This is a genomic window from Paraburkholderia sp. Tr-20389, assembly GCF_017104565.1.
GTDB lineage: Bacteria > Pseudomonadota > Gammaproteobacteria > Burkholderiales > Burkholderiaceae > Paraburkholderia.
Genome location: NZ_JAAGPD010000073.1, coordinates 1 through 45,361, shown reverse-complemented (window position 1 = coordinate 45,361; position 45,361 = coordinate 1). Strand labels below are relative to the sequence as shown.

The 45,361-nt window shown below is 64.0% G+C and carries 43 protein-coding genes; 26 read left to right on the top strand and 17 right to left on the bottom strand.

The window, feature by feature from the left end; all coding sequences use genetic code 11:
• Positions 1-176: 176 nt before the first annotated feature.
• Positions 177-728, bottom strand: coding sequence for a hypoxanthine-guanine phosphoribosyltransferase (locus tag G3N95_RS38355; RefSeq protein ID WP_205975285.1), 552 nt, complete (start codon positions 726-728; stop codon positions 177-179).
• Positions 729-883: 155 nt separating this feature from the next.
• Positions 884-2,251, bottom strand: a complete 1,368-nt coding sequence (ffh, locus tag G3N95_RS38350) for a signal recognition particle protein (protein WP_205975289.1) — start codon at positions 2,249-2,251, stop codon at positions 884-886.
• Between the two features lie 79 nt (positions 2,252-2,330).
• On the opposite strand from ffh, the gene ccsA reads away from it, so the two are divergent.
• From ccsA to G3N95_RS38315, 7 genes are all read left to right on the top strand, one after another.
• Positions 2,331-3,272 (top strand): cytochrome c biogenesis protein CcsA, encoded by a 942-nt coding sequence (gene ccsA, locus G3N95_RS38345; protein ID WP_205975284.1) that lies wholly within the window; start codon positions 2,331-2,333, stop codon positions 3,270-3,272.
• A 5-nt stretch (positions 3,273-3,277) separates the two neighbouring features.
• Entirely contained in the window at positions 3,278-3,619 is a 342-nt protein-coding gene (locus G3N95_RS38340) for a PP0621 family protein (protein WP_205975283.1), read from the top strand.
• Positions 3,616-4,248, top strand: a complete 633-nt coding sequence (gene ampD, locus G3N95_RS38335; protein WP_205975282.1) for a 1,6-anhydro-N-acetylmuramyl-L-alanine amidase AmpD — start codon at positions 3,616-3,618, stop codon at positions 4,246-4,248. Before G3N95_RS38340 ends, ampD begins: the two co-directional genes overlap by 4 nt.
• Positions 4,249-4,739: 491 nt before the next feature.
• The gene (locus G3N95_RS38330) at positions 4,740-7,745 is read left to right on the top strand and encodes a ribonucleoside-diphosphate reductase subunit alpha (protein ID WP_205975281.1); all 3,006 of its coding nucleotides are present in this window, start codon (positions 4,740-4,742) and stop codon (positions 7,743-7,745) included.
• A gap of 604 nt (positions 7,746-8,349) precedes the next feature.
• The gene (locus G3N95_RS38325; RefSeq protein ID WP_205975280.1) at positions 8,350-9,573 is read left to right on the top strand and encodes a ribonucleotide-diphosphate reductase subunit beta; all 1,224 of its coding nucleotides are present in this window, start codon (positions 8,350-8,352) and stop codon (positions 9,571-9,573) included.
• A gap of 79 nt (positions 9,574-9,652) precedes the next feature.
• Complete coding sequence (locus G3N95_RS38320; RefSeq protein WP_205975279.1) at positions 9,653-9,979, top strand: hypothetical protein; 327 nt, start codon at positions 9,653-9,655, stop codon at positions 9,977-9,979.
• A 30-nt stretch (positions 9,980-10,009) separates the two neighbouring features.
• Positions 10,010-10,624: a histone H1-like DNA-binding protein gene (locus G3N95_RS38315; protein ID WP_205975288.1), complete on the top strand. Its 615-nt coding sequence runs from the start codon at positions 10,010-10,012 to the stop codon at positions 10,622-10,624.
• Between the two features lie 249 nt (positions 10,625-10,873).
• Here G3N95_RS38315 and G3N95_RS38310 read toward each other — a convergent pair whose 3' ends face one another.
• From G3N95_RS38310 to G3N95_RS38265, 10 genes are all read right to left on the bottom strand, one after another.
• Positions 10,874-11,362, bottom strand: coding sequence for a glycine zipper 2TM domain-containing protein (locus G3N95_RS38310; protein WP_205975278.1), 489 nt, complete (start codon positions 11,360-11,362; stop codon positions 10,874-10,876).
• Between the two features lie 87 nt (positions 11,363-11,449).
• Entirely contained in the window at positions 11,450-12,394 is a 945-nt protein-coding gene (locus G3N95_RS38305; protein WP_205975277.1) for a carbohydrate kinase family protein, read from the bottom strand.
• A 109-nt stretch (positions 12,395-12,503) separates the two neighbouring features.
• Complete coding sequence (gene tpx / locus G3N95_RS38300; protein ID WP_012402007.1) at positions 12,504-13,004, bottom strand: thiol peroxidase; 501 nt, start codon at positions 13,002-13,004, stop codon at positions 12,504-12,506.
• A 93-nt stretch (positions 13,005-13,097) separates the two neighbouring features.
• A complete protein-coding gene (locus G3N95_RS38295; protein WP_205975276.1) occupies positions 13,098-14,861 on the bottom strand; it encodes a zinc-ribbon and DUF3426 domain-containing protein in 1,764 nt (587 codons plus the stop codon).
• Between the two features lie 69 nt (positions 14,862-14,930).
• Positions 14,931-15,833 (bottom strand): 50S ribosomal protein L11 methyltransferase, encoded by a 903-nt coding sequence (gene prmA, locus G3N95_RS38290; RefSeq protein ID WP_205975275.1) that lies wholly within the window; start codon positions 15,831-15,833, stop codon positions 14,931-14,933.
• A gap of 3 nt (positions 15,834-15,836) precedes the next feature.
• On the bottom strand, positions 15,837-17,204 hold the full coding sequence (gene accC / locus G3N95_RS38285; RefSeq protein ID WP_205975274.1) for an acetyl-CoA carboxylase biotin carboxylase subunit: 1,368 nt from the start codon (positions 17,202-17,204) through the stop codon (positions 15,837-15,839).
• Between the two features lie 130 nt (positions 17,205-17,334).
• The gene (accB, locus tag G3N95_RS38280; protein WP_205975273.1) at positions 17,335-17,805 is read right to left on the bottom strand and encodes an acetyl-CoA carboxylase biotin carboxyl carrier protein; all 471 of its coding nucleotides are present in this window, start codon (positions 17,803-17,805) and stop codon (positions 17,335-17,337) included.
• 68 nt (positions 17,806-17,873) lie between these two features.
• Positions 17,874-18,338, bottom strand: coding sequence for a type II 3-dehydroquinate dehydratase (gene aroQ / locus G3N95_RS38275; protein ID WP_205975272.1), 465 nt, complete (start codon positions 18,336-18,338; stop codon positions 17,874-17,876).
• Positions 18,339-18,532: 194 nt separating this feature from the next.
• Positions 18,533-19,081: a TlpA disulfide reductase family protein gene (locus G3N95_RS38270; RefSeq protein ID WP_205975271.1), complete on the bottom strand. Its 549-nt coding sequence runs from the start codon at positions 19,079-19,081 to the stop codon at positions 18,533-18,535.
• Between the two features lie 26 nt (positions 19,082-19,107).
• Positions 19,108-19,761, bottom strand: coding sequence for a UDP-N-acetylmuramate--alanine ligase (locus G3N95_RS38265; RefSeq protein WP_205975270.1), 654 nt, complete (start codon positions 19,759-19,761; stop codon positions 19,108-19,110).
• Between the two features lie 216 nt (positions 19,762-19,977).
• Here G3N95_RS38265 and mpl point away from each other — a divergent pair, with 216 nt between their 5' ends.
• From mpl to mtgA, 5 genes are all read left to right on the top strand, one after another.
• Positions 19,978-21,387, top strand: a complete 1,410-nt coding sequence (gene mpl / locus G3N95_RS38260; RefSeq protein WP_205975269.1) for a UDP-N-acetylmuramate:L-alanyl-gamma-D-glutamyl-meso-diaminopimelate ligase — start codon at positions 19,978-19,980, stop codon at positions 21,385-21,387.
• The gene (locus tag G3N95_RS38255) at positions 21,384-21,986 is read left to right on the top strand and encodes a YqiA/YcfP family alpha/beta fold hydrolase (protein ID WP_205975268.1); all 603 of its coding nucleotides are present in this window, start codon (positions 21,384-21,386) and stop codon (positions 21,984-21,986) included. The genes mpl and G3N95_RS38255 overlap by 4 nt, the downstream gene beginning before the upstream one ends.
• 129 nt (positions 21,987-22,115) lie before the next feature.
• A complete protein-coding gene (locus G3N95_RS38250) occupies positions 22,116-24,221 on the top strand; it encodes an RNB domain-containing ribonuclease (RefSeq protein ID WP_205975267.1) in 2,106 nt (701 codons plus the stop codon).
• Positions 24,218-25,090, top strand: a complete 873-nt coding sequence (gene aroE, locus G3N95_RS38245; protein ID WP_205975266.1) for a shikimate dehydrogenase — start codon at positions 24,218-24,220, stop codon at positions 25,088-25,090. The genes G3N95_RS38250 and aroE overlap by 4 nt, the downstream gene beginning before the upstream one ends.
• Positions 25,091-25,159: 69 nt before the next feature.
• Complete coding sequence (gene mtgA / locus G3N95_RS38240; protein ID WP_205975265.1) at positions 25,160-25,888, top strand: monofunctional biosynthetic peptidoglycan transglycosylase; 729 nt, start codon at positions 25,160-25,162, stop codon at positions 25,886-25,888.
• 84 nt (positions 25,889-25,972) lie between these two features.
• Here the strand turns inward: mtgA and G3N95_RS38235 are convergent, their stop codons facing one another.
• Positions 25,973-26,485 (bottom strand): outer membrane beta-barrel protein, encoded by a 513-nt coding sequence (locus tag G3N95_RS38235; RefSeq protein ID WP_205975264.1) that lies wholly within the window; start codon positions 26,483-26,485, stop codon positions 25,973-25,975.
• Positions 26,486-27,018: 533 nt separating this feature from the next.
• On the opposite strand from G3N95_RS38235, the gene G3N95_RS38230 reads away from it, so the two are divergent.
• The 11 genes from G3N95_RS38230 (at position 27,019) to pyrF (ending at position 38,502) form a co-directional block, all read left to right on the top strand.
• On the top strand, positions 27,019-27,972 hold the full coding sequence (locus G3N95_RS38230) for an IclR family transcriptional regulator (RefSeq protein ID WP_205975263.1): 954 nt from the start codon (positions 27,019-27,021) through the stop codon (positions 27,970-27,972).
• On the top strand, positions 27,969-29,009 hold the full coding sequence (locus G3N95_RS38225; protein ID WP_205975262.1) for a 2-dehydro-3-deoxygalactonokinase: 1,041 nt from the start codon (positions 27,969-27,971) through the stop codon (positions 29,007-29,009). Before G3N95_RS38230 ends, G3N95_RS38225 begins: the two co-directional genes overlap by 4 nt.
• Positions 29,010-29,071: 62 nt before the next feature.
• Positions 29,072-29,752, top strand: a complete 681-nt coding sequence (locus G3N95_RS38220; protein WP_205975261.1) for a 2-dehydro-3-deoxy-6-phosphogalactonate aldolase — start codon at positions 29,072-29,074, stop codon at positions 29,750-29,752.
• Entirely contained in the window at positions 29,749-30,525 is a 777-nt protein-coding gene (locus G3N95_RS38215; protein WP_205975260.1) for an SDR family oxidoreductase, read from the top strand. The genes G3N95_RS38220 and G3N95_RS38215 overlap by 4 nt, the downstream gene beginning before the upstream one ends.
• A gap of 185 nt (positions 30,526-30,710) precedes the next feature.
• The gene (locus tag G3N95_RS38210; protein WP_205975259.1) at positions 30,711-31,709 is read left to right on the top strand and encodes an arabinose ABC transporter substrate-binding protein; all 999 of its coding nucleotides are present in this window, start codon (positions 30,711-30,713) and stop codon (positions 31,707-31,709) included.
• A gap of 199 nt (positions 31,710-31,908) precedes the next feature.
• Positions 31,909-33,423: an L-arabinose ABC transporter ATP-binding protein AraG gene (gene araG, locus G3N95_RS38205; RefSeq protein ID WP_205975258.1), complete on the top strand. Its 1,515-nt coding sequence runs from the start codon at positions 31,909-31,911 to the stop codon at positions 33,421-33,423.
• Positions 33,424-33,520: 97 nt separating this feature from the next.
• Positions 33,521-34,537, top strand: a complete 1,017-nt coding sequence (gene araH / locus G3N95_RS38200) for an L-arabinose ABC transporter permease AraH (RefSeq protein ID WP_205975257.1) — start codon at positions 33,521-33,523, stop codon at positions 34,535-34,537.
• Between the two features lie 40 nt (positions 34,538-34,577).
• Complete coding sequence (locus tag G3N95_RS38195) at positions 34,578-35,378, top strand: SDR family oxidoreductase (RefSeq protein WP_205975256.1); 801 nt, start codon at positions 34,578-34,580, stop codon at positions 35,376-35,378.
• Complete coding sequence (locus G3N95_RS38190) at positions 35,375-36,316, top strand: SMP-30/gluconolactonase/LRE family protein (RefSeq protein ID WP_205975255.1); 942 nt, start codon at positions 35,375-35,377, stop codon at positions 36,314-36,316. Before G3N95_RS38195 ends, G3N95_RS38190 begins: the two co-directional genes overlap by 4 nt.
• 187 nt (positions 36,317-36,503) lie before the next feature.
• Positions 36,504-37,562, top strand: coding sequence for an aldose 1-epimerase (locus G3N95_RS38185; protein WP_205975254.1), 1,059 nt, complete (start codon positions 36,504-36,506; stop codon positions 37,560-37,562).
• 124 nt (positions 37,563-37,686) lie between these two features.
• The gene (gene pyrF / locus G3N95_RS38180; protein WP_205975253.1) at positions 37,687-38,502 is read left to right on the top strand and encodes an orotidine-5'-phosphate decarboxylase; all 816 of its coding nucleotides are present in this window, start codon (positions 37,687-37,689) and stop codon (positions 38,500-38,502) included.
• Positions 38,503-38,535: 33 nt separating this feature from the next.
• Here the strand turns inward: pyrF and G3N95_RS38175 are convergent, their stop codons facing one another.
• From G3N95_RS38175 to thiL, 4 genes are all read right to left on the bottom strand, one after another.
• Positions 38,536-39,048: a cupin domain-containing protein gene (locus tag G3N95_RS38175; protein ID WP_205975252.1), complete on the bottom strand. Its 513-nt coding sequence runs from the start codon at positions 39,046-39,048 to the stop codon at positions 38,536-38,538.
• Between the two features lie 50 nt (positions 39,049-39,098).
• Positions 39,099-39,599, bottom strand: coding sequence for a CinA family protein (locus tag G3N95_RS38170; RefSeq protein WP_205975251.1), 501 nt, complete (start codon positions 39,597-39,599; stop codon positions 39,099-39,101).
• A 34-nt stretch (positions 39,600-39,633) separates the two neighbouring features.
• On the bottom strand, positions 39,634-40,182 hold the full coding sequence (locus G3N95_RS38165) for a phosphatidylglycerophosphatase A (protein WP_241019178.1): 549 nt from the start codon (positions 40,180-40,182) through the stop codon (positions 39,634-39,636).
• An 82-nt stretch (positions 40,183-40,264) separates the two neighbouring features.
• On the bottom strand, positions 40,265-41,260 hold the full coding sequence (thiL, locus tag G3N95_RS38160; RefSeq protein ID WP_205975286.1) for a thiamine-phosphate kinase: 996 nt from the start codon (positions 41,258-41,260) through the stop codon (positions 40,265-40,267).
• Between the two features lie 250 nt (positions 41,261-41,510).
• Here thiL and G3N95_RS38155 point away from each other — a divergent pair, with 250 nt between their 5' ends.
• The 3 genes from G3N95_RS38155 (at position 41,511) to G3N95_RS38145 (ending at position 45,166) form a co-directional block, all read left to right on the top strand.
• Positions 41,511-43,805 (top strand): NADP-dependent malic enzyme, encoded by a 2,295-nt coding sequence (locus G3N95_RS38155; RefSeq protein ID WP_205975250.1) that lies wholly within the window; start codon positions 41,511-41,513, stop codon positions 43,803-43,805.
• Positions 43,806-44,187: 382 nt separating this feature from the next.
• Positions 44,188-44,589: a ribonuclease gene (locus G3N95_RS38150; RefSeq protein WP_205975249.1), complete on the top strand. Its 402-nt coding sequence runs from the start codon at positions 44,188-44,190 to the stop codon at positions 44,587-44,589.
• A 16-nt stretch (positions 44,590-44,605) separates the two neighbouring features.
• Entirely contained in the window at positions 44,606-45,166 is a 561-nt protein-coding gene (locus G3N95_RS38145) for a barstar family protein (RefSeq protein ID WP_205975248.1), read from the top strand.
• The last annotated feature ends 195 nt before the right edge of the window (positions 45,167-45,361 follow it).

The window sequence follows — 45,361 nt, the reverse complement described above, 5'->3', positions numbered from 1 at the left end:
CGTGAGCGGCTCAAGCAACTTATCAACGAAAAACGGCCCGGGCGCTCTTGCGCTCGGGCCGTCAAGTCCAGACCGTTTCGTTATACCGTTCGAGTCCTCAAAAGAGACCTTAACTGAACGGCATTAGACCCGCAGGTCGCTTTTTTATTTTGCAGCGGTGCAGCGCTGCGGGAGCATCACGCGTCTTCCGTCAGCGCGCGGATAGTCGGCAGATTGCGCCAGTAGCCCTTCGCGTCCATCCCGCAGCCGAACACGTAGCGGTCCGGCACTTCGAACCCGCAGAAGTCCGGATGCAGCGGCTTCGCCTTCGGAATGATCTTCTCGCACAGCACCGCGCTCATGAAACGCTTCGCGCCCATCGCCATGATGCGGTCGCGGATCGCGGCCATCGTCTCGCCTTCGTCGAGGATATCGTCAAGCACGAGCACCACGCGGTCCTTCACCGAACCCGACGGCGCGACGCGCCACTGCATCTCGGCGCTGCCCTTGATCGCGTTGCGATAGCGGGTGAGGTGGATGTAGTCGAACTCGAGCGGGAAATCGAGGTGCGGCAGCAGCATGCCCGTGAACACCGCCGCGCCGCCCATCACCGACAACACGAGCGGAAAGTCTTCGGCCATTTCGGCGCGGATAGCATCCGCCATGCTGCCGATGGAGGCGTTGACGTCGCTGGCCGAAACGATTTCTTCGGAGTGACTGAAAATGTGGAGAGCTTCTTCGCGATTCATGACGTCTGGCGGGCGATAACTGTATACATAGTGTGAGAGACAACGACCCGGCGCGCTACAGCATATACCCGCGCCTTGATTCGGCATACGCGCCGGGCCGTGTTGGCACGCCGCGCGCTCACTTGCGTGATGCTGCTCGACGGCCGCGAAGCGCATCAGCGCATGCCCGGCATCATGCCCTTCATGCCGCGCATCATCTTTTGCAGATTGCCGCCCTTGAGCTTCTTCATCATGGTGCGCATCTGCTCGTACTGGTTCAGCAGGCGGTTGACTTCCTGCACCTGCACGCCCGCGCCCGCCGCGATACGGCGCTTGCGCGTCGCCTTGATCAGTTCGGGTTTGGCGCGTTCGGCGGCCGTCATCGAATTGATGATGCCTTCCATGCGGCGCATCTGCTTTTCGGCCTGGCCCATGTCGGCGTTCGACGCGGCCTGCTGGAACTGCGCGGGCAGCTTGTCCATCAGCGACGACAGGCCGCCCATCTTCTTCATCTGTGAGAGCTGCGCGCGGAAATCGTTCAGATCGAAGTCGCCGCCTTTCTTCACCTTGTCGGCGAGCTTCTGCGCGGCCTGAACGTCGACGCCGCGCTGTGCTTCCTCGACGAGCGCGAGAATGTCGCCCATGCCGAGAATCCGGTTCGCCATGCGGTCCGGATAGAAGATTTCGAGGCCGTCGAGTTTTTCAGCGACACCGACGAACTTGATCGGCTTGCCCGTCACGTGACGCACGGAGAGCGCCGCACCGCCGCGCGAGTCGCCGTCGAGCTTGGTCAGCACGACGCCCGTGAGCGGCAGTGTGTCGTTGAACGCTTTCGCGGTGTTCACGGCGTCCTGGCCGAGCATCGCGTCGACGACGAACAGCGTTTCCGAGGGGTTCAGTTCCTTATGCAGCGCGGCGATCTCGTTCATCATCGCCTCGTCGATGCCGAGACGGCCGGCCGTGTCGACGAGCAGCACATCGTGATAGTGACGCTTGGCCCAGTCGACGGCGGCGCGCGCGATATCGACGGGCTTCTGGTCCGGTTGCGACGGGAAGAAGTCGGCGCCGACCTGTTCGGTCACCGTCTTCAACTGTGCGATAGCGGCGGGGCGATACACGTCGCACGACACCGTCAGCACTTTCTTCTTGTACTTCTCGCGCAGCAGCTTGGCGAGCTTGCCGACCGTGGTCGTCTTACCGGCGCCCTGCAGACCCGCCATCAGGATGACGGCCGGCGGCGTGACGCTGAGATTCAGTTCGACGGCCTTGCCTTCGTAATCGCCGCCGATCACGGCCGTCAGCTCGCGCTGCACGACGCCGACGAGCGCCTGGCCCGGCGACAGGCTGGCGATCACTTCCTCGCCGAGCGCCTTTTCCTTCACCTTCGCGATGAAGTCGCGCACGACGGGCAGCGCCACGTCGGCTTCGAGGAGCGCGAGGCGCACTTCGCGCAGCATCTCCTGGGTGTTCGCCTCGGTGAGCCGGGCTTCGCCGCGCAGCGTCTTGACGACGCGCGCCATCCGTTGAGTGAGGTTGTCGAGCATGGGGGCGATGAGCAGTGCGGCCATTCCCGTCACAGCGCGAGAGCGGCGGACTTTGGAGGGCCTGGTGTAAACTTCCAATATGGATATTGTACTGTATGCCCTCACTGCGCTCCTGTACGGCGGACTGGCCGTCGCGGGCTGGCGCGCGCACCGGCAGGCGACCGCCGCGCCGGTGCTCGAAAGCGTGCCGCCGCTTTCCGCCGCCGCGCCGTTGCCTGTGGGCGGGCGAGGGCTGGCAGGCGCGTCCGCCAGCATGTCGATGACAACGCGCATCGTGCTGCTCGCCGCGCTGCTCGCGCATGGTGTGCTGCTGCACACCACGATCTTTCCGCACGACGCGATGGTGTTCGGTTTCGCGTTCGCGCTGTCCGCGATGTTCTGGCTGGGCGCGGGCATCTACTGGATCGAGAGCTTCTTTTTTCCGCTCGACGGCCTGCGTCTGCTCGTGCTGCCGCTCGCGTGCATCGCGTCGCTGCTGCCGCTCGTGTTCAACGGGGTGCACGTGCTGTCGTATGCCGCCGACCCGCTGTTCAAGCTGCACTTCCTGATCGCGAACGTTGCGTATGGCCTGTTCGTGATCGCCGCGCTGCATGCCGTGCTGATGCTGCTCGTCGAGCGGCGCCTGCACGCGATGCGCGGCGGCGCGCTCGCGCGTCAAAGCGCCGCGGCGGGCAACGGCTGGCTGTCGAGCTGGCTCGACACGCTGCCGCCGCTGCTCACGCTGGAGACGCTGCTGTTCCGCCTGATCGGCGCGGGCTTCGTGCTGCTCACGCTCACGCTCGTGTCGGGCATCCTGTTCAACGAACAGCTTCTCGACCGCGCACTGCAGCTCGATCACAAGACTGTGTTCGCGCTGCTGTCGTGGGTCATGTTCGGTGCGCTGCTGACGGCGCGCAAGGTGTCGGGCTGGCGTGGGCGCGCGGCATTGCGCTGGGTGCTCGCGTCGTTCGTCGCGCTGCTGCTCGCCTATGTCGGCAGCCGCTTTGTTTTCGAGGTGCTGTTGCACCGTCCTGTGGTCTGAGTGTCATGCGACAAATTTTTCTGCTGATCCTGTTGTTCATCGTCGGCCAATGGCTGGTGAAGGCGCTGCGCCGCGCCGAAGCATCGCGTACCGCGCGCACGGGGGCGGGCGACGACGCCGGCGCCAACGCGCGCACGGGGACACGCACCAGCGGTCAGGCAAATGGTACGAACGGCGGCGCAAGCGGCAAGAGCCCGGCTCAACTCGCCGAGCCGATGATCCGCTGCGTCGAATGCGGCGTGCATGCGCCGAAAAGCGAATCCGTGCTCGTCGCGGGGCAGACGTTCTGTTCGCACGATCACGCAAAGCGTTACGCCGCCCGCCCGACGGGCCGCGACGCGCGATGACGGCTGCGGTTCACTCGCCCGCGGCGGCGCGCTTCACCGTCGATACAAACGGCTGGGTCAACGAGGCGCGCAAACTGCCGTCACCGAATGTCGAGGTGCGTCCGAACGGCGCGCGTCCCACGCTGATCGTCGTCCACAACATCAGTCTGCCGCCGAACGAATTCGGCGGCCCGGGCATCACCGATCTCTTCCTCAACCGTCTCGACTGCGACGCGCATCCGTACTACGACGCGAACCTGCGCGACGTGCGGGTGTCCGCGCATTTCGTAATCCGCCGCGACGGCGCGCTCGAACAGTACGTGTCCTGCGACGAACGCGCGTGGCATGCAGGCGCGTCGAATTTCTTCGGCCGTGAGCGCTGCAACGATTTCTCGATCGGCATCGAACTCGAAGGCAGCGACGTGTCGCCGTTCGAAGGCGCGCAATACGAGACGCTCGCTCCGCTCGTGCAGTCGCTCGCCGCGCACTACGCGATCGATGCGCTCGCCGGTCACTCGGACATCGCGCCCGGCCGCAAGACCGACCCCGGTCCGCACTTCGAATGGCCGCGCCTTCAGCGCGACACGGCGCTCTCCGATCAGTACTTCCCCTATCTGCATCCGTCTTCGCGCGCGCCGATAACGTCGTAAGCGCGTCACTCCTGCTCTGTACGATGCCGCACCGACAACGCAAAAGCGTTGTGTACGCCCGTCGGCGTTTTCTGACGCGGGCTATCCAAAAGTCAAGATGATCAGACCAAATAAAAGAATTTGCGATGACGGTTCAGTACACTATACTTCGTGCCGTTAATCAGTTTTTGCACAAGATGTAGTGTTTGTCAGGCGGCGCCCCGCTCCATGAGCATGGCGCCGTCAGCATTACCGGCACTGAAAAAACCTGATGCGGCGCAACCGGTTAGAGCAAACCGGCGCGCCGGCGAATTCGAAGAAAAGGCACAGCCAAGTGATCGCGACACGCACAACGTTGACGTACTCCAATACGGATCTGTCGCATCCGGCCCGGCTGTCTCACGGTTCCCGCTGTCCCTCTTCTTCTTCCTCATCGCATGCGTCCGGGGTGGCGCAGCGGTTGTACTAATCCGCGGTAACTCCGCACTATTCCAAGACCAGGAGCTTTGCACATGCAAACGACCGACAACGTGACGACCCGGTTCGAGGGCGCACCCACTGGCCGCCCAGTCGAAGGGCTCGCACAGGGCGCCGACGCGCTCGCGCCGCAGACGGGCTACGCCGACTACAAGGTGATCCGTCGCAACGGCAGCGTGGTGTCGTTCGAGCCGTCGAAAATCGCCATCGCGGTGACGAAGGCGTTTCTGGCCGTCAACGGTGGTCAGGGTGCAGCGTCGGCGCGCGTTCGCGAACTGGTCGAGCAGCTCACGCAGAACGTCGTGCGCGCGCTGGTGCGCAGCCGTCCGAACGGCGGCACGTTCCATATCGAAGACATTCAGGATCAGGTCGAACTCGCGCTGATGCGCACGGGCGAGCACAACGTCGCGCGCGCTTACGTGCTGTACCGCGAGAAGCGCACGCAGGAGCGCGGTCATGAGGCCGACGTACCGGCAGCGTCGGGCCTGAACGTGACCGACAACGGCGTCACGCGTCCGCTCGACATGGCAGCGCTGCGCGGCATCATCGAATCGGCATGTGCAAACCTGGGCGATGCCGTCAACGCAGAGCCGATCGTCGCGGAGACGGTGAAGAACCTGTACGACGGCGTGCCGATGAGCCAGGTCTACGACTCGGCTATCCTCGCTGCGCGCACGATGATCGAGAAAGACCCGGCATACAGCCAGGTCACGTCGCGCATCCTGCTGCACACGATCCGCCGCGAGATCCTCGAAGAAGAAGTCACGCAAGCCGAAATGGCCGGCCGCTATGCCGAGTACTTCCCGCTCTTCATCAAGCGCGGCGTGAACGCCGAGCTGCTCGACGACAAGCTGCTGCAGTTCGACCTGAAGCGTCTCGGCGCCGCGCTCGACGCGAACCGCGACCTGCAGTTCGGCTACCTCGGTCTGCAGACGCTGTATGACCGCTACTTCCTGCACGTCGACGGCACGCGCATCGAAATGCCCCAGGCATTCTTTATGCGTGTCGCGATGGGTCTGTCGTTGAACGAGATCGACCGCGAAGCGCGCGCGATCGAGTTCTACAACGTGCTGTCGAGCTTCGACTTCATGTCGTCGACGCCGACGCTGTTCAACTCGGGCACGCGCCGCTCGCAACTGTCGTCGTGCTATCTGACGACGGTCGACGACGACCTCGACGGCATCTACGAAGCGCTGAAGGAAAACGCGCTGCTGTCGAAGTTCGCCGGCGGTCTGGGCAACGACTGGACGCGTGTGCGTGCACTCGGTTCGCACATCAAGGGCACCAACGGCAAGTCGCAAGGCGTCGTGCCGTTCCTGAAGGTGGTCAACGACACGGCTGTCGCCGTGAACCAGGGCGGCAAGCGCAAGGGCGCGGTGTGCGCGTACCTGGAATCGTGGCACCTCGACATCGAAGAATTCCTCGAGCTGCGTAAGAACACGGGTGACGACCGTCGCCGCACGCACGACATGAACACGGCGAACTGGATTCCCGACCTGTTCATGAAGCGCGTGCTCGAAGGCGGCGACTGGACGCTGTTCTCGCCATCGACCTGCCCGGACCTGCACGACAAGTTCGGCGCCGAGTTCGAAACGGCTTACACCGCTTACGAAGACAAGGTCGCGCGCGGCGAGATCAAGCTGTTCAAGAAGATTCCGGCGGCGCAGCTGTGGCGCAAGATGCTGGGCATGCTGTTCGAAACGGGCCATCCGTGGATCACGTTCAAGGATCCGTGCAATGTGCGCTCGCCGCAACAGCACGTCGGCGTCGTCCACTCGTCGAACCTGTGCACGGAAATCACGCTGAACACGAGCGACGCCGAAATCGCCGTCTGCAACCTCGGCTCGGTGAACCTCGTCGCGCACCTGAAGGAACAGGCCGACGGCACGGTCGCGCTCGACCACGACAAGCTCAAGCGCACGATCAGCGTCGCGATGCGCATGCTCGACAACGTGATCGACATCAACTACTACGCGGTCGCGAAGGCGCGTAACTCGAACCTGAAGCACCGCCCGGTGGGTATGGGCATCATGGGCTTCCAGGACTGCCTGCACGTGCTGCGCACGCCGTACGCATCGCAGGAAGCCGTCGAGTTCGCCGACCGTTCGATGGAAGCCGTCTGCTACTACGCCTACTGGGCGTCGACGGAACTGGCGGAAGAGCGCGGCCGTTACTCGACCTACCGCGGCTCGCTGTGGGATCGCGGCATCCTCCCGCAAGACACGCTGAAGCTGCTCGCCGACGCACGCGGCGGCTACGTCGAAGTGGATTCGAGCGAGTCGATGGACTGGGCATCGCTGCGCTCGCGCATCGCGACGCACGGCATGCGCAACTCGAACTGCGTCGCGATCGCGCCGACGGCGACGATCTCGAACATCATCGGCGTGTCTGCATGTATCGAGCCGACGTTCCAGAACCTGTACGTGAAGTCGAACCTGTCGGGCGAATTCACGGTGGTGAACGACTACCTCGTGCGTGATCTGAAGGCGCGCGGCCTGTGGGACGAAGTGATGGTCGCCGACCTGAAGTACTTCGACGGCTCGCTGTCGCGCATCGACCGCGTGCCGGCCGACCTGCGCGCGATCTACGCTACCGCGTTCGAAGTCGATGCAACGTGGCTGGTCGAAGCAGCGTCGCGTCGTCAGAAGTGGATCGACCAGGCGCAGTCGCTCAACATCTATATGGCGGGCGCATCGGGCAAGAAGCTCGACGAGGTCTACAAGCTCGCATGGCTCCGCGGTCTGAAGACGACGTACTACCTCCGCACGATGGCTGCGACGCACGTCGAGAAGTCGACGGTCGCACACGGCGCGCTCAACGCAGTGCCGTCGGGTGACGGCGGTGCGGGTGGTGCAGCAGGTGGCTTCGGTGTCGGTGGCGGTGCGACGTCGTCGGGTGTGACGGGCGGCTTCCAGGCTTCCGCTGCATCGGCGGCAGCAACTTCGGTTCCCGCTGTCGAAGCAGCGCCCGAAGCAGAAGGTCCCGTGTGCATGATGCGTCCGGGCGATCCTGGCTTCGAAGAGTGCGAAGCCTGCCAGTGACGTTCAGCCGACGAGGCAACGCTTCACTATAAGTAGTAGCAGTCAGCCGCCGGCGCTCGCCGGCGGCCAGCAGCAAGAAACAGCAAGCAGCAGGTGGCAGGCGATGAGCGGTGTCAGCAGGAACGCGCCGTTCATCGCACGACGAAGTCGGCGCGTCTCTCTTCGATGTTGGAAATCGAAGTCGCAAGAGCAGCACACGACGCGACGAGGAACATCACGTGCTACCCATCTCGTCGACGAGTGCGCGAAAACCCTGAACGCGCGCACACGATGAAGTCGGCGAGACAGCACGAAGTGACGATGCATCGCACGTCCCGTTCGCTTCGCAAGGCACGCGCAACGCACAGCGAAGCAGCAACGTTTCGAGTTCGGAACAACGCAGAAGCAACGCATACGCATCACTGAAGCAACGCGCTTTCGATCGTGCATCGCGCTTCAACGACACACGTTTCGATCGACTCGCAACGAGCGACCTTCACACACTGATGAACAAAGTGTTGTATGTAGGTCGCAACGCGATTCGAAAACAGGATTTTTCATGAGCGGACCCTTTTAACGCTCGTGAAAAGATGGTACAAACCGATCTAAATTGATGGTGACATTTATGCTCAACTGGGATGACGAGACTACTGCCGTAACTCCCTCGAGTGCTTCGCAACAAAACGTGTTGCGCAACGCTGCGGGAACGGCTGTCGGTTCGCAAGTCGAAACGCGTTCCGCTCATCAAGCTCCCTCGGCTCATCAGGTCTTCGCGAACGACATCGCAATCGCTCCGCCGGCGCAAGCAGGTGCATCGGCTGCCGCTTCCGAAGCTCGCGTGAATGTCGCCGACAAGCGCATCATCAACGGCCAGACTGACGTCAACCAGCTGGTGCCGTTCAAGTACAAGTGGGCGTGGGAAAAGTATCTGTCCGGTTGCGCGAACCACTGGATGCCGCAGGAAATCAACATGTCCCGCGACATCGCGCTCTGGAAAGACCCGAACGGGCTGACGGAAGACGAGCGCCGTATCGTCAAGCGCAACCTCGGCTTCTTCGTGACGGCCGACTCGCTCGCGGCGAACAACATCGTCCTCGGCACGTACCGCCACATCACGGCGCCCGAATGCCGCCAGTTCCTGCTGCGCCAGGCGTTCGAAGAGGCGATCCACACGCACGCCTATCAGTACATCGTGGAGTCGCTCGGTCTCGACGAGGGCGAGATCTTCAACGCGTACCACGAAGTCCAGTCCATTCGTGACAAGGACGAATTCCTGATTCCGTTCATCCACACGCTGACCGACCCGGCCTTCAAGACGGGTACGCTCGAAGCAGACCAGAAGCTGCTCAAGTCGCTGATCGTGTTCGCGTGCGTGATGGAAGGCCTGTTCTTCTACGTCGGCTTCACCCAGATCCTGGCGCTCGGCCGCCAGAACAAGATGACGGGCGCCGCGGAACAGTACCAGTACATCCTGCGCGACGAGTCGATGCACTGCAATTTCGGCATCGACCTGATCAACCAGATCAAACTCGAAAACCCGCATCTCTGGACGCCGGAATTCCGCGCTGAGATCCGCGAGATCTTCAAGCACGCGGTCGACCTCGAATATCGCTACGCAGAAGACACGATGCCGCGCGGGGTGCTCGGCCTCAATGCGTCGATGTTCAAGAGCTATCTGCGCTTCATCTGCAACCGCCGTTGCCAGCAGATCGGTATCGATCCGCTGTACCCGAACGAGGAAAACCCGTTCCCGTGGATGAGCGAGATGATCGACCTGAAGAAGGAACGCAACTTCTTCGAGACTCGGGTTATCGAATATCAGACCGGCGGCGCGCTGTCCTGGGAATAACCCAACGCGTCGTGTATGTATTTGATGGGGCTGCCGCTGGCCGTGCCGCGGCAAGTTTGGTGAGGAGCATGATCGCCTGATGCAGAGCGTGCCCGGTGCGCCGTGGACTACCACGGCCTATAAAGATCACAGGCACTTTGCGAACCCTTCAGTGGGATGGGCAAACTTCCCCCCGGAAAAAGCCGTTCGCTATGAAGCGAGCGGCTCGATCAAACGATTGACGGCGTCGAGATCCGACGCCGACAGGACTTGGCGCGCTGTGCCCGATGGCACGGCGCGCCTTACCGTATTCATTAGCGTAAGCGCGCTGGAGCTGCGTACGCCGATGAATAGCCCGCTTCGCAGTGGCCGCCGTGAGAAGCGTCCGCGGGAAGCGGGTTTTGACGAAGGGTGTAGTTTGAACTGACTCTCATCTGAAAACCTGAAGGAGAAAATGATGGCACTCGCCAAGAAGAAGCCGGCAGCCAAGAAGGCTGCAGCAAAGAAGGTCGTCGCTAAGAAGGCTGCTCCCGCCAAGAAGGCAGCACCGGCGAAGAAGGCAGTTGTGAAGAAGGTCGCAGCGAAGAAGGTCGCAGTGAAGAAGGTTGCTGCGAAGAAGGCAGCTCCGGCCAAGAAGGCAGCTGCGAAGAAGGTTGCAGTGAAGAAAGTCGCAGCGAAGAAAGTCGCCGTGAAGAAGGTTGCTGCGAAGAAGGCAGCACCGGCGAAGAAGGCCGCTGCGAAGAAGGTTGCAGCGAAGAAAGTCGCCGTGAAGAAGGTTGCTGCGAAGAAGGCAGCACCGGCGAAGAAGGCTGCAGCGAAGAAGGCCGCTGCCAAGAAGGCGCCTGCTAAAAAGGCTGCCGCCAAAAAGGCTGCGCCTGCGAAAAAGGCTGCCGCGAAGAAGGCCGCTGCTGCGCCTGCGAAGAAGGCTGCCCCTGCGAAGAAGGCTGTTTCGAAGAAGGCTGCACCTGCTCCGGCTGCGCCCGCTGCTGCATCGACGGCGCCGGCTGCTACGGTGAAGACGGCTCTGAACCCGGCTGCAGCATGGCCGTTCCCGACGGGCAGCCGTCCGTAAGAGCTGAAGTCGTAACGGACGCGTCGCGTGTGCGTCCGTCGATTGAGCGACGTTGCTCGATCACATCTGATCCCGTCGCCGGGTCACTGGCGGCGGGATTTTTTTCGTCGTGCGCGAAGCAGCGCCGCATCGCGGCCGCAGCGACAGACCGCAAACGCCGGACGAAAAAAAACGCATGCACAGGGGAGCGCATGCGTGTGAGGTTGCCGATACGGCGCGTGCGCGCCGCCGGCAGGGAAACAGTATGCGTCAGTGCGTGACGCGGGTTACGCCGCCGCTCGACAGCAGACGCACGCGCTCGCCGGCGCGGAAGATTTCACCCGTTGCGGTTTGTGTGATCGCGCGCATGTCGCCGTTGTCGAGGCGCACCGTGATTTCGACGCCGTCGCGCATTGCCGTGCTGTTTTCGATCGTGTTGCCTGCGACGGCGCCCGCGAGGCCGCCGACGATACCCGTCAGAATGGAACCCCGCCCGCCGCCGATCGCGCTGCCCGCAACGGCACCAAGCGCGCCGCCGCCGATTGCGCCGATGCCGCTCGGCTGGCCGTTGTTCGAGCTGATCTTCACGGCGCGCACGCTATCGACGATGCCCATGCGGACCGTCTCTTCGCGTTGCGCCTGCGACGCCGTGTACACGTCAGCGGAACTGCTGTTGTACGCACAGCCCGTCACCGCGAGCGAACTGACAATCACTGCGCCCAGTACCAGGCGACCCACCGTACGACTCGTTGTTTTCATTCCCTTGACTCCAAACGGGCTCGTATCGAGCCCTCCAAACCCGAACGGTCAGGCGCGGCGTATGCGCGGCGAGCGCCGTTCGCTACATCATGCGCCTTGCGGCAGTTCGTAGCCGAACGCCTGCTTGAACCGTTCGTTGATCTCCGCGCGCGTCGGCGCATAGTTCTGCGGCCCTTGATGTTCGATCTTGAGCGCGCCCATCAGACTGGCGAGGCGGCCGGTGGTTGCCCAGCCGAGGCCCTTCTCGATGCCGTACAGCAGGCCGCCCCGGAACGCATCGCCGCAACCCGTGGGGTCCAGCACCTGCTTCGCCTTGACGGCCGGAATTTCTTCGATGCCGCCGGCATGGTGAATCTGTGCCCCGTGCTCGCCGCGCGTCACGATCAGCGCATCGACACGGCTCGTGATCTCTTCGATCGACCAGCCCGTCTTGTTGCTCACCAGCGCAGCTTCGTAGTCATTGACTGCGACGTAGGTGGCAAGTTCAATCATGCGTCGCAGCGACTCACCGTCGAAGAGGGGCAGCCCCTGGCCCGGATCGAAGATGAACGGAACACCCGCCGCCGCGAACTGTTCGGAGTGCTGGATCATCCCGTCGAAGCCGTCCGGCGCGACGATGCCGAGCTTCACGCCGGGCTGGTCCGCGCGGTTCAGATGCGACTGCATCATCGCGCCCGGGTGGAACGCCGTGATCTGATTGTTTTCCAGATCGGTCGTGATCATCGCCTGCGCCGAGTACATGTCGGGCAGCACGCGCACGTGCTCTTTCGAGAGCCCGAGCGAGTCGAGACGGTCGATGTAGAGCTGCGAGTCGACCGCGCCGAGCGTCGCCATGATGCGTGCGTCGCCGCCGAGCAGATGCAGCGAGTAGGCGATATTGCCCGCGCAGCCGCCGAATTCGCGGCGCATCGTCGGCACGAGGAAGCTGACGTTCAGGATGTGAACCTGTTCCGGCAGGATGTGCTCCCGAAAGCGCCCTTCGAAAGTCATGATGTTGTCGTAGGCGAGCGAGCCGCAAATCAGCGTAGCCAAGGCGAGCGTTCCTATAAGTGTCGGTCGGAGAGAAAAAGGGTGCGACGATGTGACAGCGCCGCGCCCGATGCGATACGGGCGCGGCGCTGTATCGACGCAAAGATGAAGCTTACTTCAGCGCGGCGAGCGCTGCGTCGTAGTTCGGTTCGTTCTTGATTTCACCGACGAGTTCGGCGTGCACGACCTTGTCGTTTTCGTCGATGACGACGACGGCGCGCGCCGTCAGGCCCGTCAGCGGGCCGCTCGTCACGTCGACGCCGTACGCCTGCGCGAACTCATGGCCGCGGAAGGTCGAGCCCGTGACGACGTTCTCGATGCCTTCCGTCGTGCAGAAGCGCGTCGCGGCGAAGGGCAGGTCGCCCGACACGACGATCACAGCCGTGTTGTTGAGCTTCGCTGCGGCTTCGTTGAACTTGCGCGTGGAGGTTGCGCAGGTCGGCGTGTCGAGGCTCGGAACGATGTTCAGCACCTTGCGCTTGCCTGCGAAGTCGCCGAGCGTAAGCGGCTTCAGATCCTTGCCGACGAGCGAGAAGGCGGGCGCCGCCTGGCCCACGGACGGGAACGTACCAGCGACTTCGATCGGGTTGCCACCCAGCGTGACTTGACTCATGTTGTGCTCCGAAGATTCGTCAGGGATTGACGGGATGCGCGCCCGGTTCGTGCCGGACGCGCGGACAAGCTACACGCGCAGCAGATCGACGGATTACGGATAGAAGATCTGCACGCGGAAGTTCGAGGCGACCGTGTCGCCGGTATCGAGGCGCACGATCATCGTCTGCGTCGTGCGTGCGGGCAGGCCCGCCGCGATCGGCGTGCCGGGTTTCACATAGTCTTGCGGCCACAGCACGCGCCGCACGGCGATGTTGTTGTTCTCGTCGAGCAAGGTCAGTTCGACGGCCGGGTACGCGAGCGCGAGATCGAAGCGGTTGCGCAGCGGCATCTTCAACTCGAGCTTGTGCGGTCCGTCCACTTGCCGCAGATCCGACGGCTCGACCAGCAGTCCGTCGATATCGCGCGGCGGTTCGATCTTGCAGCCCAGATTCGCGCAGGCCTTCACGAACAGCGACTGCGAGTCGGGCCACGCGACCATCACCGTTTCGCGCTGCCACCAGGCAACCTGCACGAGCAGCAGACAGCCGAGCAGGCCAGCCGCGACACCGCCCCCGACCTGCCACATGAGACGCTTCGCTTCGGGCTCGCGCGGTTCGCGCGTGACAGCGAATGCATCGTCGTCGCCGCCGTGCGTTGCCGCGAACGGGCCATCGTAGGGTTCGCCATATTGATCGCGTGCGCCCGCGCCCGCACCGACTCCCGCGCCTGCTCCAGCGCCGAAGCGCGGTTCGAGGTCGGGCTCGTCCGACGGTGCGCCGAAGTACGGTTCGCGCTCGCGCTGCTGTCCGGCGTGATCGGCTGACGGCGAGACCGTGCGGTCGTCGGATTCGAACGCGGGCCGGTTGGTTTTTTCGCGCGGCGGCTCATGCCACTCGTCGTCGAAGGCGGGATGCGGCGGCGCTCCGCGCTTCGGCTCCGCCTCGCCCTGGTGTGTCTCGACGGACTCGCGCAGCGACTCGGGTACGCGCCACGTGTGGGTCGACGGTTCGTGCATGTCCGGCGCAAAATCGCGCGCAGGTGTCGCGTCGAAGGCCGGCTCGGCTTTCGACTGTGCGGGCGACACGGCGGGTTCTTCGATCCTGGGCTCAGCGAGCGTTTCGACCGTCGGTTCTGCTCGCTGATCGACGCTCGTCTCGACGTGTGGCTCGACCGGTTTGCGCGCGATCGCCTTCTCGAGGTTCATCGGCTCGGAATCGGTGAGTTCGAGCTTGAGCGGCGGTTGGGCGGAACGCGGAATCGTGACGGGGTTGATCGGGATCGTCGCCGCGTTGTGGCGGATGCGCCGGTCGATCGACGCGTCGGGCGCGGGCGCCCACGGATTCCACGCTTCCGCGCGGAAGTCGGGCTCATTCGCCGATGACGCGTGTTCGGTGTCGGTAGCAAGAGACGCCGCTTCCTCTTCGGATTGCGCGGAAGGCTCTGCGACGTGAGACGTCGGTGCTTCGGCGGCAGGCGAGGGTTGTGCAGCCGCCTCGCTCGAAGTTGCCGTTTCGATGCGCGGCTGCGCAGCTTCGGCCGCGGCGTGGTTGATCGCGGGCGCATCTTCTGCGCGCGTCATTTCGCCGTCGGTTTTCGGCTCGACGGCGACCTGCTCGCCAACCGCAGGCTGCGCGCCCAGCGTCGCCGCTTGACCGCCATTCGCGAGCGTTTCGAGCGTGTGGGCCGTCACGTCGTCGATCGTCACGGGCCTCGCCTTGTCGATGCTGACGCCGTCGCTCACGTCGAACAGGCTGCTCGATGCGTCGAACACCTGTTTGCAGTGGCCACAACGCACGAGCCCGCGGCGCAGCGTGAGCTGCTCCGGTTGGAGCCTGAAGACGGTTTCGCAGAAGGGACAGCGTGTCGCTAGAAGCATATCGAGCCGAGAGACCGGTTAGCGGCCAAGGTGCCGAATGGGGCCGGAAGCAAACAAATATGCCTTATTCTAATTGCTTTCGCGGCGCGTACCCGCAAGGCACACCCAGCCTTCGTGTTCGCGCCACACGGCGATGTCGATCCACTGCCGGTAGACGCTCGCCACTTCTTCCGCCTGTCGCGCGAGTATGCCCGACAGCGCAATGCGTCCGCCCGGCTTCACCTTCGACGACAACATCGACGCCATCAGCTTCAGCGGGTTCGACAGGATGTTCGCGACGACGATGTCGAACTCGCCGGCAGGGCAGTCGTCGGGCAAACCGTAGGCGACCTCGGCGCGATTACGCTCGCTGTTGTGGCGGGCGGATTCGACGGCTTGCGGATCGATGTCGATGCCGACGACGGGATTCGCGCCGCACTTTTTCGCGAGAATCGCGAGGATGCCCGAGCCGCAACCGTAGTCCAGCACCGATTGATCGTTCTGCACGGACCGTTCGAGCCATTCCATACACAGACGTGTCGTGGGATGGCTGCCCGTGCCGAACGCGAGACCCGGATCGAGTTCGAGCACGAGTGCGTCCGGATCGGGCGCATCGTGCCACGACGGCACGACCCAGATGCGCTCGCCGATCGGAATCGGATCGAACTGGGATTGCGTGAGGCGCACCCAGTCCTGTTCTTCGACTTCGCGCACGCTGAACGACGGCGTGCCGGCGAGCCCGAGTTCATTCGCGGCCGCCGCGAGCAGCACGGCCGGCTCGTGTTCCGGCGCCAGCAGCGCGATCACGCGCGAGTGCGTCCACGCAGTGCGATCCGGCGTGAGACCGGGTTCGCCGAACAGCGGCTGCTCGTCGGGCGTGTCGGCGTCCGCGTCTTCGACGGATACCGACAGCGCGCCCAGTTCGAGCAGCGCATCCGACAGCGCTTCCGCGTGCTCGCGCGCGAGTTCGACGACCAGTTCCCGGTAGCTCATTGCTTACGCTTCTTCCGGTGCGGCTTGCAGCTTCGCCGCCAGCCGGTTTTCGAGGTAATGGATGCTCGTGCCGCCCTCGACGAACTTCGCGTCGAGCATCAACTCGCGATGCAGCGGGATGTTGGTCAGAATGCCTTCGACCACCATTTCCGACAGCGCGATGCGCATCCGCTTGATCGCCTGTTCACGCGTCGCGCCGTAGGCGATCAGCTTGCCGATCATCGAATCATAGTTCGGCGGAACGAAATAGCCGTTGTATGCATGCGAATCGACGCGAATACCGGGGCCGCCCGGCATGTGCCACGACGTAAGACGTCCCGGCGACGGCGTGAACTTGAACGGATCTTCGGCGTTGATACGGCATTCGATCGCATGTCCGCGGAACTGGATGTCGCGCTGACGGATAGCGAGCTTTTCGCCTGCCGCGATGCGGATCTGCTCCTGCACGATGTCGATGCCCGTGATTAGTTCCGTGACGGGGTGCTCGACCTGCACGCGCGTGTTCATTTCGATGAAGTAGAACTCGCCGTTTTCGTACAGGAACTCGAACGTGCCTGCGCCGAGATAGCCCATCTTCTTGCACGCGTCCGCGCAACGATCGCCGATGCGCTCGATCAGACGGCGCGCGATGCCGGGCGCCGGCGCCTCTTCGATCACCTTCTGGTGACGGCGCTGCATCGAGCAGTCGCGCTCGCCGAGCCACAGTGCGTTCTTGAACGAGTCGGCCAGCACCTGGATTTCGATGTGCCGCGGGTTCTCCAGGTATTTCTCCATGTAGACCTGCGGATTGCCGAACGCACGGCCCGCTTCTTCACGCGTCATGTTGACGGCGTTCACGAGCGCGGCTTCCGTGTGCACGACGCGCATGCCGCGGCCACCGCCGCCGCCTGCCGCCTTGATGATCACCGGATAGCCGATCGAGCGCGCAATCTTCACGATCTCTTTCGGATCTTCCGGCAACGCGCCTTCCGAACCGGGCACGCAGGGCACGCCCGTCTTGATCATCGTCTGCTTCGCGGTGACCTTGTCGCCCATCATGCGGATGGTGTCGGGGCGCGGGCCGATGAACACGAAGCCCGATTGCTCGACGCGCTCGGCGAAGTCCGCGTTCTCGGACAGAAAGCCGTAGCCGGGGTGAATCGCTTCGGCGTCCGTGACTTCCGCCGCGCTGATCAGCGCGGGCATGTTCAGGTAGCTCAGGTTCGACGGTGCCGGTCCGATACAGACCGCCTCGTCGGCGAGCTTCACGTATTTGGCTTCCTTGTCGGCTTCGGAATAAACGACGACCGTCTTGACGCCGAGTTCGCGGCACGCGCGCTGAATGCGGAGCGCGATTTCGCCACGATTGGCAATGAGGATTTTTTCAAACATAGCGGATATTCGACTCATCAATGGGCGCCGCGGGCCCGGTTGGTTCGAAGGGGCGGGCGGCTGCCTCAGAGGATCGGTGGCGCGCCCGAAGAAGTAGGGCGCGCGGATGGCGAACGGCTAAGGCGCCGCGTCAGCCGATCACGAACAGCGGCTGGCCGTATTCGACCGCCTGACCGTTCTCGACGAGGATTTCCTTGATGACGCCGGCCTGGTCCGATTCGATCTCATTCAACAGTTTCATCGCTTCGATGATGCAGATCGTCTGGCCTTCCTTGACCGTGTCGCCCACCTGCACGAACGGATCTGCGCCCGGCGACGGTGCGCGGTAGAACGTGCCGACCATCGGCGACGTCACGACGTGGCCTTGCGGCGCGGCGGCTGCCGGCGTGGCGGGCGCGCCTGCGGGCAGTTCCGCTGCGTGGCCGACGGCAGCCGGTGCCGAAGGCGCGAATTGCGGCGCAAAGTTGCCGGGTTGCTGGACGTAAACCGGCGGCGCGTTCTTGACGATGCGCACCTTGCCTTCGCCCTCGGTCACTTCGAGTTCGGAGATGCCGGACTCGGAGACGAGGTCGATCAGAGTCTTCAGTTTACGTAGATCCATGGGCTTTCCCCTTCAATGCGTGAAGCGCCGGCGGGTTGCCGCCAGCGCCGAATTCGTGTTTTGGGTTGTCAGTTGCGCGCCGATCCGGCCGTTCCAATGGCCAGCCGGTCGAGCGCATATTCGAGTGCGTACAGATAGCCCTTCCAGCCGAGGCCGCAAATGACGCCCTCTGCCTGGTCGGAGAAATACGAGTGATGCCTAAACGGTTCTCGACGATGCACGTTCGACAGATGAATCTCGACGAACGGGATGCCGACGCCCGCCAGTGCGTCCCGGATCGCCACGCTGGTATGCGTGTACGCTGCGGGATTGATCAGGATGAAATCGGTCTTCTCGGTTCGCGCGGCCTGGATGCGGTCGACGAGCGCGCCTTCGTGATTGCTCTGGAAGGTGGCCAGTTCGACGCCGGCGTCCGCTGCGCGGTCTGCCAGCGCCTGATCGATCTGCGGGAGCGTGACGCGGCCATACACCTCGGGTTCCCGTGTACCGAGAAGGTTGAGGTTGGGGCCGTGCAGAACCAGCAGTCGCGTCATGGTCGCTTCGTTTTCCGTGGAATTGGGCGCACTTTAGCGCCGATTAGAGAAATTTGTCTAGTTTCTCGAACGCCCATAACGTCTCAGGCCCTTACCAGGATAGCAGCAACTAGCAGAACTTCTGACATTTTATTGCGAATATCGCCCATCCTGAGCGCAAACGTTCTCAACTAAATGTCAAAAAGATGCTGACGTTATAGCGCGTCGAGCGTGCGTTTCAGCTCGTCCGGCTTGATCTGGCCGAGTTTTGTCGACCGTACGACGCCTTTGGCATCAATTACGACCGTGTAAGGCAAGCCACCCGCGTTGTTGCCGAACGCGCGCGCGAGGTCCGCGCCGCCGAAGCCGGCGACGTAGATCGGATAGTTGACGGGCACCTTCTGCAGGAAAGCCTTGATGTTCTTGTCCGAGTCGACGCCCAGGCCAACGAACTCGATGCCCTTCTTCGAGTATTCCTTGTGCAGGGCCGACAGCGACGGCATTTCCTCGACGCACGGTCCGCACCACGACGCCCAGAAATTGACGACGACGGGATGGCCCTTGAAGCCGGCGAGCGACTGCGGTGCGCCGTCGGCGTTAGTCACCTTCGCGGCCCACAACTGATTCACGGCGTTGGCGCTGTCGGCGGAAGCCGCGTTCGCCACGCCCGCGAGATCGTTGTTGCCGAGGAGCCAGTGGCCCGCCACCGCTCCGCCCACGGTCGCGACGACGGCGACGGCCGCGATTGCCAGAATGCGCTTCATATAGTGAATGTGTCTGATCGAAATGTTCAGTTCGTGGAACGCGCGGCGTCGCTTTCGTCGAGCAGCGTCTGGACGGCGCGGATGTCGGCGCGCGCCAGACGGCCGCGTGCGTCGGCACGCACGGCGCCGCGCAGATCGTCAGTGCCGTACAGCGCGACGTGGATGCCTGCCTGTTCGGCGTCCCGGCCTTCGTTCGTCGGACGCCAGAGAAAGCTCAATGTTTCGACGTAGCCGCGACCTGCAAAGTGCCGTGTTTCCGAAACGTCGTATTGGACGTTGGAGTTCAGCAGGTAAATGGCGACTTCCTTGGGGTTGTCGCAAAACGCTTGCAGATGAATATCGGAATGTTCGCCGGCCGTCCCACCCAGTACCGCGCCCGTCAGATAGGCGTTGAACGGCGCGAGGCGCTGCATCCAGTCGAGCGCGATCTCGCGCAGGCGGCGCAGCACGGCCGGCTGGCTGTCGCCCTGGAACAGCGACTGGTATTCGCGGATTTCTTCCTCGATCTGGTCGTTATCCGGCAGCCATTCGCCCGCGACGCGCGTCTCCCCGACAACCTGCCGCGCAGCCTTGCGCTTGGCCGTCGAGTAGTCGAGACCGTCCTCAGCGATCATCCGTGCAGCCGCGATGGCGATTTCCTCGCGCACGCGCTGCGGATCGAAGTGTGATTTGCGAACCATCCGGTCATCATACTAGAGAAAGCCAGACGGCCTTTTGACGCTGCCAGCGCGATCCGCGAGCCCCGAACGGCGCATCGGAGACGCTCTCGAATAGCACGTCCGATCAAGAACGGGCGGGGCTGTCGGTTACAATAGTCGTCCTTTGCACGAGGGCTTTTTCGCCCCGGCGCGCATCTCTTTCCACGCAAAAAACACGCCTTGCGGCGCGACAGCTTTATGCACATTCACATCCTCGGCATCTGCGGCACGTTCATGGGTGGTCTCGCGGTTCTCGCGCGCAATGCCGGTCACACGGTGACGGGCTGCGACGCCGGTGTCTATCCGCCGATGAGCACGCAACTCGAGGCGCAAGGGATCAAGCTGATCGAAGGCTGGGGCGTCGAGCAACTCGACCTGAAGCCCGACCTGTTCGTGGTCGGCAACGTCGTGACGCGCGGCAATCCGCTGATGGAAGAAATTCTCAATCGCGGCTTGCCGTACACGTCCGGCCCGCAGTGGCTCGGCGAGCACGTCCTCAACGGCAAATGGGTGCTGGCCGTAGCCGGCACGCACGGCAAGACCACGACGACGTCGATGCTGACGTGGCTGCTCGAAGACGCGGGCATGAACCCGGGCTTTCTGATTGGCGGCGTGCCGCTGAACTTCGGTGTGTCGGCGCGGTTGACGGATTCGAGCTTCTTCGTGATCGAAGCCGACGAGTACGACACAGCATTCTTCGACAAGCGCTCGAAATTCGTCCACTACCGGCCGCGCACGGCGGTCCTGAACAACCTCGAATTCGATCACGCGGACATCTTCCCCGATCTCGCCGCGATCGAAACGCAATTTCATCATCTCGTGCGCACGGTGCCGGGCATTGGCCGCGTTGTGTCGAACGGTCGCGAAGACGCGCTGGACCGCGTGCTCGCGCGCGGCTGCTGGAGCGAAGTGGAGCGTTTCGGCGTCGAGGGCGGCTGGCAGGCGCTGCCCGCTGAAGACGGCGTCGCCGTCGACGAGCGTTTCGCCGTCTATCACAACGGCGAGCGCGTCGGCGTGGTCGACTGGCAGGTGCAGGGCGAACACAACCGGATGAACGCGATCGCCGCGATCGCCGCCGCGCGCCACATCGGCGTGCCGCCCGCGCAGGCGGCGAAGTCGCTGTCGACGTTCCGCAACGTGAAGCGTCGGATGGAAGTGCGCGGCAGCGTGGACGGCGTGACCGTCTACGACGATTTCGCGCATCATCCGACGGCGATCCAGACGACTGTGGCCGGACTGCGCACGCGTATCGGCCGCACGAATACACGCATTCTCGCTGTACTGGAGCCGCGCTCGAACACGATGAAGCTCGGCGTGATGAAGGCCCAACTGCCCGCAAGCCTCGCGGACGCCGATCTCGTGTTCGGCTACGGCGCGCCTTCGGGCAAGGATGCGCTCGGCTGGAATCTCGCCGAAGCGCTCGCGCCGATGGGCGACAAGGCGCAGGCGTTCAATGAAATCGACTCGCTCATCAAGGCCGTCGTCGCAGCCGCGCAGCCGGGCGATCAGGTGCTGGTGATGAGCAACGGCGGTTTCGGCGGCGTGCACCAGAAGCTACTCGACGCGCTGTCGGCACGACCGACGGAACTGGCGCGGGGCGTCGCGTGATTGTTTATCTGCACGGTTTCCGCTCGTCGCCCGATTCCTTCAAGGCGCGCGTGATGGCCGAGCGCCTCGCGGCGCTGGGCCGCAGCGCGGAATGGTGCTGTCCGATGCTGCCCGTGTCGCCCCTGGAAACGGTGGCGCTCGTAGAAGAAGTGGTTGCAACGGCGAAGCCGGAGCGCGTGACGCTGGTCGGCAGCTCGCTCGGCGGCTACTTCGCGACGCATCTCGCGGAGAAGCACGGCTGGCACGCGGTGCTGCTGAATCCGGCCGTCGTGCCGCAGCGCGACCTGAGCCACTATCTCGGCGAGCAGCCGTTGTGGCATGGCGGCGGCAGCATCGTCGTCGAGCCACATCATCTTGATGAATTACGTGCGCTAGGCGTCGCGCGGATCACGCGTCCCGAACGCTATTATCTGTTTGCCGCCACCGGCGACGAAGTGCTCGATTATCGCGAAATGCTCGCGCACTATCCCGGCGTGCGGACGAAGCTGATCGAAGGCAGCGACCATGCGATCAGCGAGTTTCCCGACTATGTCGACGACGTGCTCGCGTTTTGCGACGCCGCCGACGCCGAGCCGCCCCCGCCACGCGAGGCGGCATGATCCGATGATCCGCAGCCGAAGCTTGCCCGAAAGGCACGCGCGTTGCGGAGCACCACACCGAACACGACGCCGACGCGCACACACGCAGCACTGCGCGCCGGCCGACGCAAGCCAGAACGAGAGTATTGAGTGAACGTTTTCTTCGAGGAATCGGGTAGTTTCAAGGCGGGCAGCGTGCTGTCGCGTCAAGGCGACGCGTTTCAGGTCGAACTGCCGGGCGGCCGCCGCGCGAAGGTCCGCGCGAAAGACGTGCTGATCGAGTTCGACAAGCCGACGGCGGCCGAACTGATGGAGCAGGCCGACGTCGTCGCCCAGGATATCGATCTGGACTTCCTGTGGGAATGCGCGCCCGAAGATGAGTTTCCGTTTGCGACGCTCGGCGCCGAGTATTTCGGCGACACCTTCGGGGCGGTCGAGCGCGCCGCGTTGATCCTGCGCATGCACGGCTCGCCCATCTATTTCCGCCGCAAGGGGCGCGGCCAGTATCAGCGCGCACCGGAAGAGCAACTGAAGATGGCGCTCGCGTCGCTCGAACGCAAGCGCCAGCAGGCGCTCGTGCAGCAGGGCTACGAAGAGGAACTGAAGGCGGGCCGTCTGCCCGACGGGTTCCAGAGCAAGGCGCTCGGTCTGCTGACGAAGCCCGACAAGAATTCGATCGAGTACAAGGCGCTCGAAGCCGCAGCGGCGGCGCGCGGCATCTCGCAGGCGCGTCTGATGCTCGAATGCGGCGGCATTCCGTCCGCCCGCGCGCTGCACGAAGCGCGCTTCCTGTCGGAATTCTTCCCGCACGGCACGGCTTTCCCGCTCGTGACGGTCGGCGAGTTGCCGGAAGATCTGCCGCAGGCCGAAATCGAAGCGTTCTCGATCGACGACGTTACGACCACCGAAATCGACGATGCGTTTTCCGTCGAGCATCTGCCGGATAACCGCGTGCGGATCGGCATTCACATCGCCGCGCCGGCGCTGGGTATCCAGCGCAGCGACGCCGTCGACGCGATTGCGCGCGGCCGTCTGTCGACCGTCTACATGCCGGGCGACAAGATCACGATGCTGCCCGATTCCGTCGTGGACAAATTCACGCTGGCCGAAGGCGGGTTGCGTCCAGCGCTGTCGCTGTACAGCATCGTGAATCGCGAGACGCAGGAGATCGTCGCGAGCGAAACGCGCGCCGAACTCGTCTACGTGAAGAACAATCTGCGTCACAACACGCTCGACGAACTGGTGACGGAAGAGGCGCTTGCCAACGGCACGGGCGACTATCCGCACAAGGAAGACATCGCGGTGTTGTGGCCGTTCGCACAGGCGCTGTTCGAGAAGCGCCAGGTCGCGCGTGCCGGATACGGCCTCAAGCGCGAAGTGCAGCGCAATACGGACTTCAACTTCTACGTCGAAGGCGAGCACATCACGATCACACCGCGCCGCCGCGGCTCGCCGCTCGACACGATCGTCGCCGAACTGGCGATTCTCGCGAACTCGACGTGGGGCGCGTTCCTGCACGACCACGGCGTGCCCGGCATCTATCGTTCGCAACGTGCGTTCGGCGCGCCGACGGGCCCGAAGCGCACCCGTATGCAGACGACGGCTGCACCGCACGAAGGCCTCGGCGTCGCGCAGTACGCGTGGAGCACTTCGCCGCTGCGCCGCTATGTCGACCTCGTCAACCAGTGGCAGCTGATCGCCTGCGTGCAGCACGGCGTGACGGCGAAGCTCGCTGCGCCGTTCAAGCCGAAGGACGCCGATCTGTTCGCAGTCGTGCAAGGTTTCGACGACACCTATACCGCGTACGCCGATCATCAGCGTCGCATGGAGTATTTCTGGTGTCTGCGCTGGCTCACGCAGGAAAACCGCAAGCAGGTGGCCGCGTCCGTCGTGAAGGGCGATCTGGTGCGCCTCGAGGAAGTGCCGCTGCTGCTGCACGTGCCGGGTCTCGGCGTGCACGCGCGCGGCACGCGGCTGATGCTCGAAGTGATGTCGGTCGATGAGCTGACCGTCGAAGCCTCCGTGCGTCTCCTGCATGTGCTCGACGCACCGACCGTGACAAGCGGCGCGGAAGAAGAGGAAGAGGCCGACGACGAAATCGTCGACGCCCCCGACGAATCCGCCGAAAGCGAAGCCGAAGCACAGGCCGAAGCCGACACGAACGCGGCAACGGGCGAGCCGTCCGCCGACGGCGACACGCCGGCTTCCGCCGATGGTAACGACTCGACGCAGCACGCGACGGAGCAAGGGCAATGAGCTCGAATCAAAACACGCCGCGCGACAAATACGCGGTGATCGGCAATCCGATCGCGCACAGCAAGTCGCCGTTGATCCACGCGCAGTTTGCCGAGCAGACGGGTGAACCCGTCGAATATGGCCGGCTGCTGGCGCCCGTCGACCAGTTCGTCGCGTACGTGCGCGCTTTCATCGACGAAGGCGGCCGCGGCATGAACGTGACCGTGCCGTTCAAGCTCGACGCACATGCGTTCGCAACCACGCTGTCGCCGCGCGCGGCGGCGGCGGGCGCCGTCAATACGCTGCGTTTCGAAAAGGACGGCGGCGTGTACGGCGACAACACGGACGGCTTTGGCCTCGTGCGCGATATCGAAGTGAACCTGGGTGTGTCGCTCGCGGGCGCGCGCGTGCTGCTGCTCGGCGCGGGCGGCGCGGCGCGCGGCGTCGTGTTGCCGATGCTCGAACGCAAGCCGCACTCGCTGACTATCGTGAATCGTACGGCGTCGAAAGCGGACGAACTCGTCGCGCAATTCGCGAACGCGGCCAGCGACGCCGCGTGCCGTCTCTCAGGCGGCAGCGCGCAGGCAATCGAAGCGGGCGCCTACGACGTGATCGTCAACGCGACGGCAAGCAGCCTCGACGCGTCGCTGCCCGAATGCGACGACGGCGCGTTCGGCGCGCACACACTCGCGTACGACATGATGTACGGCGCGCAGCCGACCGTTTTCATGCAGCACGCCAGCAAGCTCGGCGCGCGCGCGGCGGATGGTCTCGGCATGCTGGTCGAGCAGGCGGCGGAGTCGTTCTTCGTGTGGCGCGGCGTGCGTCCCGACGGCGCGCCCGTGCTCGCGGCACTGCGCGAGATGCTGCGTGCACCGCAGAGCGCGTGACGGACCGTGCGCCGACCGATAACCGGCTGAGCGACTGGACGACATCACTGCGACGACATGGCGACGACGATGACAAAATCGAGGCGCGCGAAGGGACAGGCGGTGAGTCCAGCACGCTGGGCGATGTATGCCGGCGCGGTCTTCGTCGTCGCGTGGATTGCGACACAGCTGTTCTATTTCGCGCAGATCGCCGTCTGGAACTACGTGAACCCGCAATCGACGGCGTTCATGCGTTCCGACGCCTGGCGTCTTTCGCAAGACCGACCGGACCTGTCGCTTCAGCATGTGTGGGTACCGTACGAGCAGATCTCGCGCAATCTGAAGCGCGCGATCATCGCGTCGGAAGATGCGAATTTCGTCAATAACAACGGCTACGAGACGGACGCGATTCTCCAGGCATGGGAGAGAAACAAGGCGCGCGGCAAGATCGTCGCAGGCGGCTCGACGATCACGCAGCAGCTTGCTCGCAATCTGTTCCTGTCGCGCGAGAAGAGCTACATCCGCAAGGGTCAGGAATTGATCATCACGTGGATGCTCGAGACGCTGATGGACAAAGAGCGAATCTTCGAGATCTATCTGAATTCGGTTGAGTGGGGCAACGGCGTCTATGGCGCGGAAGCGGCCGCGCGCTACTACTTCAGGACGTCGGCGGCGAAGCTGACGGCCGGGCAATCGGCCCGGCTCGCGGTGATGTTGCCGAGGCCGAAATACTTCGACGAGCACCGCGGCTCCGGCTACCTCGCGCAGCGCGCGCGGGTGATTGCACGCAGAATGGGAGCGGCGGAATTGCCGGAGTGACGGCCTCATTTCCGGCGCTTCCGACGCAAATCGAAACGGCGATTATCGTGCAGATGATCGCCGTTTTTCGCTTCTTGAGGCCGCTTACCGGAAGCGGTAATTCGCGCCGATGACGAAGCTGTTATTCGTCCAGTGCGTATTGTCGGCGTTGGTCGAATCGTGTGTCCATTCCGAGAACAGACTCAGGTTCTTCATGAGCATGTATTCGACGCCAAGCCCGTAGTTGAAGCGCGGTGCCGGCCAGTCGGTGGTCACACCAAGCCGCGCGTACGGCATGACGCGGCCAATGGGATAGCCGATCTTTGCGTCGACCCCACCGTCCTTGAAGGTCGCCGAACCGTGATGCAAATCGGCGAACACCTCGGCGCCGAGCACCACGGGGCCTGCGTTGAAGCCATAACCCGCAACGAAGCCGGGGAAGATCGTCGAGTGCGTCGGCTTGTTCGTGGCGCCCGATGCGCTCGACACATTCACGCCCACTTTGGCGCCGACATACGGACCCGAAAAATCGTCGATCAGTTGCTGCTGGGTCGGTTGTGCTTGCGCTGCAGCGCTGAGAGCGATCGCTGCACATGCCAATAGAGTCTTGATTGTCATTTTTCTGGAAACCTAAAAATCGCAAGAGCGCTTGGGAATCGAATAGATCTGGAAACGGTCCGAAACGGCTTTCCCGAAGTCTTTTAAGCGTCGACTTAGAGCGGATCGAGCCTAAATACAGCCTCTTGCGCGCTCAATAGGAGCGCTCTTAAAAGCGCTCCGCGAAAACCGACAGGCCGGTCTGTACTGGCGAACGGGCGCGAGCGGCAAGCGGCAATGCTTGCGAAATGTCTCCGAAAGCTGACGAGTCCCAAACATCTCAGTGTCCCAACATATGGATGCATCGCTCATATGTTGGTGAATCTCAAAAAGGCGTCCTACAATCCGTTTCAACAAGCCGAAACCGGCCAGAAACACCGCTTCGCCGCCGCGCCATGCGCGTCCCAGCAAGCGGGACGAAAATTGGAGACACCACGCCATGCCTTCCAGCACCTTGCTGACCGCCGCGCTCGCGCAGCTTCGAACCGCTCCCGGCGCAGGCCGTCACGCCGGCTTCTCGCGGTAACTCACCTTTTGTCTGTTGCCCAGTCGCCATGAACAAAGCGATGACCTCTCACGTCGAGTCCGAAGCGCCCGAAGCGTCTGAAGCCGAAGTCGTGCGCAAGCCCGCCGCGCGCCCCGCGAACGGCGCGGTCGTACCGCCGCCGCCCGCCGACACGATCGGACTGCCCAGCACGCTGCTCGACATCACGCCGCAGCAAGCCGGCACGCAGACGCTGCTGCGCGGCCTCGCGATTCTCGAAGCCGCCGCCGCCGGCGTGCGCGATCTGCGCACCTTCGGCGCGGCGCTCGGTACGACCCGCAGCACCACGCACCGGCTCGTCAGCAGCCTCGTGCAGGCGCGCTATCTGCGCCAGGTGCAAGGCGGCTATCTGCTCGGTCCTAAGCTGATCGAACTCGGCACGATCGCGCTCGAACAGATGCCGCTCACGCAGGTCGCGCGTCCGCATCTGGAATCGCTCGCCGAACAGACGCACGACACGATCCATCTCGGCGTGCGCGACGGCGACGACGTGCTTTACATCGACAAGATTCCCGGCACGCGCGGCCTCGAAATGCGTTCACGCGTCGGTCACCGGATGCCGCTCGCATCGACGGGCATCGGCAAGGCGATGATGCTCGACCTCGTTCCCGACCAGTGGCAGTCGCTGTTCGATGCGTCGCGTCGCGCGCTCGCGGGCGTCAGCTTCAAGCCTGACAACCGGCCGGACCAGCAGACCTTCATGCAGCGCATGACGAACTACTCGGCTGGCGGCTTCACCTTCGACCTCGAAGAGAACGAAGCGTCGATCCGCTGCGTGGCGGCGCCCGTGCGCGACGCGTCGGGTTCGATCGTCGCCGCGCTGTCGGTGGCGAGCACGATTCCGTACATGTCGCTCGAACGCATGGACGAACTGATTCCCGTCGTGCAGCGCGAAGCGCGCGCAATTTCGGAAGAGCTGGGCTGGCGTGTCCCGCAACCGACTACCCGCAGGATCAAACGATGAATCAGACGGGCTCGACCCTGTCCCTGGAACAAGCCCAGCCCGCGCCGACGGCGAGCAACCCCGCACTGATCGCGCTCGACTGGGGCACGACTTCGCTGCGCGCGTATCTGTTCGACGTGCACGGCGCCGTGCTGGACACGCGCGCCTCGACGGCGGGCATCATGAACCTCCCGCGCCCGGCTGCCGAAGGCGGTTTCGACGCGGCCTTCGATGCCGTCGTCGGCGGGTGGCTGGACCGCACGCCCGGTCTGCCCGTGATTGCTGCGGGCATGGTCGGCAGCGCGCAAGGCTGGAAGGAAGCGCCGTATGTGAACGCGCCTGCCAGCGCGGATGCGCTCGTCGCGGGCATCGTGCGCGTGCAGACGGCGCGTGGCGTGCCGCTGAACATCGTGCCCGGCGTGCTGCAGAACGGCGATCTGCCGAACGTGATGCGCGGCGAGGAGACGCAGATTTTCGGCGCGCTGGCCTGCGCGGGCGCGTCGGCGGCGAGCAAGGGCATGCTGATCGGCTTACCCGGCACGCACGCGAAATGGGTGATGGTGCGCGACGCGAAGATCGAGCGATTCGACACGTTCATGACGGGCGAAGTGTTCGCGGCGCTCTCCGAGCACACCATTCTCGGCCGCACGATGATCACGCCCGACCGCCCCGATACGGCCGCTTTCCTTCGAGGCGTGCAAGTCGCGCGCGACCAGGGAAAGGCCGGCGTGCTCGCGACCATTTTCAGCACGCGCACCCTTGGCCTCACGGGCCAACTGGCGCGCGAGCAGCAACCCGATTACCTGTCCGGTCTTCTGATCGGTCATGAACTGAGCGGCCTCGAAGCGGCGCTCGCGCAGCAGCAATCGACGCTCGCCGGCAACGCGCTGCAACTGATCGGCAATGAAGCGCTGTGCGAGCGTTACCGGCTTGCGCTCGCGCAGTTCGGCTGCCATCAGGCGGACCTCGTGAAGCAGGCGACCGAGCGCGGCCTATGGCGCATCGCGGCGCAAGCGGGCCTCGTCAGCGAGGCGTCGGGCGCCGCGCAGGCGAGCTGACGCGCGACCGAATGCGAGTGACCGCGACCTGAGCCGCCGCGCAACGAACCCAAGGAACCGACATGCAACTCGATCTAAATCTGCCCGCCCCGTACCAGCCGCACGCCGGCCTGATGGCCGCGTTCGAAGTGTGCCCGCTGATCGCGATCCTGCGCGGCGTGACGCCCGCCGATGCCGCCGATCAGGGCCGCGCGCTGTACGAAGCAGGCTTTCGCATCATCGAAGTCCCGCTCAACTCGCCGAATCCGTTCGACAGCATCGCGGCGATCCGCCAGGCAGTGCCCGTCGACTGCATCGTCGGCGCGGGCACGGTGCTGCGCGGCGAACTCGTGCATGACGTGAAGGCGGCGGGCGGCGAGTTGATCGTGATGCCGCACAGCGACCCCGAAGTTGTCACGACGGCGAAGTCGCTCGCGATGGCGTGCGCGCCTGGCGTCGCGACGATGACGGAAGCGTTCGTCGCGCTGAAAAACGGCGCCGATGTGCTGAAGATGTTCCCGGCCGAGCAGCTTGGCTGCCAGGTCGTGAAGGCGTGGCGCGCGGTGCTTCACAAGGACGTGCCGCTGCTGCCTGTCGGCGGGATCGCGCCGGACAACATGGGACCGTTCCTGTCCGCTGGCGCGAACGGTTTCGGACTCGGCTCGGCGCTGTACAAGCCGGGCCAGCCGGCGACGACGACGGCTTCGCATGCGAAGGCGTTCATCAACGGTCTGCGCATCGCGCGCGCGGGCGTGAAGAAATGAAACGGCTGCAAGGCAAGGTTGCGCTGGTGACGGGCGCGGGACGCGGCATCGGCGCGGCGATCGCGACGGCGTTCGCGCGCGAGGGCGCGGCTGTCGTGCTCGCGGAACTCGATGTCGAGACGGCGCAGCGCACAGCCGCTGACATTGCCGCGCAGACTGGCGGCAAGACGCTCGCCGTGCAGACAGACGTCACGCAATCGGCCTCCGTGCAGCGCGCGGTGAGCGAAGGCGAAAACGCGTTCGGTCCCGTCGACGTGCTGGTGAACAACGCGGGCATCAATGTGTTCTGCGATCCGCTGACGATGACCGACGACGACTGGCGCCGCTGTTTCGCCGTCGATCTCGACGGCGTGTGGAACGGTTGCCGCGCGGTGCTGCCGGGGATGGTCGAGCGCGGCGCGGGCAGCATCGTGAACATCGCGTCGACACACTCGTTCAAGATCATTCCGGGCTGCTTCCCGTATCCGGTCGCGAAGCACGGTGTGATCGGCCTCACGCGCGCGCTCGGTATCGAGTACGCGCCGCGCAACGTGCGGGTCAACGCGATCGCGCCGGGCTACATCGAAACGCAGTTGACACGCGACTGGTGGGACGGCCAGGCCGATCCCGCCGCCGCAAAGCAGGCGACGCTCGATCTGCAGCCGATGGGTCGCATCGGCAAGCCGGAAGAAGTCGCGATGACGGCCGTGTTTCTCGCGTCGGATGAAGCACCGTTCATCAACGCGAGCTGTATCACCGTCGATGGCGGACGTTCGGCGCTGTATCACGACTGAGCCAATCCGGGGTTGGAGCGAAGAACAACAAAGCAGTAGCGAAGGAACAGAAAACAGCAGCAAACCCGCCTCGACAACGAGGCGACGGTGTGACCCGCCTGACGCGCTGGCCGCGTGTGTCGATGGCGGTACAAGAAGACGCGGCCAATACCTTCTCGTTACTCATTAGTCAGGAGACACGCAACATGAAACGCAGAATTTTCCTCACGCTCGCAGCAGCGGCGACGGCGGTGGCCTTCAACGCGCCCGTCGCGCAGGCCGCGGATACGGTCAAGATCGGCTTCCTCGTGAAGCAGCCCGAAGAGCCGTGGTTCCAGGACGAGTGGAAGTTCGCCGAACAGGCTGCGAAGGACAAGGGCTTCACGCTGGTGAAGATCGGCGCGCCGTCGGGCGAGAAGGTCATGAGCGCGATCGACAACCTCGCCGCCCAAAAGGCGCAGGGCTTCGTGATCTGCACGCCGGACGTGAAGCTCGGACCGGGCATCGTCGCGAAGGCGAAGGCTGACAACCTGAAGATGATGACGGTGGACGACCGTCTCGTCGACGGCGCGGGCAAGCCGATCGAGTCGGTGCCGCACATGGGCATTTCGGCCTACAACATCGGCAAGCAGGTCGGCGACGGTCTGGCTGCGGAAATCAAGAAGCGCGGCTGGGACATGAAGGACGTCGGCGCGATCGACGTGACCTACGAACAGCTGCCGACGGCTCATGACCGCACGTCGGGCGCCACCGACGCGCTGATCGCAGCCGGTTTCCCGAAGGCCAACATCATCGCCGCGCCGCAAGCGAAGACGGACACGGAAAACGCGTTCAACGCAGCGAACATCGCGCTGACGAAGAATCCGAACTTCAAGCACTGGATCGCCTACGGCCTGAACGACGAAGCCGTGCTCGGCGCGGTGCGCGCAGCGGAAGGCCGTGGCTTCAAGGCCGACAACATGATCGGCATCGGCATCGGCGGTTCGGACTCGGCGCTGAACGAGTTCAAGAAGCCGAACCCGACGGGCTTCTACGGCACCGTGATCATCAGCCCGAAGCGTCACGGCGAAGAGACGTCGGAACTGATGTACACGTGGATCACGCAAGGCAAGGAACCGCCGAAGCTGACGCTGACGACGGGCATGCTCGCCACGCGCGACAACGTCGGCGAAGTGCGTGAAAAGATGGGTCTCGCATCGAAGTAAGCACGACCGGCACGCGTGAATGCCCGTCTGCGGCATTCACGCATGGCGCAGGTTCTGTCCGTGAGTGACGGGACCTGCGCACGACGGAGCGGCATCGGAAGCAGAGGGGCAAGCCATCGTGCAAGCCGCGCGGACATCACGCGCAACACGGCGAACGGCCACGGCGCACGAAGGTTCAATCGAAGTAAAAGGAGGCAAAGTGTCAGCGACGCTGCGTTTTGACAATATCGGCAAGGTGTTTCCAGGCGTGCGTGCGCTCGACGGAATCTCTTTCGACGTGCACGCGGGCAAGGTGCATGGCCTGATGGGCGAAAACGGCGCGGGGAAATCGACCCTGCTGAAGATTCTAGGCGGCGAATATCAGCCGGATTCCGGCCGCGTGTTGATCGACGAGAACGAAGTGCGCTTCGCAAATGCGGGCGCGTCGATCGCTGCGGGGATCGCGGTGATTCACCAGGAACTGCAGTACGTGCCGGACCTGACGGTGTCGGAAAACCTGCTGCTCGGCCGTCTGCCGAACACAGTCGGTTTCGTGAAGAAGAGCGAAGCGAAGCGCTTCGTGCGCGAGCAGCTCGCGGCGATGGGCGTCGATCTCGATCCGAACGCGAAGCTGCGCAAACTGTCGATCGCGCAGCGCCAGATGGTCGAAATCTGCAAGGCGCTGATGCGCAACGCCCGCGTGATCGCGCTCGACGAACCGACGAGTTCGCTGTCGCACCGCGAGACGGAAGTGCTGTTCAAGCTGGTGCGCGCTTTGCGCGCCGACAACCGCGCGCTGATCTACATCTCGCACCGGATGGACGAGATCTATCAGCTGTGCGACGCATGCACGATTTTCCGCGACGGCCGCAAGGTCGCGTCGCATCCGACGCTAGAGGGCGTGAGTCGCGACACGATCGTCAGCGAAATGGTCGGCCGCGAAATCTCCGACATTTATGGCTACCGCGCCCGTGAACTCGGCGAAGTGCGCTTCTCGGCGAAGAACATCGAAGGCAAGCCGCTGACGGAACCGGCCAGCTTCGAGGTGCGGCGTGGCGAGATCGTCGGCTTCTTCGGGCTGGTGGGCGCAGGCCGCAGCGAACTGATGCACCTGATCTACGGCGACGACCCGAAGAAGGGCGGCGAACTCGTGCTCGACGGCAAGCCGATCAAGGTGAAGAGCGCCGGCGATGCGATCCGCCAGGGCATCGTGCTGTGCCCGGAAGACCGCAAGGAAGAAGGCATCGTCGCGATCGCGTCGGTGGCGGAGAACATCAATATCAGCTGCCGCCGGCACTACCTGAAGGCGGGGCTGTTCCTCGACCGCAAGAAGGAAGCGGAGACGGCCGACCGTTTCATCAAGCTGCTGAAGATCAAGACGCCGAGCCGCCGGCAAAAGATCCGCTTCCTGTCGGGCGGCAACCAGCAGAAAGCGATTCTGTCGCGCTGGCTGGCCGAACCGGATCTGCGCGTGGTGATTCTCGACGAACCGACGCGCGGCATCGACGTCGGCGCGAAGCACGAGATCTACAACGTGATTTACGAGCTGGCCGAGCGCGGCTGCGCAATCGTGATGATTTCGTCGGAACTGCCGGAAGTGCTCGGCGTGTCGGACCGTATCGTCGTGATGCGCCAGGGGCGTATTTCGGGTGAGCTGCCGCGCAGCGGCGCAAGCGAGCAATCGGTGCTGAGCCTCGCGCTGCCGAAGAGTTCGACGACGGCGCAGGCAGCGTGAGCGCCTGGGCCGATCGAAACGAAAACCGCAAGACATCTGTAACTGACGGGACCTACAACAGTCCTGTAACCCGTGGGCAACGGGAGGAGTGAACCAAATGCAAGCCAGAGAAAACCTCGCGCAACAGGCTGCCAAGAGCGCCGCCGAAGCGCTGATTCCGCAAACCAGCGACAAGCAGAAGTGGTGGCAGCAGATCACCGAATACAGCCTGATCGTGATTTTCGCGTTGATGTTCATCACGATGTCGCTGACCGTCGATCACTTCTTCTCGATCGAGAACATGCTCGGCCTCGCGCTGTCGATTTCGCAGATCGGCATGGTCGCGTGCACGATGATGTTCTGTCTCGCGTCGCGTGACTTCGACCTGTCCATCGGCTCGACGGTCGCCTTCGCCGGCGTGCTGTGCGCGATGGTGCTCAACGCGACGGGCAACACCTTCATCGCGATCGTCGCCGCCGTCGTGGCCGGTTCCGTGATCGGCTTCGTCAACGGCGCGGTGATCGCGTATCTGCGCATCAACGCGCTGATCACGACGCTCGCGACGATGGAAATCGTGCGCGGCCTCGGCTTCATCGTGTCGCACGGTCAGGCCGTGGGCGTGTCGTCGGATACGTTCATCGCGCTCGGCAGCCTGTCGATGTTCGGCGTGTCGCTGCCCATCTGGGTGACGCTGGTCTGCTTCATCGTGTTCGGCGTGATGCTGAATTCGACGGTGTACGGCCGCAACACGCTGGCGATCGGCGGCAATCCGGAAGCGTCGCGTCTCGCCGGTATCAACGTCGAACGCACGCGCGTCTACATCTTCCTGATTCAGGGTGCGGTGACGGCGCTGGCGGGCGTGATTCTCGCGTCGCGTATCACGTCGGGTCAGCCGAACGCAGCGGAAGGCTTCGAGCTGAACGTGATCTCGGCGTGCGTGCTGGGCGGCGTGTCGCTGCTTGGCGGCCGCGCGACGATTTCGGGTGTCGTGATCGGCGTGCTCATCATGGGCACGGTTGAAAACGTGATGAACCTGATGAACATCGACGCGTTCTACCAGTACCTCGTGCGTGGTGCGATCCTGCTCGCCGCGGTGCTGCTGGACCAGTTGAAGAACCGCGGTTCACGCGACTGATTCTTCAAAACACTCAATGCCGGAAGAAGGAAACCGAACGATGTCGTCTCCCGCCAACGCGAACGCGCGTGAAGAACAGAGCGTGTATGCGCGCTATCCGAGCCTCGTGGACCGCACGGTGCTGATCACGGGCGGCGCGACGGGCATCGGCGCATCGTTCGTCGAGCACTTCGTCGCGCAGGGCGCGCGCGTCGCGTTCTTCGATATCGACGAAACGGCGGGCGACGCGCTCGCCGATCAACTCGGCGATTCGCGTCACAAGCCGCTGTTCCTGTATGTCGATCTGACGGATGTCGATGCGCTGCACAAGGCTATCGCCGATGTGCGCGCGGCGCTCGGCCCCATCGACGTGCTGGTGAACAACGCGGCGAACGACAAGCGTCACAAGATCGAAGAGGTGACGCCCGAGTCGTTCGATGCGGGCATCGCCGTAAACATTCGCCATCAGTTCTTCGCGGCGCAGGCTGTTGCGGAAGACATGAAGGCCGCACGGCGCGGCTCGATCATCAATCTCGGCTCGATCAGCTGGATGCTGAAGAACGGCGGCTATCCCGTGTACACGCTGTCGAAGTCGGCGGTGCAGGGGCTCACGCGCGGGCTCGCGCGCGATCTCGGCCACTACGGCATTCGTGTCAACTCGCTGGTGCCGGGCTGGGTGATGACGGACAAGCAGAAGCGTCTGTGGCTCGACGACGCCGGGCGCCTCGCGATCAAGCAGGGCCAGTGCATCGACGCCGAACTGCTGCCCGACGACCTCGCTCGGATGGCGCTCTTCCTCGCGGCCGACGACAGCCGCATGATCACCGCGCAGGACATCATCGTCGACGGGGGCTGGGCATGAGCGACACGATCAACAACAACGCCGCAAGCAACGTTCAGGCGGCGCTGCTCGTCGATTCGCAATGCACGCTGGGCGAAGGCGCAACGTGGGACGCGCGCAGCGGCCTCTTCTACTGGACGGATATCGAAGGCGCGCGGCTGTGGCGTTACGACCCGCGCGATGGCGGCAGCACGTCCTGGCCCATGCCGGAGCGGCTCTCGACCTTCGCGCTGTGCGCCGACCCGCATTACATGCTGCTGGGGCTCGCATCACGGCTCGCTTTCTTCGACCTTGCAACGGGTCAGATCGAACCGATCATCGATGTGGAGCCTGGCATGAATACCCGTGTGAACGACGGACGTTGCGATCGCCAGGGACGCTTCGTGTTCGGCACGAAGGATGAAGCGTCCCCCGTGCAGCCCATCGGCGGGTTTTACCGGCTGAATCACGATCTGTCGCTCGAACGATTGCCGTTGCCGGCGCCGGCGATTTCGAACAGTATCGCGTTCAGCCCCGACGGCGCGACGATGTACTTCTGCGATTCGCCGACGCTCGAAATCCGCGCATGTGATTACAACGCGGACGGCAGCGTGACGAACGAGCGCCTGTTCGTGAAGCTGACCGACAGCACGGGCGAGCCGGACGGTTCGACCGTCGACAGCGAAGGCGGCCTGTGGAATGCGCAGTGGGGCGGACGCCGCGTCGTGCGTTACGACGCGGGCGGCATGGAGACGGAGCGCGTCGACGTGCCGACCGCGCAGCCCAGCTGTGTCGCGCTGGGCGGCGCGCAACTCGGTACGCTGTATGTGACGAGTGCGCGTGTCGGGCTCGACGCGCAGGCGCTGGCAGGCGACACGCGCGCAGGCGGTGTGTATGTCGCGACGCAGGGGCGGCATGGTTTGCCGGAACCGGTGTTCAAGGGTTCCCCGGTTGCGCTCGAGGCGAAACGGGGCGTATAAACCCCATCGAACCAGAAGCGTTTCCACGTATCCAACGCAGGGCAGGTCAGGCCCCTTGCACGTCCACCGGGGCATGACATGCAGCAAAACTCAGGAGGCGGCCGCTACGACGCGCCGCCCGCACAAGCAGCCATCTGTTCTCCGATGCGCCGATTACGCTGTCCGATGCCTCTCGTGGGAGTTTGATATGACTGTCGCGAATTCCGCTGCCCCGACTTCTCCACAATCGCGCGCGCGGCGCGCCCGGCTTGCGGCTGCCGTGCAGCCCGTGCTGGCAGGACCGAGCACATCCGCAGTTGCCGTCGGCGCGGGCGCCGCCGGCGATGTCGCGTGCGTGACGCTCGCCAATTCGCTGCTGCGGCTCGATGTGGCGCCGTCGCTGGGCGGCGGTGTCACGCGCTTCGACTTTCGCAACGAGGGCACGCTCGTGCCCGTGTTCAGACGCTGCCGTCATGTCGATCCCGCCACCGACGCGAACGATCTCGCCTGCTATTCGCTGCTGCCGTATTCGAACCGGATCGGCGGCGGGCAATTCAAGCTGGGCGAACGTGCGATCGACGTGCCGTGCAACCGCGCGGGCGAACCGCTGCCGATCCACGGCGACGGCTGGCTCGCGAACTGGGACGTCGCGGCGGCCGATCAGGAGAGTGTCACGCTGACGCTCGACCGGCGTGACGGCAAGCCGTACGCGTATCGCGCGACGCAGACCTACGCGCTGGAAGGTTCGACGCTCGTCATCACGCTCGAGGTGGAAAACACGGGGCGCGACGCGATGCCGTTCGGCCTCGGCGTGCATCCGTTTCTGGTGCGCGACGCCGATACGCAGTTGTCGGCGGCGGCGGCGGGCCTGTGGCTGTCCGGCGACGACTGGCTGCCCGTGCGCCATGTGCCCGTGCCGCCCGCGTGGCAATTCGGCGTCGCGTATCCGTTGCCGCGCCCGGTGGTGAACCATGCGTTCACTGGCTGGAGCGGCCACGCGACGGTCGTGTGGCCGAAGCGCCGCCTGTCGCTGACGGTGTCGTCGAACACCGAGTACTACATTCTCTATACGCCGGAGTCGAAGGACTTCTTCTGCTTCGAACCCGTTGATCATCCGATCAACGCGATGAACCTGCCGGGCGGCGCGGCCGCCAACGGCATGACGGTGCTCGGACGCGGCGAACGGCTCGTGCGCTCGTTCAGCTTCGCGGTCGAACGCACCGGCTTGCGGGCGGTGGCAGGCGGACGCGGGGCGAAGCGCGGGTAAGCACGAGCAAGCACGACCGGGCACCCGTGCAGACGGGAACGGGAAGATAGCGGATCCGGCCCGCATCCGGCGGCGCGGGTAAAATACGCGGCTCATCCGTTACCCGCGCGCCGCGAGATTTCCTATGTCCACATTCATCCAGACGCTCGACCACGCATGGCACACGACGAACTCGCTGCTGTGCGTCGGCCTCGATCCCGAGCCGTCGAAGTTTCCCGGCGCGTACGCCAACCGTTCGGACGCGATTTTCGATTTCTGCAAGAAGATCGTCGACGCGACCGCGCCGTACGCGTCGTCGTTCAAGCCGCAGATCGCGTACTTCGCTGCGCATCGCGCCGAAGAGCAACTCGAACAGCTGATCGCGCACATTCATCTGAAACATTCGGGCCTGCCCGTGATTCTGGACGCGAAGCGCGGCGACATCGGCAGCACGGCCGAGCAGTATGCACGCGAAGCGTTCGACCGTTATCGCGCGGACGCCGTCACGGTGAATCCGTACATGGGCTTCGATTCGATCGAGCCGTATCTGGAGCACGCGGGCAAGGGCGTGATCGTGCTGTGCCGGACGTCGAATCCGGGCGGATCCGACCTGCAATTCCTCGAAACGGCTGGCCGTCCGCTGTATCAGACGGTCGCGCGGCTCGCGGCCGAAAAGTGGAACGTGAAGGGCCAGTTGGGCCTCGTGGTCGGCGCGACGTTCCCGAAGGAAATCGAAGTGGTGCGCGGCATCGTCGGCGACATGCCGCTGCTGATTCCGGGCATCGGCGCGCAGGGCGGCGACGTCGAGGCGACGGTGAAGGCGGGCCGCACGGCGGCGGGCACCGGGATGCTGATCAATTCGTCGCGCGCGATTCTCTATGCAGGCAAGGGCGACGACTGGGTCGAAGCCGCCGCGCAGGCCGCGAAAGATACGCGCGACCGCATCAACGCGTTTCTCTGACGCGCGGCTCGTAGCGCCGCGAGCCGGTCCCGTCTATCGGGCGGTGACTGGCCCGAGCCTGACGATCAGCTCACGCTGCTGCGGATAATCGCGCAGCAGCGCATCCACATCCGCCATTTCAAACTCGCTGAACTCGAATCCCGGCGCAACCGTGCAGCCGACGAGCGCCACGCTCGCGGCATCGTCGCATTGCGCGGCGAACCAGCGGCCGGACGATACGACGGCCTGAAACACGCAATCGACCCGTTCGAGCGCGTTGCCGAGACGGTGAACGGTGAGCGCGCCGTCGTCTTCGAGCACGTAGACGTTGAGGGGATCGCCGGCGTAGAAATGCCAGACTTCGTCGGATCGAATACGATGCCACGCCGAATGCGCGCCGTCGCACAGCAGGTAGTAGATGGCCGTCGACGCGGAGCGCTTATCCGCTGAGCCAGCGCGGTGAACGGGATCGGCGGAGCGATATGTCTCGCGAAAGAAGCCGCCTTCGGGGTGCGGCTGGAGATCGAAGCGGCGGATCAGTTCATCGCGGTCGATATGTCGGGCCATGATTTCCTGCTGTCGTTGAGAACGGCTCGCGCCGCCGTCGTCGGAAAAACTCAGCGCTCGCGCTCGTCGAGCAAGGTCAGCAGGCCGCGCAATGCATGTGTCGCTGCCTGCACGCGCACCCGCTCGCGGTCGCCCTTGAACACGAGCGTCTCGACAACCGTATGCAAGCGGTTGCTCCATCCGAAGCACACCATGCCGACCGGCTTGGTCTCGGTGCCGCCGCCCGGACCCGCGACACCCGTAATGGACAGCGCGACCTGAGCGCGCGAATTCCGCAGCGCCCCTTCGACCATCGCCCGGGCGACGGGCTCGGACACGGCGCCATGCTTGTCGATCATATCGGGCGGAACGCCGATCATCTCGCTCTTCGCCTGGTTCGAGTAGGTGACGAAGCCGCGCTCGAACCACCCGCTGCTGCCGGAAATGTCGGTGATGGCCGTCGCGACCATGCCGCCCGTGCAGGATTCAGCCGTGGCGAGCATCAGCCGCTCGTCCCGCAGACGATTGCCGACGCGAATGGCGAGTTGGTGGACGACGGAATCGGTAGCCATGCTGGACTCGGGGTAAGAAAAACGCTGCGAATGATCAGACGGACATCCGCCAGAGCGCAATCACGAGCAACGTGAAAAACGCCGCGACGAGATCATCGAACATGATGCCAAAGCCGCCTTTCAGTCTGCGGTCGAAATAACGGATGGGCGGCGGTTTCACCATGTCGAAGAAGCGGAATACGATGAACGCCCACAATTGTCCCGTGAAGGTCGCAGGCGTTACCATCAGCAGCACGAGCCAGAACGCGACGATCTCGTCCCACACGACGGGCGACGGGTCGTCGATGCCGAGCCGGTTCGCGGTGAAGCCGCAGATGCCGATGCCGGCGACGAAGCCGACCACGATCAGGATGCCCCATTCGATGACGGTCAGCTGGGCGCTGAACGCAGCGAACGATGCCCACGCGAACAGTGTGCCGACCGTGCCCGGCGCGATGGGCGAAAGGCCGCTGCCGAATCCCAGCGACAAGATATGCAACGGATGTGACAGCATGAAGCGAGCAGTCGCGCGGCGGGGCCGCGGCGCGCGCGGCTGGCCGCGAGGCGCGCCGTTCGAGCCTGCTTCGGCTGCTCCGTCCGGCATGCCGGAGGACGATCCGCCGGCAGGGCGGGTTGGTTCGCCGGTTGGCGCGTCGGAGAAACTGCCCGCCGGGCCAAGCGAGGATTCATTCTGCATGGAAATGATCGAAGCCTTGCAACGTCAGATTGAGTGGAGCGCCCGACGCATCGCGCCACGAGATCGCGGGCGCAGCGCCGGCCGCATCGAGCGCAGTTATTGTACCGACGCGCGTCACGGGCACACGCGCCTGTTGACCTGCCGCAACGACTGCGTCCCGTAAGGAAGACGGCGCGGTGAAGCACAGTTCGTAGTCGTCGCCGCCTGCGATCGTGCAGCGCCGCTGGATGTCGGCGGGAAGACGGCGCAGCGCGTCCGAGCGCGGCAATGCATCGGCGTCGACGATCGCATTGACGTGCGAGCGTTCGAGGATGTGCATCAGATCGCCCGCAAGGCCGTCCGAAATATCGAGCGCGGCGCGCGCGACGCCGCGCAACGCGAGGCCCAACGCGACGCGCGGCTCCGGCAGATTCATGGCGCGGCGGAATGTCGCAGCATCGTTGGCATCGACGGACCACTCGTTGCGTTGCACGCCGAGGCTTGCGCGCGCGTCGCCGAGCGTTCCCGAAATCCAGATGTCATCGCCGGGTTGCGCGGCGTCGCGGCGCAGCGCCGCTTGCGGCGGCACGGAGCCGAACACGGTGAGGCACAGATTGAGCGGGCCGCCCGTCGTGTCGCCGCCGACCAGTTCGCAGCCGTGACGCTCGGCGAGTTCGAACAGACCGTCGCTGAACGCGGCCAGCCAGTCTGCGTCTGCTTTCGGCAGCGAGAACGCCAATGTGAAGGCTTGCGGCTTCGCGCCCATCGCGGCGAGATCCGACAGATTCACGGCCAGCGCCTTGTGGCCGAGCGCCTTGGGATCGACATCGGGAAAGAAATGGCGGCCCGCGACCAGCATGTCGGTTGAGATGGCGAGCATCTCGCCTGCCGGCGGCGCGAGCAGCGCGCAATCGTCACCGATGCCGAGCGCGGCGCGCTGAGGATAGGACGCACCCGCCGCGCGGCGCGCAAAGAAGCGGTCGATCAGCGAAAACTCTGAAAGCATAAACAAGGCATGTGACTGCGAAAGGCCGCCGAAGCGAGTGGATGGATGCGCTCAAGAAGCGCCAATGGAAGCTAACACGACGTTAAAGGCGCGCTTCGTAGTCCCGGTGCGGGCAGGGGTCCGCGGCCGCGCTTTCCTTTCACGCTGTTTCGGTCGCGGCACTTGCACCCGGATTGCAGGCTTCGACTTTTGGGATTGGCGCTACAATGCCGTCGAACATCTATTCTAATCCGCACTTCCAAGTCCGCTTATGTCGACTCCCGTCAATACCAAACTCCGTGAAGCCGCTCTCGATTACCACGAATTCCCGACCCCCGGGAAGATCGCGATCGCCCCGACGAAGCAGATGATCAACCAGCGCGACCTCGCGCTGGCGTACTCGCCGGGCGTTGCGTTCGCGTGCGAGGCGATCGTCGAGGATCCGCTGAATGCTGCGCGCTTCACGGCGCGCAGCAACCTGGTCGGCGTCGTGTCGAACGGCACGGCAGTGCTCGGTCTCGGCAACATCGGGCCGCTTGCGTCGAAGCCGGTCATGGAAGGCAAGGCCGTGCTGTTCAAGAAGTTCGCCGGTATCGACGTGTTCGACATCGAGCTGAACGAGTCGGACCCGCACAAGCTGGTCGAGGTGATCGCCGCGCTGGAACCTACGTTCGGCGGCATCAACCTGGAAGACATCAAGGCGCCGGACTGCTTCATCGTCGAGCGCGAATGCCGCAAGCGCATGAAGATCCCCGTCTTCCACGACGACCAGCACGGCACGGCGATTGTCGTCGCGGCGGCGATCTCGAACGGCCTGAAGGTGGTCGGCAAGAGCATCAAGGAAGTGAAGCTGGTGGCGTCGGGCGCGGGCGCGGCGTCGCTCGCGTGTCTGAACCTGCTGGTCGATCTCGGCATGCCGCTCGAGAACATCTACGTGACGGACCTGGCCGGCGTGGTCTACAAGGGCCGCACGGAACTGATGGACCCGGACAAGGAGCGTTTCGCGCGCGAGACGGACGCCCGCACGCTGGCGGAAGTGATGGACGGCGCGGACGTGTTCCTCGGCCTGTCGGCGGGCGGCGTGCTCAAGCAGGACATGGTCAAGCAGATGGCCGGTAAGCCGCTGATTCTGGCGCTCGCCAATCCGACGCCGGAAATCCTGCCGGAACTGGCGCTCGAAGTGCGTCCGGACGCGGTGCTGGCAACGGGCCGCACCGACTACCCGAACCAGGTCAACAACGTCCTGTGCTTCCCGTTCATCTTCCGTGGCGCACTGGATGTCGGCGCAACCGTCATCACGAAGGAAATGGAAATCGCCGCGGTCAACGCGATTGCTGAGCTGGCTCGTCAGGAGCAGTCGGACATCGTCGCGACGGCTTACGGCATTCAGGATCTGTCGTTCGGGCCGGAATACCTGATTCCGAAGCCTTTCGATCCGCGTCTGATCGTGCAGATCGCGCCCGCGGTCGCGCAGGCCGCGATGGATGCAGGTGTCGCGACGCGTCCGATCGAGGACATGGAGGCGTACAAGCAGCATCTGCAGCAGTTCGTCTACCACAGCGGCACGACGATGAAGCCGATCTTCCAGCTGGCGCGCGGCGTCGAGCCGGAGAAGAAGCGCATCGTGTTCGCGGAAGGCGAAGAAGAGCGCGTGCTGCGCGCGGTGCAGATCGTCGTCGACGAAAAGCTTGCGAAGCCGATTCTGATCGGCCGTCCGGCTGTGATCGAGCAGCGCATCGCGAAGTTCGGCCTGCGTCTGGTGAACGGCCAGGACTACACGGTCGTCAACACGGACCACGACGAGCGTTACCGCGATTTCTGGCAGACGTATCACAAGATGATGTGCCGCAAGGGCTTCACCGAGCAGATGGCGAAGCTGGAAATGCGCCGCCGTACGACGCTGATCGGCTCGATGCTGGTCACGAAGGGTCACGCCGACGGCATGATCTGCGGCACGGTCAGCACGACGCACCGCCACCTGCACTTCATCGACCAGGTGATCGGCAAGAAGGACGGCGCCAAGGTCTACGCGGCGATGAACGCGCTGGTGCTGCCGAACCGCCAGATTTTCCTCGTCGATACGCACGTGAACGTCGATCCGACGGCGGAAGAACTGGCCGAAATCACGATCATGGCGGCGGAAGAAGTGCGCCGTTTCGGCATCGAGCCGAAGATCGCGCTGCTGTCGCACTCGAACTTCGGCACGAGCAATGCGCCGTCCGCGCAGAAGATGCGCGACGTGCTGGCGCTCTTGCAGGAGCGCGCGCCGCATCTGCAGGTGGACGGCGAAATGCACGGCGATCTCGCGCTCGACGCGAACCTGCGCCGTGAAGTGCTCGCCGAATCGACGCTGGAAGGCGACGCGAACCTGCTGGTGCTGCCGAACATCGACGCCGCGAACATCTCGTACAACCTGCTGAAGACGGCAGCGGGCAACAACATCGCGATCGGGCCGATCCTGCTGGGCGCGGCCAAGCCGGTGCACGTGCTGACGCCGTCGGCGACGGTTCGCCGGATCGTCAATATGACGGCGCTGCTGGTGGCGGACGTCAACGCTACGCGTTAAAGCTGTCCCTTTATCCGCGCAGGCTGGTGAATGCCGGCTCGCGCGGATAAAAAAAGGGCGTGCCCGCAATGGGCACGCCTTCGAGCATTGGCTGGGGATTAGCCATCCCGCAAAAAGGCCGACGCGCGACAAGGTTCCGCTGTGCGGACCGTCCAGACGACGAGGCATGAGAGTCGTCTCGCTTCGTACCTCGAAGATAAGTTTATCCCGCTCGGGATAATTTCTCTGTCAAGATGTGTCAAAACTGGCGCGGACGCCTTGTCCGTTTCGCCTGGACGACCTTTCGTCCGACTAATGAACATTGATTCCAAAGGACATTAGCGATACCCTTACGACTTTCATGGTCGTCAAACTCGTTAGTCAACAGCGGGAATCCTGATTCATGGCACGCAAGTGGCTCCGCGACGGCGTGCTGATCGCCGCTTTGACGGTTGGCGGTCTTGTCGGCGGTTTTTCGTCAGGTGCCTGGGCTCGGGAAACGCAACAGGGACAGGTGGGCGGCACCATCGCGGCGGCGCAATTACCGCCTGAAGCCGTCAGTACATTGAACTTGATTGCAGCCGGCGGGCCTTACCCGTATGAGAAGGACGGCGTCGTATTCGGCAATCGTGAGCGGTTGCTGCCGCCGCACCGGCGCGGCTATTACCACGAATACACCGTTCCCTCGCCTGGCGCCCGCGATCGCGGCGCACGCCGCATAGTCTGTGGAGGGCCGCTCAGGCGGACCAGCAATTGTTATTACTCAGACGACCACTACGCCAGTTTTAATCGCATTATTGAATGACATCGGGATAATCGGCATGAGCGACAACGTCTACGCGCACGACTCGAAAGTCGCGACGGATTTTTTCGCGGCCGGCGACGGCAATATGTTTCAGCGCGTCATGCAGATGCGCGATGCCGGCCAGGTCCGTGACGTCCAGAACGAAGCCAGTACGGGCCTTTCATCGGAAGAGGAGCGCATGAGTCTTTTCCAGACCGTACGACCGAACATCGTGCAGTCGATCCGCGCGTTCCGCGTGCAGGATCTCGCCGACGAAGCAAATCGGCTCGGTCAGCATTTTCTCTATGCGTTTGTCGGCAATGCCCAGTCGAAACAGGAGGTCATGGAGACCATCGCGACGTCGTTCCTGTTTCCGAAGCATTTCGGCAAGAACTACGACGCACTGTATGACTCGCTGACCGATCTTGTGCACAAGGCGGGTTCGCAGCCGGGCTTCGTCATCGTTCTCGAGGCGCTGCCCATCGCGATCAAGTTCGACAAGGAAGCGCGCGAGACGCTGCTCGACGTGTTCCGCGAAGCCGCCGAATTCTGGGCTGAGCGCAAGGTGGCGTTCCGGGTGTTTTACTCGTTTGCCTGAGACGTTCCTGGTCGACGGCTCTCGTCTGATCGGCAATAAGAAAGAAAAAGGCCCGCCAAAAATTGGCGGGCCTTTTGCATTTGTGCGCCCAGCATGGGCGCACTCCTGCGGGTGCAAGTCCCGCCATAAGCTGGTCACAGCGAATGAAGTGAAGCGCAACTGCATGAGGGCGACCGAGTGTGGGGAGGAAGCGTG

What these genes read in the sequence shown, in the direction of transcription:
- G3N95_RS38355 (WP_205975285.1), bottom strand. Translation starts at nt 728, where the DNA reads ATGAATCGCGAAGAAGCTCTCCACATTTTCAGTCACTCCGAAGAAATC.
- ffh (WP_205975289.1), bottom strand. Translation starts at nt 2,251, where the DNA reads ATGCTCGACAACCTCACTCAACGGATGGCGCGCGTCGTCAAGACGCTG.
- ccsA (WP_205975284.1), top strand. Translation starts at nt 2,331, where the DNA reads ATGGATATTGTACTGTATGCCCTCACTGCGCTCCTGTACGGCGGACTG.
- G3N95_RS38340 (WP_205975283.1), top strand. Translation starts at nt 3,278, where the DNA reads ATGCGACAAATTTTTCTGCTGATCCTGTTGTTCATCGTCGGCCAATGG.
- ampD (WP_205975282.1), top strand. Translation starts at nt 3,616, where the DNA reads ATGACGGCTGCGGTTCACTCGCCCGCGGCGGCGCGCTTCACCGTCGAT.
- G3N95_RS38330 (WP_205975281.1), top strand. Translation starts at nt 4,740, where the DNA reads ATGCAAACGACCGACAACGTGACGACCCGGTTCGAGGGCGCACCCACT.
- G3N95_RS38325 (WP_205975280.1), top strand. Translation starts at nt 8,350, where the DNA reads ATGCTCAACTGGGATGACGAGACTACTGCCGTAACTCCCTCGAGTGCT.
- G3N95_RS38320 (WP_205975279.1), top strand. Translation starts at nt 9,653, where the DNA reads ATGCAGAGCGTGCCCGGTGCGCCGTGGACTACCACGGCCTATAAAGAT.
- G3N95_RS38315 (WP_205975288.1), top strand. Translation starts at nt 10,010, where the DNA reads ATGGCACTCGCCAAGAAGAAGCCGGCAGCCAAGAAGGCTGCAGCAAAG.
- G3N95_RS38310 (WP_205975278.1), bottom strand. Translation starts at nt 11,362, where the DNA reads ATGAAAACAACGAGTCGTACGGTGGGTCGCCTGGTACTGGGCGCAGTG.
- tpx (WP_012402007.1), bottom strand. Translation starts at nt 13,004, where the DNA reads ATGAGTCAAGTCACGCTGGGTGGCAACCCGATCGAAGTCGCTGGTACG.
- G3N95_RS38295 (WP_205975276.1), bottom strand. Translation starts at nt 14,861, where the DNA reads ATGCTTCTAGCGACACGCTGTCCCTTCTGCGAAACCGTCTTCAGGCTC.
- prmA (WP_205975275.1), bottom strand. Translation starts at nt 15,833, where the DNA reads ATGAGCTACCGGGAACTGGTCGTCGAACTCGCGCGCGAGCACGCGGAA.
- accC (WP_205975274.1), bottom strand. Translation starts at nt 17,204, where the DNA reads ATGTTTGAAAAAATCCTCATTGCCAATCGTGGCGAAATCGCGCTCCGC.
- accB (WP_205975273.1), bottom strand. Translation starts at nt 17,805, where the DNA reads ATGGATCTACGTAAACTGAAGACTCTGATCGACCTCGTCTCCGAGTCC.
- aroQ (WP_205975272.1), bottom strand. Translation starts at nt 18,338, where the DNA reads ATGACGCGACTGCTGGTTCTGCACGGCCCCAACCTCAACCTTCTCGGT.
- G3N95_RS38270 (WP_205975271.1), bottom strand. Translation starts at nt 19,081, where the DNA reads ATGAAGCGCATTCTGGCAATCGCGGCCGTCGCCGTCGTCGCGACCGTG.
- G3N95_RS38265 (WP_205975270.1), bottom strand. Translation starts at nt 19,761, where the DNA reads ATGGTTCGCAAATCACACTTCGATCCGCAGCGCGTGCGCGAGGAAATC.
- mpl (WP_205975269.1), top strand. Translation starts at nt 19,978, where the DNA reads ATGCACATTCACATCCTCGGCATCTGCGGCACGTTCATGGGTGGTCTC.
- aroE (WP_205975266.1), top strand. Translation starts at nt 24,218, where the DNA reads ATGAGCTCGAATCAAAACACGCCGCGCGACAAATACGCGGTGATCGGC.
- mtgA (WP_205975265.1), top strand. Translation starts at nt 25,160, where the DNA reads ATGACAAAATCGAGGCGCGCGAAGGGACAGGCGGTGAGTCCAGCACGC.
- G3N95_RS38235 (WP_205975264.1), bottom strand. Translation starts at nt 26,485, where the DNA reads ATGACAATCAAGACTCTATTGGCATGTGCAGCGATCGCTCTCAGCGCT.
- G3N95_RS38230 (WP_205975263.1), top strand. Translation starts at nt 27,019, where the DNA reads ATGAACAAAGCGATGACCTCTCACGTCGAGTCCGAAGCGCCCGAAGCG.
- G3N95_RS38225 (WP_205975262.1), top strand. Translation starts at nt 27,969, where the DNA reads ATGAATCAGACGGGCTCGACCCTGTCCCTGGAACAAGCCCAGCCCGCG.
- G3N95_RS38220 (WP_205975261.1), top strand. Translation starts at nt 29,072, where the DNA reads ATGCAACTCGATCTAAATCTGCCCGCCCCGTACCAGCCGCACGCCGGC.
- G3N95_RS38215 (WP_205975260.1), top strand. Translation starts at nt 29,749, where the DNA reads ATGAAACGGCTGCAAGGCAAGGTTGCGCTGGTGACGGGCGCGGGACGC.
- G3N95_RS38210 (WP_205975259.1), top strand. Translation starts at nt 30,711, where the DNA reads ATGAAACGCAGAATTTTCCTCACGCTCGCAGCAGCGGCGACGGCGGTG.
- araH (WP_205975257.1), top strand. Translation starts at nt 33,521, where the DNA reads ATGCAAGCCAGAGAAAACCTCGCGCAACAGGCTGCCAAGAGCGCCGCC.
- G3N95_RS38195 (WP_205975256.1), top strand. Translation starts at nt 34,578, where the DNA reads ATGTCGTCTCCCGCCAACGCGAACGCGCGTGAAGAACAGAGCGTGTAT.
- G3N95_RS38190 (WP_205975255.1), top strand. Translation starts at nt 35,375, where the DNA reads ATGAGCGACACGATCAACAACAACGCCGCAAGCAACGTTCAGGCGGCG.
- G3N95_RS38185 (WP_205975254.1), top strand. Translation starts at nt 36,504, where the DNA reads ATGACTGTCGCGAATTCCGCTGCCCCGACTTCTCCACAATCGCGCGCG.
- pyrF (WP_205975253.1), top strand. Translation starts at nt 37,687, where the DNA reads ATGTCCACATTCATCCAGACGCTCGACCACGCATGGCACACGACGAAC.
- G3N95_RS38175 (WP_205975252.1), bottom strand. Translation starts at nt 39,048, where the DNA reads ATGGCCCGACATATCGACCGCGATGAACTGATCCGCCGCTTCGATCTC.
- G3N95_RS38170 (WP_205975251.1), bottom strand. Translation starts at nt 39,599, where the DNA reads ATGGCTACCGATTCCGTCGTCCACCAACTCGCCATTCGCGTCGGCAAT.
- G3N95_RS38165 (WP_241019178.1), bottom strand. Translation starts at nt 40,182, where the DNA reads ATGCCGGACGGAGCAGCCGAAGCAGGCTCGAACGGCGCGCCTCGCGGC.
- thiL (WP_205975286.1), bottom strand. Translation starts at nt 41,260, where the DNA reads ATGCTTTCAGAGTTTTCGCTGATCGACCGCTTCTTTGCGCGCCGCGCG.
- G3N95_RS38155 (WP_205975250.1), top strand. Translation starts at nt 41,511, where the DNA reads ATGTCGACTCCCGTCAATACCAAACTCCGTGAAGCCGCTCTCGATTAC.
- G3N95_RS38150 (WP_205975249.1), top strand. Translation starts at nt 44,188, where the DNA reads ATGGCACGCAAGTGGCTCCGCGACGGCGTGCTGATCGCCGCTTTGACG.
- G3N95_RS38145 (WP_205975248.1), top strand. Translation starts at nt 44,606, where the DNA reads ATGAGCGACAACGTCTACGCGCACGACTCGAAAGTCGCGACGGATTTT.